The sequence below is a fragment of the Actinoplanes sp. NPDC049316 genome (genome assembly GCF_040677315.1).
Classification (GTDB): Bacteria; Actinomycetota; Actinomycetes; order Mycobacteriales; family Micromonosporaceae; genus Actinoplanes.
Map to the genome: position 1 here is coordinate 1 of NZ_JBFAQM010000044.1, position 51,559 is coordinate 51,559.

52 protein-coding genes, 2 tRNA genes and 1 pseudogene are annotated in these 51,559 nt (G+C 71.9%); 21 read left to right on the forward strand and 34 right to left on the reverse strand.

The window, feature by feature from the left end; genetic code table 11:
* Positions 1–213: 213 nt before the first annotated feature.
* From AB0K03_RS38335 to rsmD, 3 genes are all read right to left on the reverse strand, one after another.
* Positions 214–711 carry a hypothetical protein gene (locus tag AB0K03_RS38335; RefSeq protein WP_071805703.1) on the reverse strand — a complete coding sequence of 166 codons (498 nt, stop codon included), beginning with the start codon at positions 709–711 and terminating at the stop codon, positions 214–216.
* Positions 712–802: 91 nt separating this feature from the next.
* Positions 803–1,282: a pantetheine-phosphate adenylyltransferase gene (coaD, locus tag AB0K03_RS38340; protein ID WP_364696136.1), complete on the reverse strand. Its 480-nt coding sequence runs from the start codon at positions 1,280–1,282 to the stop codon at positions 803–805.
* On the reverse strand, positions 1,279–1,854 hold the full coding sequence (gene rsmD / locus AB0K03_RS38345) for a 16S rRNA (guanine(966)-N(2))-methyltransferase RsmD (RefSeq protein ID WP_364696138.1): 576 nt from the start codon (positions 1,852–1,854) through the stop codon (positions 1,279–1,281). Before rsmD ends, coaD begins: the two co-directional genes overlap by 4 nt.
* A 404-nt stretch (positions 1,855–2,258) precedes the next feature.
* Here rsmD and AB0K03_RS38350 point away from each other — a divergent pair, with 404 nt between their 5' ends.
* The 3 genes from AB0K03_RS38350 (at position 2,259) to AB0K03_RS38360 (ending at position 6,658) form a co-directional block, all read left to right on the forward strand.
* Positions 2,259–3,227 (forward strand): LPXTG cell wall anchor domain-containing protein, encoded by a 969-nt coding sequence (locus AB0K03_RS38350; protein WP_364696140.1) that lies wholly within the window; start codon positions 2,259–2,261, stop codon positions 3,225–3,227.
* Between the two features lie 323 nt (positions 3,228–3,550).
* Positions 3,551–5,038, forward strand: a complete 1,488-nt coding sequence (locus AB0K03_RS38355; RefSeq protein ID WP_364696142.1) for a cell wall anchor protein — start codon at positions 3,551–3,553, stop codon at positions 5,036–5,038.
* Positions 5,039–5,116: 78 nt separating this feature from the next.
* Complete coding sequence (locus AB0K03_RS38360; RefSeq protein WP_364696144.1) at positions 5,117–6,658, forward strand: cell wall anchor protein; 1,542 nt, start codon at positions 5,117–5,119, stop codon at positions 6,656–6,658.
* Between the two features lie 68 nt (positions 6,659–6,726).
* On the opposite strand, the gene AB0K03_RS38365 is transcribed toward AB0K03_RS38360, so the two are convergent.
* The 4 genes and pseudogenes from AB0K03_RS38365 to AB0K03_RS38380 form a co-directional block, all read right to left on the reverse strand.
* On the reverse strand, positions 6,727–7,077 hold the full coding sequence (locus AB0K03_RS38365) for a DUF952 domain-containing protein (protein ID WP_364696146.1): 351 nt from the start codon (positions 7,075–7,077) through the stop codon (positions 6,727–6,729).
* On the reverse strand, positions 7,074–9,278 hold the full coding sequence (gene recG / locus AB0K03_RS38370; protein WP_364696148.1) for an ATP-dependent DNA helicase RecG: 2,205 nt from the start codon (positions 9,276–9,278) through the stop codon (positions 7,074–7,076). The genes AB0K03_RS38365 and recG overlap by 4 nt, the downstream gene beginning before the upstream one ends.
* Positions 9,275–10,978, reverse strand: coding sequence for a DAK2 domain-containing protein (locus AB0K03_RS38375; RefSeq protein WP_364696256.1), 1,704 nt, complete (start codon positions 10,976–10,978; stop codon positions 9,275–9,277). Before AB0K03_RS38375 ends, recG begins: the two co-directional genes overlap by 4 nt.
* 132 nt (positions 10,979–11,110) lie before the next feature.
* Positions 11,111–11,278, reverse strand: a pseudogene (locus tag AB0K03_RS38380) (Dak phosphatase); the annotation flags it as partial.
* A 201-nt stretch (positions 11,279–11,479) separates the two neighbouring features.
* Between AB0K03_RS38380 and rpmB the strand changes: the two are divergent.
* Positions 11,480–11,671: a 50S ribosomal protein L28 gene (rpmB, locus tag AB0K03_RS38385; protein ID WP_023561910.1), complete on the forward strand. Its 192-nt coding sequence runs from the start codon at positions 11,480–11,482 to the stop codon at positions 11,669–11,671.
* Between the two features lie 210 nt (positions 11,672–11,881).
* Here the strand turns inward: rpmB and AB0K03_RS38390 are convergent, their stop codons facing one another.
* Both AB0K03_RS38390 and AB0K03_RS38395 read right to left on the reverse strand, forming a co-directional pair.
* On the reverse strand, positions 11,882–12,343 hold the full coding sequence (locus tag AB0K03_RS38390; protein ID WP_364696150.1) for a GNAT family N-acetyltransferase: 462 nt from the start codon (positions 12,341–12,343) through the stop codon (positions 11,882–11,884).
* Positions 12,344–12,491: 148 nt separating this feature from the next.
* Entirely contained in the window at positions 12,492–13,430 is a 939-nt protein-coding gene (locus AB0K03_RS38395; protein ID WP_364696259.1) for a thiamine-phosphate kinase, read from the reverse strand.
* A gap of 296 nt (positions 13,431–13,726) precedes the next feature.
* Between AB0K03_RS38395 and AB0K03_RS38400 the strand changes: the two genes are divergently transcribed.
* Positions 13,727–13,960, forward strand: coding sequence for an Lrp/AsnC ligand binding domain-containing protein (locus AB0K03_RS38400; protein WP_364696152.1), 234 nt, complete (start codon positions 13,727–13,729; stop codon positions 13,958–13,960).
* 1 nt (position 13,961) lies between these two features.
* Positions 13,962–14,597 (forward strand): DUF3515 family protein, encoded by a 636-nt coding sequence (locus AB0K03_RS38405; RefSeq protein WP_364696154.1) that lies wholly within the window; start codon positions 13,962–13,964, stop codon positions 14,595–14,597.
* 47 nt (positions 14,598–14,644) lie between these two features.
* On the opposite strand, the gene AB0K03_RS38410 is transcribed toward AB0K03_RS38405, so the two are convergent.
* On the reverse strand, positions 14,645–15,748 hold the full coding sequence (locus tag AB0K03_RS38410; RefSeq protein WP_364696156.1) for a D-alanine--D-alanine ligase family protein: 1,104 nt from the start codon (positions 15,746–15,748) through the stop codon (positions 14,645–14,647).
* 143 nt (positions 15,749–15,891) lie between these two features.
* Here AB0K03_RS38410 and AB0K03_RS38415 point away from each other — a divergent pair, with 143 nt between their 5' ends.
* Positions 15,892–16,404, forward strand: a complete 513-nt coding sequence (locus AB0K03_RS38415) for a hypothetical protein (protein WP_364696158.1) — start codon at positions 15,892–15,894, stop codon at positions 16,402–16,404.
* 58 nt (positions 16,405–16,462) lie between these two features.
* On the opposite strand, the gene AB0K03_RS38420 is transcribed toward AB0K03_RS38415, so the two are convergent.
* The 7 genes from AB0K03_RS38420 to AB0K03_RS38450 form a co-directional block, all read right to left on the reverse strand.
* On the reverse strand, positions 16,463–17,152 hold the full coding sequence (locus AB0K03_RS38420; protein WP_364696161.1) for a hypothetical protein: 690 nt from the start codon (positions 17,150–17,152) through the stop codon (positions 16,463–16,465).
* A complete protein-coding gene (locus AB0K03_RS38425) occupies positions 17,149–18,030 on the reverse strand; it encodes an ABC transporter ATP-binding protein (protein ID WP_364696164.1) in 882 nt (293 codons plus the stop codon). The genes AB0K03_RS38420 and AB0K03_RS38425 overlap by 4 nt, the downstream gene beginning before the upstream one ends.
* A complete protein-coding gene (locus tag AB0K03_RS38430; RefSeq protein ID WP_364696166.1) occupies positions 18,027–18,410 on the reverse strand; it encodes a GntR family transcriptional regulator in 384 nt (127 codons plus the stop codon). Before AB0K03_RS38430 ends, AB0K03_RS38425 begins: the two co-directional genes overlap by 4 nt.
* 55 nt (positions 18,411–18,465) lie before the next feature.
* Positions 18,466–18,828: a hypothetical protein gene (locus AB0K03_RS38435; protein ID WP_364696169.1), complete on the reverse strand. Its 363-nt coding sequence runs from the start codon at positions 18,826–18,828 to the stop codon at positions 18,466–18,468.
* A gap of 4 nt (positions 18,829–18,832) precedes the next feature.
* Positions 18,833–19,936 (reverse strand): cystathionine gamma-lyase, encoded by a 1,104-nt coding sequence (locus tag AB0K03_RS38440; protein ID WP_364696172.1) that lies wholly within the window; start codon positions 19,934–19,936, stop codon positions 18,833–18,835.
* Between the two features lie 82 nt (positions 19,937–20,018).
* Positions 20,019–21,014: an NAD(P)H-dependent glycerol-3-phosphate dehydrogenase gene (locus AB0K03_RS38445; RefSeq protein WP_364696175.1), complete on the reverse strand. Its 996-nt coding sequence runs from the start codon at positions 21,012–21,014 to the stop codon at positions 20,019–20,021.
* Positions 21,011–21,703 carry a lysophospholipid acyltransferase family protein gene (locus tag AB0K03_RS38450; RefSeq protein ID WP_364696262.1) on the reverse strand — a complete coding sequence of 231 codons (693 nt, stop codon included), beginning with the start codon at positions 21,701–21,703 and terminating at the stop codon, positions 21,011–21,013. Before AB0K03_RS38450 ends, AB0K03_RS38445 begins: the two co-directional genes overlap by 4 nt.
* A gap of 161 nt (positions 21,704–21,864) precedes the next feature.
* Here AB0K03_RS38450 and cofC point away from each other — a divergent pair, with 161 nt between their 5' ends.
* The 4 genes from cofC to AB0K03_RS38470 are packed head-to-tail and all read left to right on the forward strand — an operon-like array spanning position 21,865 to position 25,977.
* Complete coding sequence (gene cofC / locus AB0K03_RS38455) at positions 21,865–22,533, forward strand: 2-phospho-L-lactate guanylyltransferase (protein ID WP_364696178.1); 669 nt, start codon at positions 21,865–21,867, stop codon at positions 22,531–22,533.
* 10 nt (positions 22,534–22,543) lie between these two features.
* Positions 22,544–22,741: a cold-shock protein gene (locus AB0K03_RS38460; RefSeq protein ID WP_364696181.1), complete on the forward strand. Its 198-nt coding sequence runs from the start codon at positions 22,544–22,546 to the stop codon at positions 22,739–22,741.
* A gap of 45 nt (positions 22,742–22,786) precedes the next feature.
* Positions 22,787–25,090: an RNA degradosome polyphosphate kinase gene (locus AB0K03_RS38465; protein WP_364696184.1), complete on the forward strand. Its 2,304-nt coding sequence runs from the start codon at positions 22,787–22,789 to the stop codon at positions 25,088–25,090.
* Between the two features lie 5 nt (positions 25,091–25,095).
* The gene (locus tag AB0K03_RS38470; protein WP_364696187.1) at positions 25,096–25,977 is read left to right on the forward strand and encodes an NUDIX hydrolase; all 882 of its coding nucleotides are present in this window, start codon (positions 25,096–25,098) and stop codon (positions 25,975–25,977) included.
* Here AB0K03_RS38470 and AB0K03_RS38475 read toward each other — a convergent pair.
* The 4 genes from AB0K03_RS38475 to leuC all read right to left on the reverse strand — a co-directional run bounded on the left by AB0K03_RS38475 (position 25,934) and on the right by leuC (position 29,680).
* Positions 25,934–26,431 (reverse strand): hypothetical protein, encoded by a 498-nt coding sequence (locus AB0K03_RS38475; protein WP_364696190.1) that lies wholly within the window; start codon positions 26,429–26,431, stop codon positions 25,934–25,936. The two genes, AB0K03_RS38470 and AB0K03_RS38475, sit on opposite strands and share 44 nt — an antisense overlap.
* Positions 26,432–26,539: 108 nt before the next feature.
* Complete coding sequence (locus tag AB0K03_RS38480) at positions 26,540–27,379, reverse strand: HU family DNA-binding protein (RefSeq protein ID WP_364696193.1); 840 nt, start codon at positions 27,377–27,379, stop codon at positions 26,540–26,542.
* Between the two features lie 255 nt (positions 27,380–27,634).
* The gene (gene leuD / locus AB0K03_RS38485; RefSeq protein ID WP_364696196.1) at positions 27,635–28,222 is read right to left on the reverse strand and encodes a 3-isopropylmalate dehydratase small subunit; all 588 of its coding nucleotides are present in this window, start codon (positions 28,220–28,222) and stop codon (positions 27,635–27,637) included.
* Between the two features lie 15 nt (positions 28,223–28,237).
* Positions 28,238–29,680 carry a 3-isopropylmalate dehydratase large subunit gene (gene leuC / locus AB0K03_RS38490; RefSeq protein WP_364696199.1) on the reverse strand — a complete coding sequence of 481 codons (1,443 nt, stop codon included), beginning with the start codon at positions 29,678–29,680 and terminating at the stop codon, positions 28,238–28,240.
* Positions 29,681–29,729: 49 nt separating this feature from the next.
* Here leuC and AB0K03_RS38495 point away from each other — a divergent pair, with 49 nt between their 5' ends.
* Entirely contained in the window at positions 29,730–30,416 is a 687-nt protein-coding gene (locus AB0K03_RS38495; protein WP_127497394.1) for an IclR family transcriptional regulator, read from the forward strand.
* A 97-nt stretch (positions 30,417–30,513) separates the two neighbouring features.
* Here the strand turns inward: AB0K03_RS38495 and AB0K03_RS38500 are convergent, their stop codons facing one another.
* From AB0K03_RS38500 to AB0K03_RS38515, 4 genes are all read right to left on the reverse strand, one after another.
* Positions 30,514–31,206, reverse strand: coding sequence for an N-acyl homoserine lactonase family protein (locus AB0K03_RS38500; protein WP_364696203.1), 693 nt, complete (start codon positions 31,204–31,206; stop codon positions 30,514–30,516).
* 115 nt (positions 31,207–31,321) lie between these two features.
* Positions 31,322–31,397, reverse strand: a tRNA-Glu gene (locus tag AB0K03_RS38505).
* A 104-nt stretch (positions 31,398–31,501) separates the two neighbouring features.
* Positions 31,502–31,573, reverse strand: a tRNA-Gln gene (locus tag AB0K03_RS38510).
* A 139-nt stretch (positions 31,574–31,712) separates the two neighbouring features.
* Positions 31,713–32,519, reverse strand: coding sequence for an NAD(P)H-binding protein (locus AB0K03_RS38515; RefSeq protein WP_364696206.1), 807 nt, complete (start codon positions 32,517–32,519; stop codon positions 31,713–31,715).
* 70 nt (positions 32,520–32,589) lie between these two features.
* Here AB0K03_RS38515 and AB0K03_RS38520 point away from each other — a divergent pair, with 70 nt between their 5' ends.
* On the forward strand, positions 32,590–33,369 hold the full coding sequence (locus AB0K03_RS38520) for a TetR/AcrR family transcriptional regulator C-terminal domain-containing protein (RefSeq protein WP_364696209.1): 780 nt from the start codon (positions 32,590–32,592) through the stop codon (positions 33,367–33,369).
* On the opposite strand, the gene AB0K03_RS38525 is transcribed toward AB0K03_RS38520, so the two are convergent.
* From AB0K03_RS38525 to AB0K03_RS38540, 4 genes are read right to left on the reverse strand one after another with little or no spacing between them, the layout of a single operon-like run.
* Entirely contained in the window at positions 33,356–34,159 is an 804-nt protein-coding gene (locus AB0K03_RS38525; RefSeq protein WP_364696212.1) for a fumarylacetoacetate hydrolase family protein, read from the reverse strand. The genes AB0K03_RS38520 and AB0K03_RS38525 overlap by 14 nt on opposite strands.
* Positions 34,160–34,200: 41 nt before the next feature.
* Positions 34,201–34,449, reverse strand: a complete 249-nt coding sequence (locus AB0K03_RS38530) for a helix-turn-helix transcriptional regulator (RefSeq protein WP_249611406.1) — start codon at positions 34,447–34,449, stop codon at positions 34,201–34,203.
* 7 nt (positions 34,450–34,456) lie between these two features.
* Complete coding sequence (locus tag AB0K03_RS38535; protein WP_364696215.1) at positions 34,457–35,305, reverse strand: ABC transporter permease; 849 nt, start codon at positions 35,303–35,305, stop codon at positions 34,457–34,459.
* The gene (locus AB0K03_RS38540) at positions 35,302–36,264 is read right to left on the reverse strand and encodes an ABC transporter ATP-binding protein (protein WP_364696218.1); all 963 of its coding nucleotides are present in this window, start codon (positions 36,262–36,264) and stop codon (positions 35,302–35,304) included. Before AB0K03_RS38540 ends, AB0K03_RS38535 begins: the two co-directional genes overlap by 4 nt.
* 320 nt (positions 36,265–36,584) lie before the next feature.
* Here AB0K03_RS38540 and AB0K03_RS38545 point away from each other — a divergent pair, with 320 nt between their 5' ends.
* Positions 36,585–37,568 (forward strand): 3-methyladenine DNA glycosylase, encoded by a 984-nt coding sequence (locus tag AB0K03_RS38545; RefSeq protein ID WP_364696221.1) that lies wholly within the window; start codon positions 36,585–36,587, stop codon positions 37,566–37,568.
* A 124-nt stretch (positions 37,569–37,692) separates the two neighbouring features.
* On the opposite strand, the gene arfB is transcribed toward AB0K03_RS38545, so the two are convergent.
* Positions 37,693–38,118: an alternative ribosome rescue aminoacyl-tRNA hydrolase ArfB gene (gene arfB, locus AB0K03_RS38550; RefSeq protein ID WP_364696223.1), complete on the reverse strand. Its 426-nt coding sequence runs from the start codon at positions 38,116–38,118 to the stop codon at positions 37,693–37,695.
* Between the two features lie 132 nt (positions 38,119–38,250).
* On the opposite strand from arfB, the gene AB0K03_RS38555 reads away from it, so the two are divergent.
* The 4 genes from AB0K03_RS38555 (at position 38,251) to AB0K03_RS38570 (ending at position 43,561) form a co-directional block, all read left to right on the forward strand.
* Positions 38,251–39,567, forward strand: coding sequence for a pitrilysin family protein (locus tag AB0K03_RS38555; protein WP_364696226.1), 1,317 nt, complete (start codon positions 38,251–38,253; stop codon positions 39,565–39,567).
* Positions 39,564–40,910, forward strand: coding sequence for a pitrilysin family protein (locus AB0K03_RS38560; RefSeq protein WP_364696229.1), 1,347 nt, complete (start codon positions 39,564–39,566; stop codon positions 40,908–40,910). The genes AB0K03_RS38555 and AB0K03_RS38560 overlap by 4 nt, the downstream gene beginning before the upstream one ends.
* Before the next feature lie 124 nt (positions 40,911–41,034).
* A complete protein-coding gene (locus AB0K03_RS38565) occupies positions 41,035–42,474 on the forward strand; it encodes a hypothetical protein (RefSeq protein ID WP_364696232.1) in 1,440 nt (479 codons plus the stop codon).
* 88 nt (positions 42,475–42,562) lie between these two features.
* A complete protein-coding gene (locus AB0K03_RS38570; protein ID WP_364696235.1) occupies positions 42,563–43,561 on the forward strand; it encodes an endonuclease/exonuclease/phosphatase family protein in 999 nt (332 codons plus the stop codon).
* Here AB0K03_RS38570 and AB0K03_RS38575 read toward each other — a convergent pair.
* The gene (locus tag AB0K03_RS38575) at positions 43,530–44,132 is read right to left on the reverse strand and encodes a TetR/AcrR family transcriptional regulator (RefSeq protein WP_364696238.1); all 603 of its coding nucleotides are present in this window, start codon (positions 44,130–44,132) and stop codon (positions 43,530–43,532) included. The genes AB0K03_RS38570 and AB0K03_RS38575 overlap by 32 nt on opposite strands.
* 83 nt (positions 44,133–44,215) lie before the next feature.
* Between AB0K03_RS38575 and AB0K03_RS38580 the strand changes: the two genes are divergently transcribed.
* Together AB0K03_RS38580 and AB0K03_RS38585 are read left to right on the forward strand one after the other, a co-directional pair.
* The gene (locus tag AB0K03_RS38580; RefSeq protein ID WP_364696241.1) at positions 44,216–45,121 is read left to right on the forward strand and encodes an ABC transporter ATP-binding protein; all 906 of its coding nucleotides are present in this window, start codon (positions 44,216–44,218) and stop codon (positions 45,119–45,121) included.
* On the forward strand, positions 45,102–45,839 hold the full coding sequence (locus AB0K03_RS38585; protein WP_364696244.1) for an ABC transporter permease: 738 nt from the start codon (positions 45,102–45,104) through the stop codon (positions 45,837–45,839). The genes AB0K03_RS38580 and AB0K03_RS38585 overlap by 20 nt, the downstream gene beginning before the upstream one ends.
* A 5-nt stretch (positions 45,840–45,844) precedes the next feature.
* Here AB0K03_RS38585 and cimA read toward each other — a convergent pair whose 3' ends face one another.
* Complete coding sequence (gene cimA, locus AB0K03_RS38590; protein WP_364696247.1) at positions 45,845–47,431, reverse strand: citramalate synthase; 1,587 nt, start codon at positions 47,429–47,431, stop codon at positions 45,845–45,847.
* Positions 47,432–47,715: 284 nt separating this feature from the next.
* Here cimA and AB0K03_RS38595 point away from each other — a divergent pair, with 284 nt between their 5' ends.
* Complete coding sequence (locus AB0K03_RS38595) at positions 47,716–48,459, forward strand: tyrosine-protein phosphatase (RefSeq protein ID WP_364696250.1); 744 nt, start codon at positions 47,716–47,718, stop codon at positions 48,457–48,459.
* A gap of 39 nt (positions 48,460–48,498) precedes the next feature.
* On the opposite strand, the gene AB0K03_RS38600 is transcribed toward AB0K03_RS38595, so the two are convergent.
* Positions 48,499–49,596 carry a branched-chain amino acid aminotransferase gene (locus AB0K03_RS38600; RefSeq protein WP_364696253.1) on the reverse strand — a complete coding sequence of 366 codons (1,098 nt, stop codon included), beginning with the start codon at positions 49,594–49,596 and terminating at the stop codon, positions 48,499–48,501.
* Positions 49,597–50,219: 623 nt separating this feature from the next.
* Positions 50,220–51,251 carry a 3-isopropylmalate dehydrogenase gene (locus AB0K03_RS38605; RefSeq protein WP_364696265.1) on the reverse strand — a complete coding sequence of 344 codons (1,032 nt, stop codon included), beginning with the start codon at positions 51,249–51,251 and terminating at the stop codon, positions 50,220–50,222.
* Between the last annotated feature and the right edge of the window lie 308 nt (positions 51,252–51,559).

The following is a 51,559-nucleotide window of genomic DNA, read 5'->3' on the forward strand; positions in this document are numbered from 1 at the left end:
GCCGACCTGGCGTGTGCCGTCGGTCCAGACGCCGTGCCCGTCGGGGTGGATGCGCTGGCCGAACATGTTGGCGGTGGTGCGTTCGTGGTGGCGGGTCGGCGGGCCCGGTGGCGCGGGTCGGCGGGCCCGGTGGCGGGTCGGCCGGCCGGACCAGCGGGCCCGGCGGCGGGTCGGGTCGCGGCCGCCGGCGGCCTTTCCGGCCGGCGGGGAAGATCAGAACGGGAGGGGGCGTTCGCTGTCCTCGCCCTGGAAGGTGCCGATCTCACGCAGCGCGTGCATCTTGTCGCGGCCACGCTCTATCGACGCCAGGGCCCGGGTGAGGAACTGCTCGAAGTTCGCCAGCGCCGTGTCGACGTAGTCGTCGACCTCCTCGCGCAGGCGCTGCGCCTCCGCGCGGGCCTCCGCGATGATCCGGGCGCCCTCGTGCTCCGCGGAGACCGTGATCTCGTTCACCGAGACGAGCCGGGCGTGCTCGGTCTCACCCTCGCTGATGATCCGGTCCGCCTCACGCTTGCCGGCGTCGATGATCTTGTCGCGCTCCTCCAGGAGGGCCACGGCGCGGCGCAGGTCGCCCGGGAGCTCGGAGCGCAGCTCGTCGAGCAGCGCGACCATCTCCGCGCGGTCGAACATGAAGTTCGTCCGCGACATCGGGACGGATCGTGCCTGCTCCACCATGGAGATGATCTCGTCGATGCGGTCGAGCGGATCCACCGGCGCCTCACTCCTGTCAGCTCGCACTCACGCTGAGTGGTGCGATCACGTTACTGCCGAACCCGACGACGAGACCGCGAAGGCCACGCCGTCAGTTTTGCCGCAGCCTCGTCACGAGTCGCTCCCCGACGAAGTCCGGGACGTACGGCGAGGCGTCCCCGCCCCACTTGACCACGTCCTTGACGAGACTGGAAGAGAGGAAGGAATACAGCGGGTTCGTCGGCATGAACAATGTCTCCACGCCGGAGAGTCCGATGTTCATCTGCGCCATCTGCAACTCGTAGTCGAAGTCGCTGACCGCGCGCAGGCCCTTGATGACCACGGCGGCGCCCTGGGCCCGGCAGAAGTCGACGAGCAGCCCGTGGAAGGACTCGACCCGGATGTTGTCGTACGCCGCGGTCGCCTGGCGCAGCATGTCGATGCGCTCCTCCACCGTGAACAGCCCGGTCTTGGAGTGGTTGATCAGCACGCCGACGATGACCTCGTCGAAGAGCCGGCTGGCCCGCCCGACGATGTCGAGGTGGCCGTTGGTGACCGGGTCGAAGGAGCCGGGACAGACCGCTCGTCTCATGATCGGCGACCGTACCAAAGTGTGGTCTCCCCGTAGCGCCGGCTGCGGTCGGCGGTGATGCCGTCCACCCAGTTCAGCGGCGCGCCGCGCACCGCCGTACGGGTGGACCGCTCGAAGGTCACGACCGCGTCCCCGGCGAGCCAGCCGTTGTCCAGCAGCGCGCGCTGCACCTCGTCGATCTCATCGTCACTCACCGCGTACGGCGGGTCGGCGAAGATGACGTCGTACGGACCGCCCTCGGGCGGGGACGCGAGCACCTGCGCCACCTTGCCGGTGATCAGCCGGGCGGAGTCACCGGCGCGCAGCGTGACGATGTTGTCGCGGATGACCCGGGCGGCCTTGGCGTCGGCCTCGACCAGCAGCGCGTACGCCGCCCCGCGGGACAGCGCCTCCAGGCCGATCGCGCCGGAGCCCGCGTACAGGTCGGCGAAGCGGGCGCCTTCGAGGTCGGTCATGGCTTCCAGGGCGCTGAAGTAGGCCTCGCGTACCCGGTCCGACGTGGGCCTGGTCAGCGCGCCGGGCGGCGCGGAGAGGCGGCGGCCACCGTGCGCGCCCGCGATGATCCGGGTCATGCGACCGCCCGCGGCCGGCGCCCCGCGGCGGAGAAGGGGGCAGCCGGATCGACCCCGGCGACACGTTCTAGTAGCACGCTGTGACGCTACGCCACCACAAAGCACCGGCCACTGCGGAGTGAACTTTTCCCCTCCCGAAACGGACGGATCGACACCGATCGCATCCACTTCGGTGCGATCCGTAGAGGGAAGATCACGAATATGTATCAACCCGCTTAGCGAAGCCTGGGACGGTCTTCAGGCTCGTCTCAGTCGCTATGGTCGACCGGCCGCCGACGAAACGCTGTCGGCTCGACGATGCGGGGAGGCGTCGTCGCGGGCCCTCGCGGACGCCCATGACCGCGCGACGGGCCGCCTTCAGCCTGCCCTGCGCCGTACCCCCGGTCCTCTTCACAGGAGTAGGCGTGAACCTGCTTAAGTCCCCGTTCCGGCGCACCACCGCGGTCGTGGCCGGCGCCTTCCTCGGCCTGGCCGGCGCGGTCGCCCTGATCGGCCCGGCCAGCGCCCACGCGCCCGTCATCAAGGGCACGGTCACCTGCGCCGAGGCCAACGGCCAGTGGAAGGTCGACTGGTCCGTCGCGAACGACTTCGGCGTCTGGGCCACGGTGCGCGAGGTGGAGACCTCCAACGCCGCCGCCCCGGACGGCGCGATCAAGATCGGCGAGCGCGTCGCCCCCAACTTCAGCAACCCGCTGGTCGGCACGAGCACCCTCGAGGGCTCGGACGCCACGGCCGGGCTCAAGGTCTCGCTGAAGTGGGACGACGACTTCGTCAGGGACGCGACCGCCACGGTGTCCAAGCCGGAGACCTGCACGGCCCCCGCCCCGCAGCCCAGCGCCTCGACCCCGAGCACCGAGCCGGAGCCGAGCGCGTCGACCCCGAGCGAGCCCGCGCCCAGCGCGTCGACCCCCGAGGAGTCGACCCCGGTCCCCAGCGAGTCCGCCCCGGCCCCCGAGCCCACCCCGAGCTACGGCGAGGCCGAGCCGATCTTCGAGGTCACCTGCGACTCGATGACCGTGGGTCTGGACAACCCCGAGGACGGCGTGGAGATCCCGCTGGTGCTCGAGCCCAACAAGGGTGAGAAGCGGACCCTCGTCATCAAGCCGGGCGAGAAGAAGACCACCACGTTCCAGACCTCCGAGGGCTTCAAGCTGAAGATCTACCTCCAGGGCTACGAGGACCAGTCCGAGACCATCGCCTGGGAGGCCCCCGAGGGCTGCGCGGCCGGTGGTGGCGGCGGTGACGACGAGCCGTCCCTGCCGCTGACCGGTGCCGCCGCGGGCAGCATCGCCGCCGGTGCGGGCGTCCTGCTCGCCGCGGGTGTGGCGCTGTTCTTCTTCGCCCGCCGTCGCAAGGTGAAGTTCACCGCCTGATAGCACCACGCCCGAGGGGCGCGCGGACCGTCACGGTCGGCGCGCCCCTCGCTCGTCCGGGTGACGGTTATTTCGATCGACGACAACACAGCGCATCGACCCTGGTGCCGTCGGTACAGCGATGGTCTCGGATGCGCAACAAGACCCTTAAGCCGTTCTGTGCCTCTTCCCAGATTCCGAGCAATCGCTAAGGTCAGGCGCGCCGACGAAACGCTATCGGCTCGACGACCTGGGGAGGCGTCGTCCCCGGCCCGTCCCTCACCCGACGCCGGTCCTGCCTTCCTGGTCGTGCCCCCTCGGTTACACCGCCCCCAGGAGTACGCGTGAAGTTGAACTCCCCGCTCCGCCGCGCCGCGACTGTCCTCGCCGGCGCGCTCATCGGCCTGGGTGGAGCCGCGGCCGTCACCGCGCCCGCCAGCGCCCACGCCTCGAACGTCAGCGGCACGGCCGTCTGCGACACCGCCACCGGTACGCGGATCGTGACCTGGACGCTCACCAACGACTACCCCACCGACGCCACCGTGGCGGACCTCAAGACCACGCCCACCGAGGTCGAGAAGGCCGCCGAGGGCAACCTCGTCATCCCCAAGTCGGAGCGCCGCAGCAACGGTGAGCTCACCCTCACCCAGAAGGTGACCGGCGACGCGAAGGAAGCCACGATCTCCTTCAAGTCCATCTGGTCCTCCGACGGATTCGTCGACCAGGACAATTCGGCCAAGGTGGACCTGAGCGAGCCGTGCGCCCCCGTCGAGACGCCCTGCGTCGAGGCCGGGCAGGCGAGCTTCCACCACACGTTCGGCGTGAGCGAGAAGGGTTCCACGGCCACCGTGACCCTCGACGACGGCGTCAAGCTGTGCGAGGGCGAGCCGGTCACGCTCGTGTCGTACTTCGCGCCGAAGCCGCAGTTCGCCGTGCCGCAGTACAAGTACGACAGCGACACCGGCTCGATCGACAACGAGCACCGCTCGGTGACGCTGACCGTCGACGTGCCGGACTGCAACACGCAGGTCGACCTGTTCTTCGGCGGCGAGAAGGACATCATCGACGAGATCACCGAGGGCGGCCCCCGCTACGGCGACAAGAAGCTCGGCAGCAACGACGGCCCCGGCGCACGCTCGAAGGGCCCGCAGGGCTGGTACAACGGCGGCGGCAAGGGCTGCCAGACCCCGGCCGTCGAACCACTGTCGCAGTGCGACGGCACCGTCCAGCTCAACCTCAGCAACAACGGCGAGATCAGCCGCTACGCCGTCGACTTCACCATCACCGCCGGCGACTTCTCCAAGACCGTCACCGTCAAGCCCGGCAAGGGCGAGACCGTCACCGTCCCCGCCGGCGCCGGCACCATCACCGTCAGCGCCGACGGCATGGACGACATCACGTACGACTGGAAGGCGCCCGAGGACTGCGCGCTGCCCACCGTGATCGTCGAGAACGACTGTGACACCGTCGCGATCACCGTCGAGAACCCCGAGGGCGTCACCCCGGCGACGGCGAAGATCACGTACGGCGGGAAGTCGGAGACCGTGACCGTGGCGGCCGGCAAGTCGGAGAAGGTCACGTTCGACGCCGGCAAGGCGACGTACGCGACGGTCGAGTTCCCCGGCCTCGACGTCGAGCCGATCAAGGCGACGCTCGAGAAGCTGGACTGCGACAACGGCGGTGGCGCCGGCGGTGGCGACAGCGACGAGCCCGGCCTCCCCGTCACCGGCCCGGTGGCCGGCGGCATCGCGGGCGGCGCGGCCCTCCTGCTGATCGCCGGTGCGGTGCTGTTCGTCACCGCTCGCCGACGCAAGATCCGCTTCACCGCGTAGCAACGGCCGTACCCGATCGACAGGGCGCGCCGACCACCCGGTCGGCGCGCCCTCCCCACCTGCGACCAAGGCGGACCAGTGTCGAAGTCCCTGCTCCACCGCATCGCGGCGGTCGCCGCGGGCACCCTGCTCACCCTGACCGGCACGGCCCTCGCGGCGGGTCCGGCCCTCGCGGCGGGTCCGGCCGTCGCGGCGGGTCCGCAGACGACGGTCACCGGTGAGGCGACCTGCAACCCCGACAAGGGCGAGTGGCTCGTCTCCTGGACCCTGACCAACAGCGGTGACACGTTCGCCCGGGTCGACAAGCTGCGCACCGATCCGTCCCCCGTGCCGGACTTGACCGACGGCTACCTGATCCCGCGCCGCGCCCCGAGCGGCACGATCGGCAAGGTCGTGCTGCACCAGACGCTCCCCGGCGGTACGCCGTCCGCCACGGTCTCCTTCGTCGGCATCTGGGACCACGCCAAGGACACCGACAACCGGGCCACCGTGACCCTGGGCGACTGCAAGCCCGCGGAGACCCCCTGCGTCGAAGCCGCCGACGCGACGTTCCACCACGACTTCACGGTCGGCGACGGCCGGGCGACGGCCACCGTGACGCTGGACGACGGCGTGAAGCTCTGCCACGACGAGCCGGTCACGCTGGTCACGTACTTCGCGCCGAAGCCCGAGTTCTCGGTCCCGCAGTACGCCCACGACCACCAGACCGCGACCCTGGGCAACGACAACCGCTCGGTTGCCCTCTCCGCGGCCCTGCCGGACTGCAACGCCCAGGTCGACCTGTTCTTCGGCGGCGAGAAGGACATCATCGACGAGATCACCGAGGGCGGCCCCCGCTACGGCGACAAGAAGCTCGGCAGCAACGACGGCCCCGGCGCACGCTCGAAGGGCCCGCAGGGCTGGTACAACGGCGGCGGCAAGGGCTGCCAGACCCCGGCCGTCGAACCACTGTCGCAGTGCGACGGCACCGTCCAGCTCAACCTCAGCAACAACGGCGAGATCAGCCGCTACGCCGTCGACTTCACCATCACCGCCGGCGAGTTCACCAAGACCGTCACCGTCAAGCCCGGCAAGGGCGAAACCGTCACCGTCCCCGCCGGCACCGGCACCATCACCGTCAGCGCCGACGGCATGGACGACATCACGTACGACTGGAAGCGGCCGGACGACTGCGAGCCGCCCGCGGTGACCGTGACGAACGACTGCGAGACGGTCACCGTCACGATCACCAACCCGCAGGGCGGCGCCCCGGCGGCTGCCACGGTCACCTACGGCAAGGAGTCTAAACAGGTGACGGTCGCGCCGGGCGCCTCGGAGAAGGTGACGTTCCCGGCCGGCGACGCCCGCGTCGCGACGATCGCGTTCCCCGGCCTCGGCATCGAGCCGATCACCGCCGCGCTCGCCGAAGTGGACTGCGACGGCAGCGGCGACGGGGGCGACACGCCGGGCGACGGCACACCGGGCGGCGACAACGGCGGCACGCCCGGCGGCGACGGCGGCGGTCTTCCCGTCACCGGCGCCGCCGCCGGGGCGATCGCGAGTGGCGCGCTGGCGCTGCTGATCGCCGGTGGGGTGCTGTTCTACCTGGCCCGGCGCCGCCGGGTGACCTTCACTCCCTGAGAAACGCCTTCACTTCTGAGAAACGCCTTCACTTGCTGAGGAACGCCCTCACTTGCTGAGGAACGCCTTCACTTGCTGAGGAACGTCGGCGGGGTGAAGGAGCCGTCGGTCTCCGGGGTCCAGGGATGGACCCCGGAGACGGCCGCGACCGGGATCGGCGCGTACAGGTGCGGGAACTGCATCCCGCCCGGATCCGGTGGGTCGCCGTCCTCCCAGACCACGGGTACGGGCAGCAGCGACTCCTCCAGCACCAGCAGCACCAGATCCGTGCGGCCGCGGGCCAGCAGAGTGGCCGGGATGTGCACCTGCTCCGGGGTGGAGCAGTGGATGAAGCCCTGGGTGGCCAGCGAATCCGCGCGGTAGACGCCGGTCGCCTGGGCAGCGTCCCAGTCGGCGCGCGGGCAGAAGTGCAGGATCATCCCTTCTCCAGGTATTCCGCTCGTTCCTCGTCCACCAGCGCCGCCACGGAGGCCGCCAGCGCCGGGTGCCGCTCCAGCGCCGGGTCGTCCCGGACCAGGTCGGCGGCCTCGGCCCGGGCCTCGGTGATGAGCTTGCTGTCCCGCAGCAACGAGAGCAGCCGCAGGTGGCTGTGCTTGCCGGACTGCGACGCGCCCAGCACGTCGCCCTCGCGGCGCTGCTCCAGGTCGAGCTCGGCCAGCTTGAAGCCGTCCGTCGTGGACGCCACCGCGTCGAGACGGTCGCGGGCGGGTGTGCCCTCCATCGCCTCGGTGACCAGCAGGCAGATGCCCGGCGCCGAGCCCCGGCCCACCCGGCCGCGCAGCTGGTGCAGCTGGGAGACGCCGAACCGATCCGCATCCATGATGATCATGACGGTGGAGTTGGGCACGTCCACGCCGACCTCGATGACCGTGGTCGCCACCAGCACGTCCAGATCACCGGCGGCGAAGCTGCGCATCACCGCGTCCTTCTCGTCGGCCGGCAGCCGCCCGTGCAGGATCCCGATCCGCAGCCCGCGCAAGGGGCCTTCCTCCAGAATCGGGGCCACGTCCAGAACGGCCAGCGGCGGGCGCCGGCTGGATTCATTGTCGCCGGGTGGCTCGCCGTCGTCCTCCGCGCCCGCCGCGTCGCCGATGCGCGGGCACACCACGTACGCCTGGTGTCCGGCCTTGACCTCTTCCTTCACCCGTTGCCACGCGCGCTCGAGGAACGCCGGGCGCTCCGGGGGCACCACGTGCGACGCGATCGGCGACCGGCCGCGCGGCAGCTGGGAGAGGGTGGAGGTCTCGAGGTCGCCGTACACCGTCATCGCGACCGTCCGCGGGATCGGCGTCGCGGTCATGACGAGCACGTGCGGCGGCCGGGCGGCCTTGGCGCGCAACGCGTCCCGCTGCTCCACCCCGAACCGGTGCTGCTCGTCCACGACCACCAGGCCGAGATCGTGGAAGTCGACACCCTCGTACAGCAGGGCGTGCGTGCCGACAACGATCCCGGCACTGCCGTCCGCGACCTTGGCGAGCGCCGCCCGCCGCGCCGCCGCGCCGAGCGAGCCGGTGACGAGCGTCAGCTGCGTACCGTCCGGATCCCCGTCGATCTCCCCGGCCCGGCCCAGCGCACCCAGCTGGGCACTGATGCTGCGATGGTGCTGGGTGGCCAGCACCTCGGTCGGGGCGAGCAGCGCCGCCTGGCCACCCGCATCGACCACCTGCAGCATCGCCCGCACGGCGACGAGGGTCTTGCCGGAACCGACCTCGCCCTGCAGCAGCCGGTGCATCGGATGCGGCCGCGCCAGGTCCGCGGCGATCTCCTCGCCGACCCGCGCCTGGCCCTCGGTCAGCTCGTACGGCAGGGCCGCGTCGAACGCGGCCAGGATCCCGTCCTCCCGGCGGGGTCGCGACCGTCCGGGCGCGGCGGCCGCGCGGGCCTTGCGCTGCACGAGCGTCAGCTGTACGGCGAAAGCCTCGTCCCACTTCAACCGGTGCTTCGCGCGGAACAGGTCCTCCTTGGAGCTCGGCCGGTGGATCTCACGCAGGGCCGTGCCGATGCCCACGAGGTTGCGGTTGGCGCGCACGGTCCCGGGCAACGGATCGTCCGGCGGCTGGAAGGTGTCGAGCACGGTCCGTACGCACTTCGCGATCGTCCACGTCGGCACGGCGGCGGCCGCGGGATAGACGGGGATCAGCGCGCCCGCGAACTCCTCGATCTCCTCGGCCGCCTCGTCCTGCGTCGCGTCAGCGCGCAGCAACTGGTACGCGGGCCCGTTGAGCTGGCGCTTGCCCCGGAAGTCGGTGACCTTGCCCGCGAACAGCCCCCACCGGCCCGTACGCAGCTCCCGCTCCCGCCACGCCTGGTTGAAGAACGTGCAGGTCAGCGTCGCGCCGGAGCCGTCGCCGATGGTGATCTCCAGCATGGTGCCGCGGCGCTGGCGCATCGGGCGTACGGTCGTGCTCTTCACCTGGGCGAGCAGGGTGACCTGCTCCCCGACCTCGAGCGCGCGCAGATCGGTGTGCTCGCCGCGCTCGTCGTAACGGCGCGGGAAGTGGTAGATCAGATCCCCGGCGGTGTGCAGATCGAGGTGCGTGGCGAGCGCCTTCGCGGTCCGCTCCCCCAGCACCTTCCGCAGCGGCGTGGTGGTCGTCGTCGCGATGGTCGTGTCGGTCATTCCACTCCTACCAGGAGGTGGTATCGGGGCTGGCCACCGGCGAAACACTGCACCTCGACGAACGGCCACGCGCGGGCGATGTGGGCCCGCAGCACATCCTCCAGGCCGGGCGGGGCGTCGGCGCCCAGGACCAGCGAGACCAGCTCACCGCCGCCGCCCAGCATGCGGTCGAGCAGCCGGCGGGAGACCTCGGCCAGGTCGTCGCCGGCCATGCCGGCCTCCCCGACCGCGCCCACGTCCCCGGCCGTCCCGGCCTCGACCGTGACCGCGTCCCGGGCCGGGGACACGGCCGCCGGGGACGACGCTTCGCCGGCCGGGGTGACGATGACGTGGACCTCGCCGTCGACCAGGCCGAGCAGGTCACCGGGGCGGCAGCGGCCGGCGACGGTGAGCGCCTCCCGGGCGGCCGTGGTCACCTCGCCGTAGCGACACGCGCCGGCGGCCTCGGCCATGGCGATCACGTCGTCGTCGAACCGGCGGCCCGGATCCCGCACGGCCAGCGCGGCGAGCGCCTGCACCGGCGACCGGGTGGGCACCACGCTGACCCGTACGCCCTGGCCGGCCGCCTCGCGCGCGGCGGACACGGCGACGGCGTGGGTGTTCGCGTCGTTGGGCAGCAGCACGACCCGCCGGGCCCGGGTCGCGGCGATGGCGGCGAGCATCTCGGCGGTGGACGGGTTCCGGTCCACGACGACGGCGCCCTCGTCGGCGAAGAGCGAGGTCAGCCCGTCACCGGCCGCCACGACGACGGCGCCGTGCAGGGGCTCCTCCGCGGCCGGATCCGCGGCCGGCTGCGGGACCGCCGGGACCACGACGTCGGATTCCGGAGGGGTGACGTGATCGTGGCGGTGGTCCTCCAGCCGCGTCACGGAGATCCGGTACGGCCGCCCCGCCGCCAGCCCGGCCTCGATCGCCGCGCCGATGTCGTGGACGTCGACGTGCACGTGGACGTTCCAGGTCGGCGGCTCGCCGTCGCCCGTGCCCACCACCACGAGCGAGTCGCCCAGCCCTTCGAGGGCGCCACGGAGCCGGTCCACCGCCGCAGCGCCGGCATCCAGCAGGTACTGCACCTCGTACCCGTGGTCGGCGGGTTGCGACGCGGCCGCGGGGGCCGCACCGGCCGCGGAAGGGGACTCCCATTCGGGGTTGCTGAGCGCCTCCACCAGGGCGTCGAGCAGGACGACCAGCCCCCGGCCACCGGCGTCGACGACCCCGGCGCGGGCCAGGACCGGCAGCTGCTGAGGGGTACGGGCCAGCGCCTCGGCCGCCGAGCGCGCGGCAGCCCGGGCCACCGTGATCAGGTCGTCGGACTTGATCCGGCCCGCTCCCTCGGCCGCGGCGGCCACCACGGAGAGAACCGTGCCCTCGACGGGACGGGCAACGGCGGCGTACGCGGCCTCGCTCGCCGTGCGGAGCGCGCGGGCCAGATCGGCACCGCGGGCGGAGGCCGTCGTGGCGAAGGTGTCGGCCATGCCGCGCAGGATCTGCGAGACGATGACGCCGGAGTTGCCGCGGGCGCCGAGGAGGGCCCCTCGGGCCATTCGACGCATCACCCGTCCCAGCAGCGTCCGCGCGTCCTTCACGCCGCTGCCGGTGCCGGCCTCGGCGTTGCTGCCCGCGCTGGTCTCGGCGCGACTGCCGGCGCCGGCCTCGGCGCTGCTCACCGCGCCGGCCTCGGTGGGGTTGTCCGGGGTTTCCACGGCCGTCGGCGGCGGGTCCGCGGGTGTCGCCCGCCCGTTGCCGCAGCTGTCCGCTCCGGCCGCGGAGGCCGGCGTGGGGTCCGTCAGGCTCGGCGCGCCGCCGGTCAGGTCGGCGCGCGACAGGTAGGCCTCGACTGCCTCGTGCGCCGATGTGAGCGTGAGGACGAGGTTCGTGCCCGTGTCGCCGTCGGGCACCGGGTAGACGTTCAGCTCGTCGATCTCGTGCTGGTGCGCGCGCAGGGCCGCGAGCCCAGCGCCGCACCAGCGGCGCACCGCGGCGGCGTCGAGGGTCTCCAGCACGCGAAAAGCGTACTAACCGCCTCCGACATTCGCCGGGTCCCTCGGCGGCCTCCGGGGCGATTGGCTGTCCGGCGGCGGCATCGGGTAACCTGGCCAGGTTGCCCGGGCGCAGTCTGCCCGTGGCATGAATCTCCGAGGCACCCTCAGTTCGCAGCCGGGCTTCGTCAAGTCCGCCCGGCGTATCAATCCCAGGAGTACCCCGTGGCTAGCGTGTGCGACGTCTGTGGCAAGGGACCGGGCTTCGGCCACAACGTGTCCCACTCGCACCGGCGGACCAACCGCCGCTGGAACCCGAACATCCAGTCGGTGCGCACCCCGGCCGGTGGCGGCAACACCAAGAAGCTGAAGGTCTGCACCTCGTGCATCAAGGCCGGCAAGGTCGTCCGCGCCTGACGCGCGGGCGCCGGGCTGATCGCCGCGCCGGAGAACAGCACTTCCCGTAGCCGCCGGGTCCCCGTGACCCGGCGGCTACGCGTGTCTGCCGGGTCCCCGTGACCCGGCGGCTACGCGTGTCTGCCGGCCCCCCGTGACCCGGCAGGCACGCGTGTCTGCCGGCCCCCCGTGACCCGGCAGGCACGCGTGTCTGCCGGAAGAAGCGGCCGCTTACAGCGTCCGGGCGTACGACAGCACTCCCGGCTCACCCTTGTAGTAGCCGAAGTCCTCGATCCGCTCATAGCCGTACTTCTCGTACAGGGCGATCGCTTCGGGCTGCTTGTCGCCGGTCTCCAGAATCACCCGTTTGCGTCCCCGCTGCCGGGCCGACTCCTCGATCGCGGCCAGCACCTGGCGGGCCACGCCGCGGCCCCGGGAGTCCGCGATCGTGAACATGCGCTTGAGCTCGGCGTCGTCTCCGTGGGTACGCCAGCCCGCGCAGCCGAGCAGCCGGCCCGTCTCGTCCTCCGCCACGAGGAACGCGCCGTCCGGCGGGGCGAAGTCGGACGGGGTGACCGGGGTGTCGTCGCCGCTGCCGCCGTACCGTGCGCTGAGCTCGGCCATCGCGGCCGCGATGAGGCGCTGCACCGCGGGGTCGCCGAAGCCGGCCTCGCGGATCTTGATCTTCTCCACCCCGCCACGCTAACGACCACCGCCGCGCCCGGCGGAAGCGGTCCCAAGCGGCCCACCCAGCTGCCGCCCGCCGGCCACGAGAAACCGGATCACAGCCGGCGGCCGTTGAGATGCAAGAGAGCACCCCTGGAACGCGACCGGAAGACCGTCAGCGGAAGTGGTCCCAGCCGGTGCCGCCCTGCCACGGCTTGCGGTCCACCGTCACCCCGGTGCCCTCGTGCACGCTGCCGATGACGCGCCAGGCCGGCGGCAGGCTCGCCGCGGACGGGAAGGTCGCGGCCAGGGCGTGGTCGTCGCCGCCGGCGAGGAGCCACACGTACGGGTCGACGCCGAGCGCCGACGCCGCGTCACGCATCTGGGCGGGGACCTCGAACGCGTCGCGGCGGATGTCGATGCCCACCACGCTCGCCGCGGCCACGTGGCCCAGATCCTGCAGCAGGCCGTCGGACACGTCGATCATCGAGGTCGCTCCGGCCGCCGCGGCCGCCGGGCCCTCCGCGTACGGGACGGCCGGCTTGCGGTACGCCTCGACGAGCACCTTCGGCGTGCGGAATCCGCGCGACAGCACGGTGTAGCCCGCCGCGGCGAAGCCCGTACGGCCGGCGAGCGCGACCACGTCTCCCGGCTGGGCCCCGCTGCGCACCACCGGGGCACGCCCGCCCAGATCGCCCAGCGCCGTGACCGCGATGGTCAAGGTGGGGCTCGACGACATGTCTCCGCCCACCACCGTGGCGCCCGTGCGTGCCGCCTCCTCCGAGAGCCCTTCGGCCAGTTCCTCGGCCCAGGTGACGTCCAGATCCGACGGTACGCACAGCGCCACCAGCAACGCGGTCGGCGTCGCGCCCATCGCCGCGATGTCCGCGAGGTTGGCGGCTGCCGCACGGCGGCCCACGTCACCGGCGCTGGACCAGTCGCGGCGGAAATGCCGGCCCTCCACGAGGACGTCCGTCGACGCCACGATCCGCTTGTCGGGCGCGGCCACCACCGCGGCGTCGTCGCCCGGGCCGAGCAGGCTCGCCGGGCCGCTCCCGAGCCGCGCGACGATCCGGGCGATCAGCCCGAACTCCCCCGTCTCCGCGATGCTCACGTCCACCGTCCCCCTCGTTCCCCTCGGATCCCGCCGAGCCACCCTGTGGTCGTCCCGCAGCCAGCCGGGCTGCGCGCCAGGCCCGCAGCCGCCGGGGCCGCGCAGCCGGCCCGCAGCCACCCGGGCCGCGCGACCGGCACGGCCGGCCCGCAGCCACCCGGCCGCGCGCCGGGCACACGGCCGGCGGAACGCGCACCCGATTTGTGGGTGCGCGCGCTCAGCATGCCGCGAGGAGCGCGCTCCGTACTGTAGTTTCACGTTCGGGTCACCGGCGCGCGGCGGACAGGAGACGGATTGTGGTTCAGGCGTACATCCTCATCCAGACCGAGGTAGGCAAGGCCCGGGACGTGGCCGCGGCCATCGGCAAGATCCCCGGCGTGGTCCGGTGCGACGCGGTGACCGGGCCGTACGACGTGGTCGTGCTCGCCGAGGGGCACAGCGTCGACGAGCTCGGGCGGATGATTGTGAGCAAAATCCAGTACGTGCCGGGCATCACCCGGACCGTCACGTGCTCCGTGGTAAATCTCTGACATGGTCGATGTGGAGACCCGCCCGGGCAAGCAGCCCCCCGCCAAGGATCCGGTGACGCGCAGCGCGGCCCTGTGGGCGACTGTCGTGGCCGTACCGGTGGCTCTGCTTGTCGGGTGGGGAATCTTCACGCAGATCGCGCCGGATGAACCGAAGGCGCAGCCCGCGGTGACGCAGCCCGCGGTCGTGCCGAGCGCGCCCGTGCAGATGGCGGCGCCGAAGCTGGGTGAGCGACCGGCGTCGGTCTGCCTCGCGGTGACGTCTCAGCTGCCCGTGAAGGTGCGGGATCTGGCCGCGCGCAAGGTGAGCGCCGGCCCGGAGCAGAACGCCGCCTACGGCGAGCCACCCATCACGGTCGCGTGCGGGGTCGCCCGGCCGGTGATGTGCAAGTCGCTCGACGAGACCGGCTCGGGCTGCGTGCCGCTGGACACGGAGCTGCTCAACATGAACCGGGTCTGCTGGTACGCCGACCCGAAGGCCGACGCCACCACGTTCACCACGATGGACCGTGAGGTGCCGGTGCAGGTCACGATCCCCAAGCAGTACGAGCAGCCGGCCCAGTGGGCGAACGAGTTCTCCGACGTCGTGGTGGAGACCGACAAGTCCGTGACCGAAGGCGTCCCGTCCGGCTGCGTGTGACGGGCCGGCCCTTCGAAGCAGCGGGCCGGCCCTGCAAAGGCCAGCGATCAGTGCAGGCCGGTGCCGCGGCGCAGCGCCGTACGGATCAGGCGGTCCACGACCTTCGGGTAGTCCAGGCCCGTGGCGGCCCACATCAGCGGGAACATCGACGTCGGCGTGAAGCCCGGCATCGTGTTGATCTCGTTGAGCAGGATCTCGTCGTCGGCGGTCACGAAGAAGTCCACACGGGCCAGTCCGGCGCAGTCGAGCGCCGTGAAGGTGCGGGCCGCGTACTCCTGGATCCGGCGGGTGACGTCCGGCTTGAGGTCGGCGGGGATCTGGTACGGCGTCCCGTCGCCCAGGTACTTCGCGTCGAAGTCGTAGAACTCGTCGTCGGCCGTGGTGACGAGGATCTCGGCGAGCAGGGAGGCCTCGGGCGCGCCGCCGGCCTCGCCCTCCAGCACGCCGCACTCCACCTCGCGGCCCACGATCGCCGCCTCGACGAGCACCTTGGGGTCGATCTGCCGGGCCTTGGCCACCGCCTCGTCCAGGTCCGCCCAGTCGGTGACCTTGCTGATGCCGTACGACGAGCCGGCCCGCGACGGCTTCACGAAGACGGGGAGGCCGAGCCGCTCCTTGTCCGCCTCGGACAGCGAGTGGCCGGCGCGCAGGACCGCGTACGGCCCCACGGGGATGCCTTCGGCGGCGGCGAGCTTCTTGGTGAACTCCTTGTCCATGCCGGCCGCCGAGGCGAAGACGTTCGCGCCCACGTACGGGATGCCGGCCATCTCGAGCATGCCCTGGATCGTGCCGTCCTCGCCGTACGCCCCGTGCAGGGCGGGGAAGACCACGTCGACACCGGCGAGGACCGCGACGCCGCCGGCGGGCTCCACCACCATCAGCCCGGACGACGTGGGGTCGGCGGGCAGCACGACCGCCTTGCCGGACTCGGCGGTGATCTCCGGCAGCCGGTCCCCCTCGATGGCGAGCCGGCCCGGGTCGTCGCCGGCGAGCACCCAGGAGCCCTCGCGGGTGATGCCGACCGGCACGACCTCGTACTCGTCGGGGTCGAGGGCGGCCAGGATGCTGCCCGCGCTCACGCACGAGATGGCGTGCTCGGTGCTGCGGCCACCGAACACGATCGCCACACGGGTTTTGCGAGGGGTCGTCATGACATGGCCTCTCGTTGCCGGGGATCGCTGGGCCGCCCGCCGCGCGGAGCCGGGCTGCGGGCATGCCGGAGGTGACCCTACTCTGCGTGAACCACAATCTGGAGTCGGCGGGCAGCGGACCGGCGTATGGAGACGGGGAGTCGATGAGACCAGCACTGCACGTGATCGCCTGGCACGGTCCCGGGCGGCTGGCGACCATGGCGCACGGCCGCGGCGGGGCTCGGCTGGCGCAGGAGATGGCCGGTCTGGCCGCCGCCGGCGTGGACGTGATCGTGTCGGCGCTCACCCCGGCCGAGGAGGAACGCCTCGGCCGCACGGGCGTCGCGGAGGCCGCTGCAGCCGCGGGCATCCAGCATGTGTCGTTCCCGATCCCGGACCGCGGGGTGCCGGACGACGTCGTGGAGCTGGGCGTACGGCTGGCAGCCCACGTCCGGGCGGGCCGTTTCGTGGTGACCCAGTGCTTCGCGGGCATCGGCCGGTCGACGCTGCTGGCCTGCGTGACGCTGGTGATGCTCGGCGTGGGCCCGGAACGCGCCCTGCGCCTGGTGACCGAGGCCCGCGGCCTGCCGGTGCCGGACACCGAGGCCCAGCGCGCCTGGCTCCACGACTTCGCCATCGCCCACGGCGGCTTTGCGAGCAGCACCCAGCCGCGTTGAAGGCGATGCACGACGGCCGGCTCCCCCCGTGGCAGCCGACCGTCGTGGTCCTCCCGTCTCAGCCCATCGGCGCCGAGCGGATCGCCACGTGCCGCAGCTCGCGGTGGTACAGCACCACGCCGAGAACCGTCACCAGCAAGCACACCGCCAGCGCGGCGCTGTACGGCAGGAAGCGCGTCAGCACCTCCCCGTTGTCACCGAGCCCGAGCAGCCCTTCGGAGGCGGCCACCGGCACCAGCGCGGGGACGAGCAGGGGCAGGCCGCCCCACGCGCCGAAGCGGTAGAAGCCCGCACTCGCGGCGGCGCCCGCGACGAGGTAGGCGAGGCAGCTCGGCAGGATGTGCCCGAACTCGCTGACGGCCACGCCGGGCGACCACTGCGGATAGTCCGTGGGCACCCCGTCCGCACCGCCGCGCAGCGCGTACTCGAAGCCGTGCCCGACCGGCACGAACAGCGCGAAGGCGACGGCCAGGAGTACGCCGAAGAGCAGCCCGCCGGCGATGAAGTCGCGCCGGGTGATGCCGGCCGCCACGAACTGCCGCAGGTTGACGGCGACGAGGGTGACGCCGACGACGCCCAGCCAGTACTTGACGGCGGATCCGGCGACGAACATCCACAGGCTGAACGGCTGCTCGGCGAACCGCCCGACCACCGCGTCGATGACGGTCACGCCGACGACGAGGAAGCCGGCGAACCACAGCAGCGTCGGCCGGTACATGCGGAGAAGTGTGGTGAGCACAGTGGTCATCGGACCGCCTCCGGGGTGCGCTCTGCCGAGGTGAGGTGGATGAAGAGGTCCTGGATGCCGACCGGCTCCAGGGTCAGCCCGGCGCTGCCGGCCCGCCGCTGCTCGTCGTCGTCGAGCCCGCCGTAGAGGGTCGCCTGGCGGACGCCGCCGAGGCTCTGCCGGGCGAGCACCGTACGGCCGGACACGAACGTCTCCACCGCCTCGGCCGGACCGGTCACGGCGACGCCGCGGGACCGGAAGGTGTCGGTGTCCTCCTGCACGATCAGGCGGCCGCGGTCGAGGATCAGCACCTGCTCGAAGAGGTCCGCGACCTCCTGGATGAGGTGGGTGGAGAGGATGACCGTGCGCGGGTGGGCGAGGTAGTCGGCGAGCAGCTCACGCTGGAAGACGCTGCGTGCGACGGCGTCCATGCCCAGATAGGCCTCGTCGAGGATGGTCAGCGGGGCCCGGGTGGCGAGGCCGATGACGACGCCGAGCGACGACCGCTGCCCCCGCGACAGTGCCGAGACCCGCTTGCGGCGGTCGAGGCCGAACGCGTCGGCCAGGTGGTCGGCGTACCCGGCGTCCCAGCGGGGCCGCAGCCGCGCGTGGAAGGCGAGGACCTTGCCGACGCGGTCGGCCTGCGCGAAGTCCGGGACGTCGCGGACGAACACGGTGTCCCGCATGGCCCGCGCGTTCTCGAACGGCTCCACGCCGTCCACGGTCACCGACCCGCCGCTGGCCGCCCGGTACGCCGCGAGCACGCTGAGCAGGCTGGTCTTGCCGGACCCGTTGCGTCCCAGCAGCCCGTAGATCTTGCCGGGCGCCAGATCCGTGGTGATGCCGTCGACGGCGACCGTGTCGCCGTAGCGGACGGTCAGCTCGCGCAGCGAGATCATCGGGCACCACCGTCGATGTGCCGCTTGATCTCGTCGACGGAGACGCCGATCATCCGGGCCTCGGCGAGCATGGGGTCGACGACGTCGGCGAAGAAGCGCTCGCGCCGCCGGGTGCGCAGCTTGTCCCGCGCGTCCGGGGTGACGAACATGCCGATGCCGCGCTTCTTGTAGAGCACTCCCTCGTCGACCAGCTGGGCGAAGCCCTTGGCCGCCGTGGCCGGGTTGATCTGGTAGAACGCCGCGTACTGGTTGGTGGACATGACCTGGTCGTCCTCCTTCAGCGTCCCGCTGAGGACCTCGTCCTTGATCCGGTTGGCGATCTGCAGATAGATGGGGCTGCGGTCGTCGAACACCACGGCCTCCTTAGTTCTGCGGTTCATTACTGATGTAATGAACCATAGAACCACGACGGCCATGAACGCAAGGCGCGTTTTCCTAGGCGGCGGCGAACGACTGCGGCAGCACGCCGTCGTCCCACAACCGGTCGAGGTGGGCGAGGAAGCCGACGAGGCTGCGTTCCAGCTCTCGCCGCTGCGCGGCATCGAGCACCGCCAGCGGGTCCGAGAACACCAGGCCCTCGGGATGCTTCGCCCGGGTACCCACGAACTTCCGGCAGGACGTGCACCAGACGTAGGACACCAGGGTCGGCCTGCGTGCGTTCTCCGGAGCATTCACGTACGCGCGCACGCTGCGACAACCGCAGGCCGGGCAGTCCCGTTCCCCCGGAGCGGCGAAGAAGCTCTCACCCTGCGCCAGCGCGGTCACCTCGGCGCCGCTGAAACTGCTCCACTCCGTCACAGCGTCAACTCTTGTCGAGAGCGGCGGTCAGGTCGTCGATCAGATCCGGCGTGTCCTCGATGCCGCAGGAGAGCCGTACGAAGCCGGGGGCGGTGTCGTCACCCCACTGCGCGCGCCGGTCGGCCGTGGTGTGCAGCCCGCCGAAGGACGTGGCAGCGAAGACGAGCTCCGAGGCCTGCAGGAACCGGGCGACCCGTTCGGCGCTGCCGAGGTCGAACGAGACGATGCCGGGGATGCGGCGCATCTGGCGCGAGGCGATCTCGTACGACGGGTCGGTCCCGAGACCCGGCCAGCGCACGCCGGTCACGTCGGAACGCCCGCTGAGCAGGTCGGCCACCGCGGCGGCGTTGGCGGTCTGCCGGGCCAGCCGCAGATCCAGCGTGGCCAGCGAGCGGTGCGCGAGCCAGCAGTCGAACGCGCCCGGGGTGCCGCCGGTCTGCGCGCGCCACGTCGTGACCCGGGCCAGCAGGTCCTCGTCGCCGGTCGCCACGTACCCGAGCAGCACGTCGGAGTGCCCGGTCAGCGCCTTGGTCCCGGAGGCGACCACCAGGTCGGCGCCGAGCTCCAGCGGCCGCTGCCCGAGCGGCGTCGACGTGGTGTTGTCCACCGCCACCAGCGCCCCGGCGGCGTGCGCCGCGGCCGAGACGACCCGCAGGTCGCAGACGTCCAGGCCGGGGTTGGCCGGGGTCTCCAGCAGCACCAGGCGTACGCCCTCGAACGACGGGTACGGCCCCGCGGTGGGCACGAGCACCGTGCTCACCCCGAGGTCGCGCAGCGTCCCCTCGGCGAAGGCGCGGACGGTGAAGTACCCGTCGGAGGGCAGCGCCACGGTGTCACCCGAGCGCAGCACCGACAGCAGCAAGGCGGTGACGGCGGCCTGCCCGGTGGCGAACGCCCGGACCCGGCCGCCCTCCAGCTCGCCGATCGCGGCCTCGAGCGCGCGCCGGGTCGGGTTGTCGGGGCGGCCGTACCCGTTCTCGCCCGGACCGGTGACCGGATCGAGGTGGTACGGCGCGGCGAACACCGGGCCCGGCAGGAACGGCTCCCCCGGCACCGGCTCCGGCAGCCCGGCATGGACGACCAGCGTGCCGTCCCCCTTGTCGCTCACGCTGTGCCCCATGGTCGCGCCTCCTGGCCCTCACCGTCGCGGCCCCGCACCGCCGCACGGAGGCGGCGTTCGGTGCAGTCCGTCACTCCGGCTTCATCTCCCTGCCCATCAGCAGCTTCACGGCGACGCGGGGATCCACGCCTTCGTGGCAGACCCGCTCGACCTGCTCGGTGATCGGCATCTCGACGCCGTGCGCGCGGGCGAGGTCGCGGATCGCCAGGCAGCTCTTCACGCCCTCGGCGGTCTGCTTCGCCGCGGCCTGCGCCGCCTCGAGCGACTCGCCGCGGCCGAGGTGCTCGCCGAAGGTCCGGTTGCGTGACAGCGGCGACGAGCACGTCGCCACGAGGTCGCCCAGGCCCGCGAGGCCCGCGAACGTCATCGGGTCCGCGCCGAGCGCCACCCCGAGCCGGGCGGTCTCGGCCAGCCCCCGGGTGATCAGCGACGCCTTGGTGTTGTCGCCCATCCCCATCGCGTGGGCCATCCCGTACGCGAGCGCGATGACGTTCTTGACCGCCCCGCCCAGCTCGCAGCCGATGACGTCGTCGCTCGTGTACGGCCGGATGTACGGCAGCGCGATGGCCTGCTGCACGAGCTGTGCCCGGGCCGGGTCGGTGCCGGCCACCACCGTCGCCGCGGGCTGCTCGGCGGCGATCTCCGGGGCCAGGTTGGGCCCGGAGACCACCACGACGCGGTCCGGGTCGACCTGCGCGGTCTCGACGATGACCTGGCTCATCCGCTTGGTGGTGCCCAGCTCGATGCCCTTCATCAGGGAGACGAGCGTGCAGTCGGCGGGCAGGTGCCCCGCCCAGTCGGCGAGGTTGCCACGAAGGGTCTGCGAGGGCACGGCGAGGAACACGAGCTCGGCGCCGGAAAGTGCCTGGCCGAGGTCGCTGGTGGCGGTGACCAGGGACGGCAGCTTGACGCCGGGCAGCGAGGACTCGTTCGTGTGCTGCTCGCGGATGGCGGCGGCGACGGAATCGCGTCGCGCCCACATGGTCACGTCCGAACCGGCCTCGGCGAGAATCTTGGCGAACGCCGTGCCCCAGGCGCCGGCGCCCAGCACCGCGGCGCGCCTCATGCCGACGCCCCGGCCGGGCCGGAGGGGCGCCGCGCGGGGGCCTGGTAGAGCTCCGGCGGCGGCGCCTCGCCGCGCAACTCGGCGAGCAGGTCACGGCCGGCGAGCTGGATCGCCTCGGTCATCTGGTCGAGCACCGCCCGGGTCGGCGCCTCGCCCCGCCAGCGGCTCAGGTCGACCGGCTTGCCGGCCACCACGCTCACCGGCCGGCGGGGCTTCAGCGAGATCTTGTTGGTCCGTACGTCGTGCACCTGCTGCGCGCCCCAGGTCGCCATCGGGATCACCGGCGCGCCGGTGACCAGGGCGAGCCGGGCGGCGCCGGTCTTGCCCCGCATCGGCCACAGGTCGGGGTCCCGGGTCGTCGTGCCCTCCGGGTAGATGATCACGACACCGCCCTGCCGGATCGCCTCGATGAGCGAGTCGAGGGACTTCACCGCCTCCACACTGCCGCGTTCGACCGGGATCTGCTGGGTCTTGCGCAGCATGAGCCCGATGAACGGCACCTTCCAGACGCTGGCCTTGCCGAGGAAGCGCGGCCACCGGCCGGACGCGTACACGTAGTGCGCCACGACGAGCGGGTCGAACTGCGAGATGTGGTTCGGCGTGATGATGAAGCCGCCGCCGGGCGGCAGATTCTCCATGCCGGACCAGCTGCGCCGGGTCCACACCCACATCGGCGGCAGCACCAGCATGACCGCCAGCCGCCGCCAGAACCCGAGCCGCCTGCGCTGCGCCACGGTATCCCCTCCGTCCCCCACACCCTGGGACGAAATCATGCCTGCTCGCGGTCGCCGTAGCCAGGCCGGGTCGCCGTGACGCGGGCGGCGGTCCCGGCGGTGGCAGGATTGTCGGCGTGTCAGGAGCGGACTGGACGGCGGTCATTCCCGTCAAGCGCCTCGTCGCGGCCAAGAGCCGGCTGCGCGGCGCCGTGCCCGACGCCCGGCACGAGGAGCTCGCCCTGGCCATGGTCCGGGACACGGTGACCGCGGTCGGCGCCTGCGACCGGGTGGCCGAGGTGCTGGTGGTCACGGACGACGCCGAGGTGGCCGCGGCGGTCGCCACGCTCGGCGCCCGGGTCACACCCGACCGTCCCCGGGCCGGGCTCAACGAGGCCATGCGGCACGGCGCCGACTCCGTCGCGGGTCTCGGCCGGGCACGTGCGGTGCTGACGGGAGACCTGCCGGCGCTGCGGCCGTACGAGCTGGGCGCCGCGCTGCTGAGCGCAGGCACCGGCCGCAGCATCGTGGTGGACGCCGCCGGGACGGGCACGGTGCTGCTGACGGCCGGCCCGGGCACCGCCCTGGACCCCCGTTTCGGCGTGGGGTCGGCGGCCGCGCACGCCGCCTCCGGCGCCCGGGTGCTGGCCGGGGACTGGCCCGGACTGCGCCAGGACGTGGACACCGCCGCGGATCTGCACGCGGTGCTGGGGCTCGGCGCCGGCGAGCACACCTGCGCCCTGCTGCGCGACCTCGGGCTCACCGCCGGGCATGATTGCCGCGTGCCGGCCGGCCCGCCACGGTAGCGTGCACGGCATGCAGGGCACGGTCGCGACCTTCGATCCCCGTACGCACACCGGCACGCTGCTGCTGGACGACGGCAGCGAGGTGGCGTTCCCGGCCGCCGCGTTCCGGGCCTCCGGACTGCGGCTGCTGCGCCTGGGTCAGCGGGTCACGATCGAGGCCGACGCCGCCGGCGATGTGATCAAGGTCCAAGTTCCCGGAATCTCCTGAGTCTTGTTCATTTCCCGTTAACCCCGGACGGGCAATGATGGAGCGATGACCACCCCGCCCCGGACACCAGAGACCGCCGCGCCTGCGAACGCCCTCCGGCGCCGCGGTCCCAACGGGCGGTTCCTCCGGCGCGAGGACCCATCCGGCACCGCCGGGGTGGCGCACGCCGACCCGACCGCCATCGAGCCGACGGAGCCCGCCTTGCCCAGCCGTACCCCTGCCGTGTCCCGGACCGAGACGATGCCGCCGGAGACCGGCGCGGACGACCCGGACGCCCGGCCCGAGCTGCCCGAGGACCGCTTCCTCAACCGGGAGCTGTCCTGGCTCGACTTCAACGCCCGCGTGCTGGCCCTCGCCGAGGACCCCGGGACGCCGCTGCTGGAACGGGCCAAGTTCCTGGCCATCTTCGCCAGCAACCTCGACGAGTTCTACATGGTGCGCGTCGCCGGGCTGAAGCGGCGTCTCAAGGCCGGCCTGCCGATGCGCGGCGGCGACCGCAGCTCGCTGCGCAACCAGCTGGCGATGATCACCGAGCGGGCCGCCGATCTGGTCACCCGGCACGCCGCCTGCTTCGCCGAGGAGGTACGCCCCAAGCTGCAGGCCGAGGGCATCGAGCTGGTCAGCTGGGCCGAGCTGGACGCGCCCGAGCGGGAGCGGCTGCGGACGTACTTCCGCGAGCAGGTCTTCCCCGTTCTGACGCCGCTGGCCGTGGACCCCGCGCACCCGTTCCCGTACATCTCCAGCCGTTCGCTGAATCTCGCGGTGGTGCTGCGCGACCCCGCCGACAAGAGCGGTGAGCTGTTCGCCCGGATCAAGGTGCCCAACAACGTGCCGCGGTTCGTGACGGTGCAGAACGACAGCCGCGGCGTGCGTTTCCTGCCCGTCGAGGAGCTCATCGCCGTACACCTGGATCAGCTCTTCTCCGGCATGCAGATGCTGGAGTGGCACCTGTTCCGGGTGACCCGCAACGCCGAGGTGGAGGTCGACGAGGATCGCGACGAGGATCTGTTGCAGGCCCTCGAACGCGAGCTGGCGCAGCGCCGGTTCGGCCCGCCGGTCCGCCTCGAGGTGGCCGCGTCGATCAGCGACCACGTGCTCGACCTGCTCACCCGCGAGCTCGACATGAGCGACGAGGACGTGCTGCGGGTGCCGGGGCTGCTGGACCTGTCCGCGCTGTGGCAGGTCTTCGGCGACGTGGACCGCGACGACCTCAAGGACCGGCCGTTCGTCCCGGCCACCCACCCGCAGCTGGCCGACGGTGAAGTGCCGCGCAGCGTCTTCAACCGGCTGCGCGAGTGCGACATCCTCGTGCACCACCCGTACCACTCGTTCTCGACGAGCGTGCAGCGCTTCATCGAGCAGGCCGCGGCGGACCCGAACGTGCTCGCGATCAAGCAGACGCTGTACCGCACCAGCGGCGACTCCCCCATCGTCGACGCGCTCGTCGACGCGGCCGCCGCCGGCAAGCAGGTGGTGGTGCTGGTCGAGGTCAAGGCGCGCTTCGACGAGGTGGCCAACATCGGCTGGGCGCGCACGCTGGAACGTGCCGGCTGCCACGTGGTCTACGGGCTCGTCGGGCTCAAGACGCACTGCAAGACCGCCCTGGTCGTACGCCAGGAGGGCCACCAGATCCGCCGCTACTGCCACATCGGCACGGGCAACTACCACCCCAAGACCGCGCGACTGTACGAGGACTTCGGCATGCTGACCGCCGACCCGGAGATCGGCGCGGACGTCACGGACCTGTTCAACGTGCTCACCGGGTACAGCCGGCAGACCGCGTTCCGCCGCCTGCTCGTGGCGCCGCACGGGGTCCGCAGGGGGCTGATCGAGCGGATCGACGAGCAGGCCCGGATCGCCCGGGCCGGCGGCGACGCCCTGGTGCAGTTCAAGGTGAACTCGCTCGTCGACGAGGAGACCATCGACGCGCTTTACCGGGCCTCGCAGGACGGCGTGAAGGTCGACCTCATCATCCGCGGCATGTGCGCGCTGCGGCCCGGCGTGCCCGGGCTGTCGGACAACATCCGGATCCGCTCGATCGTCGGCCGCTTCCTGGAGCACTCCCGCGTCTTCCGGTTCGGTCCCGGCGACGACGCGGAGTACTGGATCGGCTCGGCCGACCTGATGCACCGCAACCTGGACCGCCGGATCGAGGCGCTGGTCCGCGTCACGCTGCCCTCGGCGCAGGACGATCTGCGCAACGTGCTGGAATTGGCCATGAGCGACGAGAGCGAGGGCTGGGACCTCGCCGGTGACGGCACCTGGCACCGGCGCGCCTCCACCCCCTCCGACCCGCACGTCCATCTGCAGGAGGCGCTGCTGCGCCGGATCATCGGCAAGGCGGTCTGACCGACGTGACGGCAACTGTGCGGGCCGCGGGCGCGGTGCTCTGGCGGCCTGCCGGCGACGGGATCGAGGTCTGCGTCGTGCACCGGCCGTACCGGTCGGACTGGAGCCTGCCCAAGGGGAAGCTGGACGGCTCCGAGCACACGCTCGCCGCCGCCGTCCGCGAGGTCTTCGAGGAGACCGGCGTACGCGCGGACCCGCAGATGCGGCTGCCCGAGGTCGCCTACACGTTGCCGGGCGGCGTACCGAAGACGGTGGACTTCTGGTTGATGCGGGCGGGCGACGGCCCGGCCGGGGAGCCGCAGGATCCCACGGAGGTCGACGCGGTGGTCTGGCTGTCGCCGGCCGAGGCGGCGGCCCGGCTGACCTACCCGGAGGACCGGCGCCTGGTCGAGCACGCCGCGGGACTGCCGCCGGTCACCGGCGTGACGGTGCTGGTCCGGCACGCCCACGCCGGCAAGCGCAAGGACTTCGACGGCCCGGACGCGCTGCGCCCGATCGACGACCGCGGGCGCGCGCAGGCCGAGACCGTCGGTGTCGCGGCCGCGCAGTTCTCGCCCCGGCGGCTCGTGTCGGCCACACCGCTGCGCTGCCGGCAGACGCTGGAGCCGCTGGCCCGGCGGCTGGGTCTGCCGATCGTCATGGACTCGGCCTTCGCCGAGCCGGGCGAGGCCGACGAGATCCCGGCGCGGGTGAAGGTGGCCGCGGCCCGGCTGGCCGAGTTGCGTGACGGCGACCGGGTCGCGATCTGCAGTCAGGGCAAGGTGATCCCGGGGCTGCTCGCGAGCCTGGACGGCGACGGCGACCCGGCGGACTACCGGACGCCCAAGGGCAGCGGCTGGGTGCTCACCTGGTCGGGCGACCGGCTCGCGGCGCTGAGCCGGATCTGACCCGCGCGCCCGTGCCGGACCGGCGCGGCGAGGGCGGCGGCAGGGCATCCGCACGCCAGTAACCGATCAGGTCGCCGGTGAGCCAGCGGGCCCGCCACAGCTCGTCCTCCCGGGGCTCCCAGTCCCGCAACGGCAGCAGCGCGATCCGCCACGAGAGCACGCTGATCAGATACCAGCCGTAGAACGGGATCGCGCCCAGCACGGCGTCGCGGCGGCGGTAGGAGCCGTACGGCGCCAGCCCGTACACGGCGGCGCCGGACAGCAGGCACGTGACGGTCCAGTCGAGCAGGGACAGGCCGGTCCAGCGCTCGGCGGCGTCCCCCAGCGCCCACGCCGGCAGCACGGCGCCCGCGAAGACGCCGGCGGCGATCAGCGATCGGCTGACGAGACCCCGGGGCCGGACGGCGGCCCGGGACGGGGCCCCGCTCCCGGCCGGGGCTGATCTGCGGTCCATGCAGCGGACCGTAGGCTCAGCGGCCGTCGTGGCGCCGCGACACGCAAAAGGCGTCCACCGTACGGGTGGACGCCTTTCGTCTCGTCAGCGTGCCGCTGAGCGGGTGCGTCAGCGGGTCTTGCGGGCCGCCGCGGTCCGCGCGGTGGTGGCCTTGGTGGCCGGCGTGGACTTGGTGGCCGCGGTGGTCTTGCGGGCGGTGGCCTTCGCCGGGGCCGACTTGGTGGCCGCGGCAGCCGTCTTCTTCGCCGCGGCCGACTTGGTCGCGGTGGCCTTCGTGGCGGTCGCCTTCGTCGCCGTCGCCTTGGTAGCCGTGGTCTTCTTCGCCGCCGCCGTCTTGGTCGCCGCCGACTTCGCCGGGGCCGCCTTGGTGGCCGTGGTCTTCTTGGCCGCCGCCGTCTTGGTCGCCGCCGACTTGGCCGGAGTGGCCTTGGTGGCGGTGGCCTTGGTGGCGGTGGCCTTGGTGGCCGTGGCCTTGGTGGCCGTGGTCTTCTTGGCCGCCGCCGTCTTGGTCGCCGTCGACTTGGCCGGAGTGGCCTTGGCGGCGGTGGCCTTGGTGGCGGTCGTCTTCTTGGCCGCCGCCGTCTTGGTGGCGGTGGCCTTCGCCGGGGCCGCCTTGGTAGCAGTGGACTTCGCCGCCGCGGTGGTCTTCTTGGCGGCGGCGGCCTTGGCCACCTTGCCGCTCGCGACCATCTCCCGGAAACCCGTGCCGGGCTTGAAAGCGGGGACGGACGTCTTCTTCACCTTGACTGGTTCGCCGGTGCGCGGATTCCGCGCGGTGCGCGCATTTCGCGCCCGCTTCTCGAAGACGCCGAAACCGGTGATGGCAACGCGGTCGCCCTTGGTCACGGCTGTCTGCACCTCGCTGATGACTGCATCCAGCGCCGCTGTGGCCGTCTTCCGGTCCCCCAGTCGGGCGGCGAGCGCCTCGATGAGCTCGGCCTTGTTCACGGTTTTCCTCCCGAACGTGAGAACTGAGGCTCGCTGACGACCTGTTCTGATGTGCGTGCCGCGTATGCCGTGCGGTCCCGCTGTCGCCGAACAAGCCTCACTGGCCCAATGCGAGCCATTCTGCGCGCACCGTATGCCCTCTGACCAGCAGACACAAACATTCGCCCGAAAAAAATCCGTTGTGTCGCAACGAATTCGCCCCCACCGGGGACCCGGTGGGGGCGAAAAAGCCTGTGCCGACTGGGATTCGCGGCCTCAGGCGACGACCGGCTTGAAAGCCGGGCGGTCCTTCTCGTACGCCGTCACGGCGTCCTCGTGGCGCAGGGTCAGTCCGATGTCGTCGAGGCCCTCCATGAGGCGCCAGCGGCTGAAATCGTCGATCGGGAAGCTCCACGCGGCGTCGTCCACGCGCACCTGACGGGCGCCCAGGTCCACGGTGATCTGCTTCTCCGGCTCGCTCTCGGCCAGGTCCCAGAGCGCCTCGACGGCCTTCTGGTCCAGCTGCACCGGCAGCAGGCCCTCCTTGAGGGCGTTGCCGCGGAAGATGTCGCCGAACCGGGCGGCGATGACGACCTTGAAACCCCAGTCCCGCAGGGCCCACACGGCGTGCTGCCGCGAGGAGCCGGTGCCGAAGTTCGGGCCGGCGACCAGGATGGTCGCCCCGGCGTGGGCCGGGTTGTTGAGCACGAACGACGGGTCGTCGCGCCAGGCGCTGAACAGCCCGTCCTCGAAGCCGGTCCGGGTGACCCGCTTCAGGTAGACCGCCGGGATGATCTGGTCGGTGTCCACATCGGAGCGCCGCAGCGGCATGACCTTGCCGGCGTGGGTGGTGAACTTGTCCATGGCTGGTCTCCGTCTCTACAGATCGGCCGGGGCGGCCAGCTTGCCGGCCACGGCGGTGGCGGCGGCGACCTCGGGCGATACCAGGTGGGTACGCCCGCCCTTGCCCTGCCGGCCCTCGAAGTTGCGGTTGGACGTGGAGGCGGCGCGCTGGCCGGGGCTCAGCGTGTCGGGGTTCATGCCCAGGCACATGGAGCAGCCGGCGAAGCGCCACTCGGCGCCCGCATCCAGGAAGATCTTGTCGAGGCCCTCCTGCTCCGCCTGCTCGCGCACCTGGTACGACCCCGGCACGATCATCATCCGGACGCCGTCGTGCACCTTGCGGCCGCGGATCACCTCGGCCGCGGCGCGCAGGTCCTCGAGGCGCCCGTTGGTACAGGAGCCGACGAAGACCACGTCCACGGGTACGTCCTTGAGCGGCGTACCGGCCTGCAGGCCCATGTACTCCAGCGCGCGGCGGGCGGCGTTGCGCTCCGTCTCCTCGACGAACTCCTCCGGGTCCGGCACGACGTCGTCGAGCGCGGCGCCCTGGCCCGGGTTGGTGCCCCACGTGACGAACGGGCTGATCGCCGCCGCGTCGAGGATCACCTCGGTGTCGTACTCGGCGCCCTCGTCGGTGGCCAGCGACCGCCAGTACTCCACCGCGGCGTCCCAGTCGGCGCCCTCGGGCGCGTGCTCGCGGCCCTTCAGGTACGCGAACGTGGTGTCGTCCGGCGCGATCATCCCGGCCTTGGCGCCCCACTCGATCGACATGTTGCAGATGGTCATCCGGCCCTCCATGGAGAGCTTGCGGATGGCCTCGCCCCGGTACTCGACGATGTGGCCGTTGCCGCCGCCGGTGCCGACCTGGGCGATCAGCGCGAGGATCAGGTCCTTCGCGGAGACGCCCGGCCGCAGGTCGCCGACGACCGTCACGGCCATCGTCTTCGGCTTCGGCTGCGGCAGCGTCTGGGTGGCGAGGACGTGCTCCACCTCGCTGGTGCCGATGCCGAAGGCCAGCGCGCCGAACGCGCCGTGGGTCGCGGTGTGCGAGTCGCCGCAGACGATCGTCATGCCCGGCTGGGTGAGCCCCAGCTGCGGGCCGATGACGTGCACGATGCCCTGCTGGGCGTCGCCGAGCGAGCGGATCTGCACGCCGAACTCGGCGCAGTTCTTGCGCAGCGTCTCGATCTGGGTGCGCGAGGTCGTGTCGGCGATCGTCAGCAGGTCGCCGCGGCGGGTGTTGAACGAGGGGTCCGCGTACCCGGTCGGGGTGTTGTGGTCCTCGGTAGCGAGCGTGAGATCGGTACGCCGCACCCGGCGGCCCGCCAGGCGCAGCCCGTCGAAGGCCTGCGGGCTGGTGACCTCGTGAAGCAGGTGCAGGTCGATGTAGAGCAGATCGGGCTCGCCCTCGGCGCTGCGCACGACATGGTCGTCCCAGACCTTCTCGGCCAGGGTCCTCGGCGTAGTGACTCCCACCATCTGGACATCCTAAATTCTGGGAGGTATGTTTCGGCTTGTGGGACACAGTATGAGCGGTGTCGGCGTTCTCGACAAGGCGGTCGTCATCTTGGCGGCCTGCGTCGACGGCGCCAGCCTGGCCGAACTCGTCGACCGCACGAAGCTGCCCCGGGCCACCGCGCACCGGCTCGCCCAGGCGCTGGAGATCCACCGGATGCTGGTCCGGGACACCCAGGGCCGCTGGCGCCCGGGCCCCCGCCTCGGCGAGCTCGCCAACGCGGCGCCCGACGTGCTGCTGACCGCGGCGGAACCGCTGCTGTCCGCGCTGCGCGACGCCACCGGCGAGAGCGCCCAGCTCTACCTGCGCCGCGCCGACGAGCGCATCTGCGTGGCGGCCGCGGAGCGCGCCAGCGGCCTGCGCGACACGGTCCCGGTCGGCTCGGTCCTGCCGATGGTGGCCGGGTCCGCGGCCCAGATCCTGCTCGCCTGGGAACCACCGGAAGCGGTCATGCCACTGCTGCCCCGCTGCAAGTTCACGGGCCGCACGCTGGCCGAGGTCCGCCGCCGCGGATGGGCGCAGAGCGTTGCCGAACGCGAGCCCGGTGTGGCCAGCGTCTCGGCCCCGATCCGGGACCGTACGGGCCGGGTCATCGCGGCCATCTCGATAAGCGGTCCGATCGAGCGGCTGGGCCGGCGCCCCGGCGAACGGCACGCGATGGCCGTGGTCCGGGCCGGGCAGCGGCTGAGCGGGCTGTAGGGCGCGCTTTCCCGCTTCGTCGCAGTCCGCCTGCCGTCGAGGCTCGGCAAAGCCGTGCCGTCGGCGCTCTGTCGCGGGGGTCCGTCACGGTTTGCTGTCACGGCTCCCAGACGGCGTTGTCGTGGGCGAAGACGACGCGGGCCGGGTCGAACTCGAGCAGCCGGTCGATCCACGCCGGCGCGACCGGAAGCGGATCCTCCACGCTCTCCTCGCCGGCACGCCGGGCCAGGACGTCATGGGTGAAGGCGGTGGCGTGGTCGTGGCTCTGCCCGGCGACGATCACTGTGCCGTCGGAGCGGCGTACGACCACCGACTGGTGGCCCGCGGTGTGTCCGGGGGTGGGCACGATCACGACGCCGGGCAGCACCTCGGCCTCGCCGTCGAGCTCGACGTAGCTGACGCCCGGGGGGTCGACCAGCCAGGGCAGGGTGTGGCCCTCGACCGTACGCGCGACCTGAAGCTCGGCCCGCTGGGTGAAGACCGGGCGGCCGGCGAGGTCCGGATTCCCACCGCTGTGGTCGAAGTGCAGGTGACAGTTCACGACGTACCGGATGTCGGTGAGCCCGGCGCCGACGGCCCGTAGCGCCTCGCTCAGCGCCACCCGGTGCGGCCGGTAGTGGGCGTCCACATCGGGATGCGAACCCATCCCGGTGTCGACGAGCAGCAGGCCGTCGGGGTGCTCCACGAGGTATCCGAGACACGGCTCGACGCGCGGAACGCCGGTGCCGGTCTCGGCGGCGGGGCGGACGAAAAAGCCGAAGTCGATGCGGCGCACAGAGGGATCGCTCACACTGACAGTGTTGCCGCCGGGACGGCCGTGCGGTTATGCCGAGCGCAGAAGCGGCGCACCGGAAGGGCCGGAAAAGCAGATCGGCCCGTGTCCGCAGACACGAGCCGATCGATGCTGGTAGTCCCGAAGGGATTCGAACCCTCGCTACCGCCTTGAGAGGGCGGCGTCCTAGGCCGCTAGACGACGGGACCAGGCCTTGCCTTTGTTGCTCTTGCCCGGATCTTTCCCGCTCCAGCAACGGTGCTGAACACTATCAGATGTCCAGCGCCGCCGATCTCGCGGGGAGACCGTAGCGCTGGGGTACCAGGACTCGAACCTAGACTAACTGAACCAGAATCAGTCGGGCTGCCAATTACCCCATACCCCATTGGTACGGCTTGCCGTACCGAGAAGGAACTCTACCTGAGCCCATGGTGCCCTCCAAATCGGGTTACCACCCCGCGTTTCCGTGACCTTGCCACTACGCACAGGTGGCCGGGTCCGGGCAGGCAGACGCCGACCGGCCCTCACGCCGTGAAGAGGTGCTTCCGGCCCCGCACCCACTCCGCGAACGTCGTCGCCGGGCGCCCGGTCACCTGCGCGACTGTCGGCACCGCCGGCTGAGGGTGCTTCGCCAGCGCCCGCATGCCGTCGGCGTACCAGGCCGCGTATTCGCCCATGTGCTTCTCCAGCTGCCTCACGTACTCGTCGTGAGGCAGGTCTACGTACGTGAGGTTCCTGCCCAGCACCTCGCCGATGATCTGCACCCGTTGCCGGCGGGTGAGGGACTCCGGGCCGGTCAGCTCGTACGACCGGCCTTCGTGGCCGTCCTCGAGCAGGCAGCGGGCCGCCACCGCCGCGATGTCCTCGAGGGCGATGGGGGCGCTGGCGGCCGATCCGTAGCTGTCGCGCACCACGTCCCCGGCTTTGATCTGGCCGGCCCAGAGGTCGGCGTTGTGCATGAACTCCCCCGGCTCGAGGTGCACGTACGGCACCCCGCACGCCTCCACCCCGTCCTCGACCGCCTGCCAGTGGTCACCCTTGGCGCCGGCCATGTCCACGATGCGCCGGACCCCCGCACGGGCCGCCATCCGGCACACCTCGACGCTCGTCTCGATCAGCGGTGCCAGATACATCCGGTCCACCCCCTCGAGGGCCGGGGCGAGCGTGCCCGGACGGCCGATGAAGCCGCGCACCGCCTCCACACCGGCAGGCAGGGCCGCCTTTCCCGGGTCGACCGTGAGCGCCCGGACGTCGGTGGCGCCCAGCGCCAGGAGTTCGTCCACGACGAGCCGGCCCACGCTGCCGGTCGCCCCCGTGACCAGGATCTTCATCGCGCTCCCTATTCTCGTATGGGCTACGGAAACCATTCCCGTAGGCTATACGAAAACTGACGGGAGCGCGATGACGGACCTCGGCGGCGGGACTGACCTCGACCGGATCCTGACCCTGCTGTGGCGGCACCGGAACCCGCCTCCGGGCGCCCGGACCGGGCGGCGGCCACGGCTGAGCGTCGACGAGGTCGTCACGGCGGGCATCGGCATCGCCGACACCGACGGGCTGGAGGCGGCGTCCATGGCGAAGGTCGCCGCGCGGCTCGGGGTGGGCACGATGACGCTGTACACGTACGTGCCGTCACGGACCGACCTGCTCGAGCTGATGGTCGATCAGGTGCTCGGCAGCCGCGAGCTGCCCGGCCCCGGCGACCCCCGGCCGCCGCACTGGCGGGACCAGATCCACCTGTACGCCGACCGCACCCTGGCCATGTTCCGCGACCATCCCTGGCTGAGCCGGATCTCGACGGTACGGCCCCCGCTGGGCCCCGGCCTCTTCCGCGAACAGGAGTACGTCCTGTCGGCGGTGGAGAACTCGGGCCTGCCGCTGCTGAAGGTCAACGAGGCCGCGGGGGCCGTCACGATGGTCGTCACGTCGGCCGCACGGCAGGAGGGCGAGAGCGTGCTGCTGCGCCGCGCCAGCGGTCAGTCCACCGACGCCTGGTGGCTGGAGCGCAGCCGCTTCTGGGAGGACTGGTTCGACGCCGGGCAGCACCCCACGATGACCCGGATCTGGGACGCCGGCGGTTTCGGCGGTGGAACGCAGGAGCAGGCCGCGGCGAGATTCGCCTGCGGCCTGCGATACGTCCTGGACGGGATCGAGCGGGAAGCGGCGGCTAGTCGAGCGTGACGACCGGGTTGCGCAGCTCGCCGATGCCCTGCACGCTCACCGACACCGTCTCCCCCGCCACGATCGGGCTGACCCCGGCCGGCGTGCCGGTGAGGATGACGTCGCCGGGCAGCAGCGTCATCACGTGGGACACGTACGAGACCAGCGTCGGCACGTCGAAGACCATGTCCTTGGTACGGCCGAGCTGGCGTACCTCCATCTCGTCGGGGTTGCGGCCCACCTCGCAGCGCACCTCGAGGTCGCTCACGTCGAGCTCGGTCTCGATCCACGGGCCGAGCGGGCAGAACGAGTCGAAGCCCTTCGCCCGGGTCCACTGCGGGTCGCTGCGCTGCAGGTCGCGGGCCGTCACGTCGTTGCCGACGGTGTAGCCGAAGATCGCCTTCTCGGCGCCGGCGCGGTCCACGCGGCGGGCGCCGGACGCGCCGATCACGACGGCGAGCTCGGCCTCGTGCTCCACCTGCTGGGTCACCGGCGGGATCCGGATCGCGTCGTTCGGGCCGATCACCGAGGTGGACGGCTTGATGAAGATCAGCGGCTCTTTGGGCACCTCGTTGCCCAGCTCCGCCGCGTGGTCGGCGTAGTTGCGCCCCACCCCGATCACCTTGCTGGAGAAGATCGGCGCGAGCAGCCGGACGTCGGCGAGCGCCCAGCGCTGGCCGGTGAAGCGGACGTTCTGGAACGGGATGCTGTCGATCTCGGCGATCGTCAGGCCCTCGCCGCCCGCCCGGGCCTCGCCCTCCACGACCCCGAAGGACACGCCACCGGCATGAACAAAACGAGCGAAACGCACGGTCAACCCCAGTCGTCGAAAGCTTGCAGGCAGGGTCGAGGCTACGCGCTGCGCGGCACCGTATCCGTGCCGAGGCGGGGGAAAGGCCGCAGCGAGAACACCACCTCGACCGGCACCTCGAAGTAGTCGCAGATCCGCAGCGCCAGGTGCAGCGACGGGCTGAACTCGCCGCGCTCGAGGTAGCCGACCGTCTGGTAGTGCACCCCCAGGGCGTCGGCGAGCTGACGCCGGGAGATGCCCCGTTCGGCGCGCAGCATCGCGATGCGGTTGTACGTGATCTCGGATGCCATGGATGTCCTACGCCGTCCGCTGCAGGGCCTTCTCGCGGCGGGCGGCCACCGCGGAGCCGGACTCCCGGCGGGCCATCCGCCGCAGGATGACCGGGGCGAGCGCCAGGCCCAGCACCGCCCACAGCGCCAGCACGCCGAACGTCTCCAGGTGCCGCCAGGAGTGGCCGAGCTCAGCCACGGTGAGGGCGTCGGGCAGGAACACGGAGCGCATGCCCAACCCTAGCCAGTAGATCGGGAACACCTGCGCGACGGCCTGCAGCCAGCCGGGCATCGCGCCGATCGGGTAGAAGATCCCGGAGACCGCGACCAGGCCGATGATCGGCATCATGATCAGGCCCATGTTGCGCGGGTTGTCGATGACCGAGCCGAAGACGGCACCGATCGGCATGGTGGCGACGAAGCCGAGCGGCACCAGCCACAGCAGGGTGAGCCAGCCGCCCACGTCGACGTGCAGGCCCTCGACGATGACCAGTCCCGGCACCAGCTGCAGCACGAAGCCGACCAGCGTCATCCCGCCGACCAGCACGATCTTGCTCACGAGATAGCCGGACATGCCGTTCGGGATCGCCTTGGCGCGCAGCAGCGTGCCGTCCTCGCGGTCGGTCACGAGCATCGTGGCCACCGTCATCAGGCCGGAGAAGGCCAGCCCCATCCCGAACGTGCTGGGAAGCGTCCGGGCGCCGAGCGAGATGTCCGTACCGGGCACGGTCGCGTGACGCATGAAGAAGACGGTGCCGGTGAGCAGCACCGCCGGGAACAGGTACGTCCACAGGTCCGTACCCGTGGTCAGGGTCTGCCGCAGCTCGATGCCGCCGCGGGCCAAGCCGGCGCGCGCGGCCGTCGCGATGCCGCTCACAGTGCCTCCTCGAAGACGGCGGCGGCCGTGGTGGCACGGCCGGCCTCGGAGTCGCGGACCAGGGTCATGTACGTGTCCTCCAGGCTGCTGCGGCGCACCTCGAGCTCGGTGACGCCGTCGCCGTGCTGCCGGAGAAGCTCGCGGACGAAGCGGGTGGCGTCCGCGGACGAGTGCACGTGCCGCGTGCCGCCCTGCGTCCAGCGGATCTCGGACTCGCCGGCGACGCGCCGGGAGAGCTGCTCGGCCGAGCCGTCGGCGATGATCCGGCCGCCGGCGAGGATGAGGATGCGGTCGGCCAGTTTCTCGGCCTCGTCCAGGTCGTGGGTGGTGAGCAGGATCGTGGTGTCGTCCACATCGGTCAGCCGGTGCACCAGGTCGTGGAACTCGCGGCGCGCGGCCGGGTCGAAGCCGACCGTCGGCTCGTCGAGGAAGAGCAGCTCGGGACGGCCCACGATGCCGATGGCGACGTCGAGCCGGCGCCGCTGACCGCCGGAGAGCTGCCCGACGCGCTTGTCCGCCTGCCCGGTGAGCCCGACCACCTGCACGAGGTCGTCGACCGGCCACGGCCTGGTGATGCCCGGCGCCGAGTACGCGGCGTAGTACGTGCCCAGGTGGCGCAGCAGCTCGCGCACCTTCCACTTGCCGTGGTCCCGCCACGACTGCAGGACCACGCCGAGCCGGGCCCGCCAGCGCTCGTCGCCGGCGGCCGGGTCGACGCCGAGGACCCGGACGTCGCCGGCGGAGCGCATCCGGAACCCCTCGAGGATCTCGATGGTGGTGGTCTTGCCCGCGCCGTTGGGCCCGAGCAGGGTCAGCACCTCGCCACGGCGGGCCGTGAACGTGACACCGTCGAGGACGTCGGTGGTGCCGTACCGCATCCGCAGGTCGCGGACGTCGAGCACGGGATCGCCGGCAGGCATGCCCGCCTCGGCTCTGAGGACCCCCGTCACTGTCGTCATGTCCGTGACACTATCAAGGATGTAGCAGGAGTACTACATTAACTCACATGCCAACTATCAGAAGCGCGGACGTGCGCATGGTCCACGTCCTCGACCGCCGGGGACGAAGTCCTCGGGCGCAGCCCCGAGTGGTTGTGCCGGGTGCGGCCGGAACTCGCGCGGGTGATTCCCGGGGCGGCGTACACCTGTTCCCCCGGGCTGGGCCACAAACGCACCCGACCAGAACGCTCCGACGAGCGTGGCGGAGCCCGTACGGACGTTCCTCACAACCGGTGAAGCCGGGGCTCGATAGGACTGGACTTGCTGGATACGCTGGTGCGATGGGGATCAGCGGACGCGTCGGCGGCAATGCCGCCAGTGCGGAACTCGCCGGGGGCGGGCATGCGCTGACCACTGTGCTGCCCAGCGTCAGCTGGATCCCGCTGGCTAGCGCCCACGCCGAACGCGCCGACGAGATGACCGCGGGGCACCGCGCACGCAAGGCCGCCGGCGAGAAGCACGCGATAGAGGACTTCCTCTACGACTACTACGGCACCCGCCCGGCTCAGCTGCGCCGCTGGCATCCCGGCGTCGGCACGGGCCTCGCCCCGGCGCCGGACGGGCTCGCCGAGCATGCGGCGTGGAAGTTCTACACCACCCGGCCCGACGGTGTGGTGACGCTGGACGTCGAGGCGTACATGCAGGCCCGCGGGGAAAGCGTCCGCTACATCCACGGTCTGCTCACCGCGACCGCTTCGCGGCCGGCCTTCTCCGGGTGCTTCGGCCTGCACGAGTGGGCCATGGTCTACCGCCAGCCGGACCACCGCCGCCACCCGCTGCCGCTGCGCCTCGGCCAGGAGGAGACCGACAAGGTCGTGGAGCAGCACCCGATCCGCTGCACCCACTTCGACGCGTTCCGCTTCTTCACTCCCGAGGCGGTCGGCCTCAACCGCCTCCAGCCGACCCGGGCCACCCAGGTCGACCTGGACCAGCCGGGTTGCCTGCACGCGGCGATGGACTGCCACAAGTGGGCGAGCAAGCTCGGCCCCGCGGTCCCGGGCGCCCTCGCCCTGGACTGCTTCGCCCTGGCCGGCGACATCCGCCTGCTCGACATGCAGGCCAGCCCCTACGACCTCAGCTCCTACGGCCACCCCCCGGTGAAAATCGAGACCCCGGAGGGCAAGGCCGAGTACGTCACCCGCCAGCGCGAGTTCGCCCGCCGAGCGGCGGCGCTTCGCGCACGCCTGATCCGGGTCTGCGAGGAGCTGCTCGGCCCGGCCCTGGCCGCGGAGAACCGCGAGGCCGTAGCACCCCACAACCTCTGACAGGTACGCCCAACGAGGCCCGACACCCGCACCACCGGGGACCACGAATCAGGGCGTCGGTCCACCTCTCCCGCGCCGGCCGAGCGGTCGGGACGCGCTGTGGACGGTCTCGGGTTCGGCCGCGTCAGTCCGTGTCGCCGCGACGGTTGCGTTTGATCTGGGCTCGGCGCTTCTTCTCGCCGATGCGGCGCTCGACCGAGCCGCGGGTGGGCTTCGTGGCGCGGCGCTGGCGGGGCGGGGCGGCGATGGCCTCGGCGACCCGCATGGCGAGGCGGGCCTCGGCGGCCTCGCGGTTGCGGAGCTGGGAGCGGTGCTCGGACGCCGTGATGGTCAGCACGCCGTCGACCAGCCGGTTGCCGAGGCGCTCGACCGCCCGGGCTTTCAAGGACGGTGACAGCACCGCGGAGCCGAGGAGGTTCCACGACAGCTCGACCCGCGAGTCGGTCGTGTTGACGCCCTGACCGCCGGGTCCGCTGGACCGCGAGAACCGCCACGACAGCTCGGCGGCCGGGATGATCAGCCGCTCGTTCACCTGGACGTCGTCGGGCACGCGGCCCAGCATCGCACCGCCGTCCGCGGACCGCCATGCGGTTTGTGATCAAGCCGGGAAGATCAAGCCGGGCGGAGAGCGGACCGATGGGGCCGGTACCGCCGATACTGGAGGCCGATACAGGGAGGTTGCGTGTCTGCTCAGCCCGCACCGGTCGCCGAGACCGGCTTTCCGTGGCCCATCGAAACCGCGCGCCTGGACAACGGTCTGCGTGTGATCGTCAGCGAGGATCACAGCGCGCCCGTGGTGTGCGTGAACCTCTGGTACGACGTCGGTTCCCGGCACGAGCCGGAAGGCCAGACCGGGTTCGCGCACCTCTTCGAGCACCTGATGTTCGAGGGCTCGCTGCACGTCGGCAAGACCGAGCACATGCGGTACGTGCAGGGGGCGGGCGGCTCGCTCAACGCCACCACTAACCCCGACCGCACCAACTACTTCGAGACCCTCCCGGTCGAGCATCTCGAGCTCGCGCTCTGGCTCGAGGCCGACCGGATGGGCGGGCTGGTGCCCGCGCTGACCCAGGAGACGCTGGACAACCAGCGCGAGGTGGTCAAGAACGAGCGGCGCCAGCGGTACGACAACGTGCCGTACGGGGACGCGTGGCTGCGCCTGCTGCCGCTGCTGTACCCACCGGGGCATCCGTACCACCACGCGACGATCGGCTCGATGGAGGACCTGAACGCGGCGGCCCTGGAGACGTTCCAGGCCTTCCACGCGCGGTACTACGCGCCGAACAACGCCGTGCTGACGGTCGCGGGCGACGTCACGCCGGCCGAGGTGTTCGCCCTGGCGGACAAGTACTTCGGGATGATCGAGCCGGTTCCGGACATCGGCCCGGGACCGCACGGGCACCTGCCGGGGCCGGCCACCGCCGCGGTCCGGCAGACCGTCACCGGCAACGTCCCCGCGCCCCGGGTCTACCTCTCGCACCGTACGCATCCGTTCGGCACGGCCGGGTACGACGCGGTCACCGTGCTCGCCGCCGTGCTGGGCAGCGGCCGCGGCAGCCGCCTGTACCAGCGGCTGGCCGACGGCGCCCGGATCGCGCAGCCGGACTACATCGGCGCGTACGGCGTCGACCTGGCCCACGCCCCCGCCCCGCTGATCGTCACCGCCACCGCGAAGGACGGGGTGGACGTGGCCACACTGGAGGAGGGTGTCGCGGAGGTGGTCGACAGCATGGCGTCCGAGCCGGTCACCGAGGCCGAGCTGGAGCGGGCCAAGGCCCTGCTGACCACGTCGTGGTGGCGGCAGATGTCCACGGTGGGCGGCCGGGCGGACACGTTGAGCCGGTACGCGACCCAGTTCGGCGACCCGGCGGCGGCCGCGTACCGGTTGCCGCAGTGGCAGGCGGTCACGGCGGACGACATCGCCGACGCCGCCCGCACCCTCAACCCGGAGTCCCGCGTCACCCTGGTCTACCTGCCCACCGAAGGGACCGAAGCATGAGCCTCGTCGCGACCCGACCCGGCCCGGGTGACGCCCGCCCGTACGCGTTCCCCGCGATCCACCGCGTCTCGGTCGCCGGCGGCGAGGTGGTGGCCGCGCACCTGCCCGGCCAGCTGCTGGCGACCGCGTCGCTGCTGCTCGACGCCGGCGCCGCCCGCGAGGCTCCGGGTCGTGAGGGCACCGCCGGTGTGCTCGCCAAGTGCCTGGAGGAGGGCACGACGACCCGGGACTCGGCGCAGTACGCGCTCGCCCTGGAGGGTCTCGGTGCGGAGCTGAACACGTCGGTGGACTGGGATTCCTTCCGCGTCGGGGTCTCCGTACCCGTGGGGTTGTTGTCCCGGGCCGTGACCCTGATGGCGGAGGCGGCCCGCACGCCGCGTCTGGACCCGGCCGATGTGGCGCGGGTCCGCGACGACGAGGCGACCGCCCTGCGGATGGACTGGGCGCAGCCCGGGCCACGGGCCGACGCGGCGCTACGCCTGGATCTGTTCGGCGTGGCCGAGCGGGTCGGCCGGCCGCTGCACGGCGATCCCGCCTCGGTGGCGGCCGTGACCGTCGAGGACGTGACCGACTTCCACGCGTCGTGGCTCAAGCGGCCGGGCGTGCTGCTGGTCGCGGGTGACCTCGAGAAGCTGGATCTGCGGGAGCTCGGCGAGGCCGCGTTCGCGGGCACCTCCGGTTCGGCGCTGACGCCCGAGGGACCGCTGCCCGTGCCGGTCGCGCCGGCGCGCCGGGTGCTGCTGGTCGACCGTCCCCGATCGGTGCAGTCGACGCTGCGGCTGGGGCACCGGGCCCCGGAACGCGCCCACCCCGACTACGTGCCGATCACGCTGGTGGCCACCGTGCTGGGCGGGGCGTTCACATCCCGGCTCAACCACCTCATCCGCGAGGTCAAGGGCTACACGTACGGCATCCGCGCGGACTTCGCGATGACCCGCCGGTTCGGCCGGTTCGGGGTCAGCTCGTCGGTGCAGACCGCCGTGACCGCCCCGGCGCTCGTCGACACGGTCGGGGAGATCACCCGCACCCGGCGGTACGGGGTCACCGAGGCGGAGCTGGAGGTCGCGCGTACGTGGCGGGCCGGCTCGCTGACCGTCGACATGCAGACGCCGGGCTCGATCGCGGGCGCGCTGGCCACCCTGGTGGTGCACGGCCTGCCGGACGACTACTACGTCACGCTGCGCCGGCGCCTGCTGGAGGCCACGGTCGACGAGGTGTCGGCGGCCGCGGCGCAGTATCTGCACCCGGAGGGGCTGACCCTGGTGATCGAAGGTGACAGCGCGCTGATCCGTGACGAGCTCACGGTGAGCGCGATCGGGGAGATCGTCGACGCTCAGGTGTGACGTAGCATGTCGGGCCGCCGTCGGCAGCGACGGCGGCCCTGCTATTGCCACGACGTGTCAGCCGGGTTTCAATGACCCACAGCGCCTCCGCGAGAGCGCTCTCACCAGCGTTGGGACCCCTGTCATGCCCACCAACCTCACCGCGTCGTCCGCCCCGTTCACCCACCACAGCCGGCCGGACCTGCCCGCCACCAGGTCCCCCGGCCCGCACCCGTCGCCCGAGGGCTCGGCCGCGGGCACCTGCGCGCCCCGGCACCTCGTCGACCGCTCGCTCGCCGAGCCCGTGGCCCGCGCCTACCACTACCTCGACGTCGTGCAGGACGCGTACGTCAAGGGCGGCGAACCGCGGCTACTGCAGAGCTACAACAACGAGAGCGAGCTGATGACGACCGCGTTCGTCTACGACAACGCGCTCGCGGCGCTCGCATACCTGGCCAATCCGACGGTCGCGAACGTGCGCCGGGCCCGGCTCATCGGCGACGCCCTGCTGTGGGTGCAGGCCAACGACGAGACGTACGCCGACGGCCGGGTGCGGCAGGCGTACGCGGCGGGCCCGATGCAGTTCTACGGCGGCGGCCCGTGCTTCCCCGGCCTCAAACGGGAGGACGGCAAGGCCGCGTTCCTGTGGCCGTTCGGCTTCGGCGGCTCCTCGACGGGCGACATGGCGTGGGTGGCGCTGGCGCTCGCCCAGCTCTTCATCGACACCCGGATCCCGAAGTACCTCGACGGCGCCGTCGCACTCGGGCTCTGGATCGCCGACCGGCGGTCGCCGTACCGCCACGGCGGCTACCACGGTGGGGTGCAGGCCGACGGGGAGACCGACCAGCAGTGGGCCTCCACCGAGCACAACATCGACGCGTACGCGCTCTTCACGCTCCTCGCCAAGCTGACCCGCGACCGGGCCTGGACGGCCCGGGCGGCCGTCGCCGGCACCTTCGTCCGCGCCATGTGGAACCGCGCCGGCGGGCATTTCTGGACCGGCACGCTCGGCGGCGACCACGAGGATCCCGAGGTGATCAACGTCGGCAACGTCCCCGAGGACGCGCAGACGTGGGCCCTGCTCGGCCTCGGCGACCACCGCTACGACGGCGCCGTCGACTGGGTCACCGCGCACCTGGCGAACACCGACGGGACTGTCTCCGGCGTGACGTACAGCAGCCAGGCGAAGGAACTCACCGGGCTGGTCTCCGGCAGCGCCCTGCCCACCCACCGGGACGCGGTGTGGCTGGAGGGCAACGGGCACGCCGCGCTCGCGCTGCTCAAGCGCGACAACCGCGGCGACACCGCCCGCGCCAAAGCGCTGCTGCACGAGATCGTGACGGCGCAGGGGACGCACGGCGGCGGGCAGACCGTCGGACGCACCAGCGACCCGCGGGACGGCCGGCTCTCCAACCCCGACGAGGGCGGCACCTGGACCGGCACCCCCCTGCCGGCCGCCTCCGGCATCGTCGCGGCGACCAGCTCCTTCGAGACCGGCTTCGGGTTCGGCTACTTCGACCGCCAGCACGTCGGCACCACGTCCTGGTTCCTGATGGCGGCGCAGAACTTCAACCCGTACGCATAGACCCTGATCAGAGCCTTACGGGCGGCCTGGATGTGACGTACGCCGGATCGCTCGGCCACGCTGGCGACGGCCGGATACCGTCGCCGCCATGACGATCACCACGTCCGCGCCCGTCGCGAAGCCCGCCCGGGTACGCCGAGCCGCCTGGCTCGTGCTGCTCTGGCTGCTCGTGCTGCCGGTCGCGGCGTGGGCGGTGCTGCGCCTCGGCGGCTGGGAACGCGGCCCACTGGTGCAGCTGTTCGCGTTCACGCCGTACGTCGCGGCCTGGTCGATCGTGCCGGTCCTGGCCGCGCTCGCCACCCGGCGCTGGCTCACCGCCGCCGTGGCCGCCGTGGCGGCCGCACTGCTGGTGACGGCGGTGCTCCCCCGCGCGCTGGCCGACTCCGACCGCGGCCCGCAGACCGGCGTCAAGCTGCACGTGATGACCTCGAACATGCTCTTCGGCAACGCCGACGCGGCGCAGATCGTCCAGCTCGTCCGGGACAACGACGTGGCCGTGCTGGCCGTGCAGGAGTTCACCCCGGCCGCGCAGAGACGCCTCGCCGACGCCGGGCTCGGGCAGCTGCTGCCCTACTCGTCGCTCGGCCCCGAATACGGCGCGAGCGGCTCGGGCCTCTACTCCCGCTTCCCGCTCACCAACCCCGGCGTCCGCGGCAACGGCGGCGGCTTCCACCAGGCGTACGGCACGATCCAGCCGCCCGGCGCGAGCCGCCTCACGGTCGAATCGGCCCACCCGCTCGCGCCGTTCGCGGTCTCGGTCCTGGACCGCTGGCGCGCCGACCTCCGCGCCGAACCCCGCGCCGACGCCAAGGACCTGCCCCGCGTCCTGCTCGGCGACTTCAACGCGACCCTCGACCACCAACCGCTACGAGATCTCATCAACAGCGGCTACCGCGACGCGGCCGACGCCACGGGCAAGGGCCTGGTCGGCACCTGGGGCCCGTACGACGGCGACCGCATCCCGCCGGTCACGATCGACCACGTCCTGGTCGACGAACGCCTGGGCGTGTCGGCGGTCGACGTGCACCGGGTCCGCGACAGCGACCACCGGGCGGTCATCGCGGAACTGATCCTCCCGCCCGCCTGACCCCGAGCAACGCCTCGACCCCCCGTGTGTACGTGTGGGCCGGGACAGCCTCCGGGTCCGTCATGAACTGCAAGCCGATGCCGATGTCCAGGGCCATGAGCAGGGCAGCTGTCTCGGCCGCCGGCAGGGGCAGGTCGTCCCCGAGCGCGCGGACCTCCCGGGCGTGGTGCTCGCGCACGGCTCGCAGCCAGTCCCGCAGGGCGCCGCGATGCCCTTCGTCGCGCATCCCGAAGAGCCACAACTCGACGAAGGCCATGGCGAATCGCCGCGTCTCCGGCCTCGGCACGTTGGACTCGTAGCTGTCGGCGAGTGTGTCGATCCACGACCGCAATGACGGGCGCTCGGGCACCGGTTCGTCATCGTCGAGTTTTCGCTGCAGGAGCGCCGCGATCAGGTCCTTCTTGCCGCCGAAGTTGGCGTAGACGGCGCCCTTGGTCAGGCCGGCCGCCGCGGCGATCTGGTCGAGCGACGTCTGATGGATGCCCCGCTCGGCGAACAACTCCTCAGCGCTGTCCAGCAACCGCTGGACCGTGCGCTCGCGCTGCTGGGCGCGGGTCAGCCGCTCTGTCATGCCGCCACCTTAGCCGTTGACATACGCTCCGGTATTCAGATACTCATTGGTATCCAAATACTCTTGGGTATGCGAGGCCCCGGATGCTTCACATCGAATCCCTGACCAAGGTCTACCGCCGAGGCGCGCGGGCCAACGACGACATCAGCCTCGACGTCCGCGCCGGGGAGGTGGTCGGGCTCCTCGGTCACAACGGCGCCGGGAAATCCACGCTGCTCGGTCAGGTCGTCGGCCTGGTGCGCCCGACCGCCGGCCGGATCGTCCTGCTCGGCCGCGATCCGGTCGCCGATCCCGCGTACGCCCGGCAGGCCTGCTCGTTCCAGCCGCAGGCGCAGGCGCCGCTCACCGGCGTCACCCCTCGTCAGGCGATCGAGATCGTCGGGCGGATCCGGGGAGGCAGCCGTGCGGACGTGCGCCGCCGTACGGCGAAGCTGCTGGCCGCTCTGGACATCGGCGAATGGGCCGACTCACCCGCGGAAAGGCTCTCCGGCGGCGCGCGGCGGCTGACCGCGTTCGGCATGGCGGTGGTCGCACCGGGGCGCCTGGTCATGCTGGACGAGCCGACCAACGACGTCGACCCGGTCCGCCGCCGCCTTCTCTGGGCTCAGATCCGGGCACTCGCCGCCGACGGCCACGCTGTCGTGCTGGTGACCCACAACATCGCCGAGGCGGAACGCACGATCGACACGGTCGCCGTCCTCGACCACGGCCGGCTGGTGGCCACGGGCTCACCAGCGGCCCTGTCCGCCGGTCGCGAGATGAAGCTGGAGATCGTGGTGCCGGCGGGGGACCTCGCCCCTCCGGAATGGTCCCGGACGGCGCGACGCGAGAGTGACCGGCTCACGCTGACCCTCGCCGAGGCGGACGCCGGTGCCGCCGTCGCATGGGCGCAGCGCTGTTCCCTCCGCTTCTCCCTCGTGCCCGCGAGCCTCGAAGACGTCTACGTCGGCCTCACCGAAGGGCAGCCCGATGCGCACCTGGTTCCGTAGCTACGTGCTGGTCGTACGGTGGACGGCCCTGCGCCTGCGTTTCGTGCTGCCGCTCGTCCTCATCGTCCAGACGTTCCTCGCGGTCGGGGTCGTCATCGGCTTCGCATACCTGATGCCCTCGGTGGACCCCGGCACAGCGCTGTACCTGTCGACCGGTGCGCCCACGCTCGGCCTCATCACCATCGGCATGGTGATGGCTCCCCAACTGGTCGCGCAGTCCAAGACCGAAGGCACCTTCACCTACAACCGCACCCTGCCCGTGCCCCGCACGGCAGTGCTCGCGGCGGATCTCACGACGTGGCTCGCCACCGGCACACCAGGGCTGGTCCTGGGCCTGCTCACCGCAGCCCTGCGCTTCGATCTGCAGCTTCGGGTCAGCCCGCTGGTGGTCCCGGCGATGCTGCTGGTCGCGCTCACCACGACCACGGTCGGCTTCGCCATCGCGTACGCGGCCCCGCCGGCGGTGACCAGCCTGGTGAGCCAGGCCCTCGTGTTCGTGGCGCTGATGTTCTCGCCCGTCACGTTCCCCGCGGAGCGGCTCCCGTTCTGGCTGGAGAACGCGCACCGGGCGCTGCCGTTCCAGTCCATGGCACAGGTCGTCCGGGAGTCGCTGACCTCACCACCCGGCGGGATCTCGGCGCTGCCGTACGCCGTGCTCGGCGCGTGGTCCGCCGCCGGCCTGGTCATCACCCTGCGAGTGATGACCAGGCGGGAATGACCGGGTCAGGCCGGGGTGCTCGTGCGGGCGAGGCCGTACGTGAGAGCGTCCGTGAGGGCCTTCCAGCTGGCCTCGACGACGTTCTCGTGCACGCCCACCGTGGTCCAGTCGCGGCCGCCGTCGCTGGTCTCGACCAGGACGCGGGTGATCGCGTTGGTGCCGTGCGAGCCTTCGAGGATGCGGACCTTGTAGTCGGCCAGCTCGAAGTTCTGCAGCTCCGGGTAGTGCTTCGACAGCGCCGTACGCAGGGCCTCGTCGAGGGCGTTGACCGGGCCGTTGCCCTCGGCGGTGGCGATCACGCGCTCGCCGCGTACCCGGACCTTGACCGTGGCCTCCGACACCACCGCGCCGTCCTCGCGGTGCTCGACCAGCACCCGGTACGACTCCAGGCTGAACGGCCGCACCAGGCCCGCACCCGGCAGCGCGTCGCGGACGAGCAGTTCGAAGGACGCGTCAGCGGCCTCGAACGACCAGCCGCCGGCCTCCAGATCCTTGACCTTGCGGGTCACCTCGGTCAGGGTGTCCGGATGGCCGGCCAGGTCCAGCCCGAGCTCACGGCTCTTGAGCTCGATGCTGGCCCGGCCGGCCATCTCGGTCACCAGGATCCGCATGTCGTTGCCCACAACCGCCGGGTCGACGTGGTTGTAGAGCAGCGGATCCACCTTGATCGCGCTCGCGTGCAGCCCCGCCTTGTGGGCGAATGCCGCGGCCCCGACGTAGGCCTGGTGGGTGTCGGGGGCGATGTTGGCGATCTCGGCGAGCGCGGTGGACACCCGCGTCGCCTTCTCGAGGCATCCGTCCGGTAGGACCTTCAGCCCGAGCTTGAGTTGCAGGTTGCTGACGACGGCGAACAGGTCGGCGTTGCCGGGCCGCTCGCCGTAGCCGTTGGCCGTGCACTGGAAGTGCTTGACGCCCGCCTCGACGGCGGCGATCGTGTTGGCCACCGCGCAGGACGTGTCGTTCTGGCAGTGGATGCCGAGCCGGTCGGCGCTCACCCCGGTGCGGGCGACGACGTCCTGGATCGCCGCGGTGACCATCGACGGCAGCATGCCGCCGTTGGTGTCGCACATGACGACCCGCTCGGCGCCGGCCTCGAACGCCGCCCGGACCACCGAGGCGGTGTAGTCCGGGTCGTAGCGGAAGCCGTCGAAGAAGTGCTCGCAGTCGACGAACGCGCGGCGGCCGTTCGCGACCAGGTGGGCGACGGTGTCCCGGACCATCGCCAGGTTCTCCTCGCCGGTGGTGCGCAGCGCGCGCTCCACGTGCCGGATGTCCGACTTGGCGACCACGCAGACGACCGGGGTCTCGGCGTCCAGCAGCGCCTGCACCTGGGGGTCCGCGGCCACGTCGACGCCGGCCTTGCGGGTCGCGCCGAACGCCACCAGCACCGCGTGCTTGAGGTTCAGCTCCGTCTTCGCGCGGCGGAAGAACTCGGTGTCCTTGGGCATCGCGCCCGGCCAGCCGCCCTCGATGAAGCCGACCCCGAACTCGTCCAGCAGCCGCGCCACGGCGAGCTTGTCGACGACCGAGTAGCTGATGCCCTCACGCTGCCCGCCGTCGCGCAGCGTCGTGTCGAACACCTGGTAGGTCATGGGGAGCGTCCTTTCGGCAGACGTGCGGACCCAACAAAAAGACCCCCCGCGGATGCGGGAGGTCTGCGCGTCGGCGAAGCGTCAGCCGGCGCGCTAGGTGCGAATAATCAGCACGGAGTGGGTCACGTACGTGAGCATGCCACCGACCGCCGGTGCGTGGGAAAGAAGTCCATCATCCGGGACGCCGAGGCTCCTCCGATGTCGCCCGCAAGAGGTAGCGCGGCCGGTCCGGGGTGAGCAGATCGACAGAGTCCGGTAGCCCTCGGGCCGGTTAGGTTGGACGGGTGGCTGCCGACCCGTACCCCCGGACCTTGTCCTTCTCCTCCAGCTACAACTTCCGAGACGTCGGCGGGTACGCCGGCCTCGACGGCCGCCCGGTCCGCTGGCGCCGGCTGTTCCGCTCCGACGCCCTGCACCGCCTCAAGGGCGCCGACCTCGAGACGTTCCAGCAGCTCGGTGTCCGTACGGTCATCGATCTGCGCCGGGTCTTCGAGATCGAGCAGCACGGCCGCGTGCCGGAAGCGGACTGGCTGGCCTACCACAACCCGGTCGTGCACCACGTCGACTGGGAGACCATCCCGTTCGCCGCGGACCTCCCGCACGACCGCTGGCTCGCCGACCGCTACCTCAACTTCATCGAGGACGGCCACGACGGGCTCGCGACCGCCCTCAGCCTGATCGCCGACCCGGAAGCCGCGCCGGTCGTCGTCCATTGCATGGCCGGCAAGGACCGTACGGGGGTGGTCTGCGCGCTGACCCTCGCGCTGCTCGGCGTCTCTGACGAGGACATCGCCGACGACTACGCGCTGACCGAGCAGGCGATGACATCGCTGACCGACTACCTGCTGCGCACCAACCCGGACGCGGTGCAGGACAAGTACCACATGTTCGAATGCCCGCAGAACGCGATGCTGTACTTCCTCGCCGACCTGCGGGAGCGGTACGGCTCGGTGGAGAAGTACGTCCGCGAGATCGGCATCAGCGGCGAGCAGGTGGCCGCGATGCGCGACCACCTGCTCGAGTCATAGTTCTTGCCTTACAGGACGCGGTGCACCCAGGCTCCTGCCCTACAGGACGCGGTGCACCCAGCCGAAGGGGTCTTCGGCGCGGCCGCGCTGGATGTCGGCCAGCTCCTGGCGCAGCGCCATCGTGACCTCGCCCGGGCCCCCGTCGGCGACCGTGAACTCGCCCTCCGGCGACTTGATCGTGCCGATCGGGGTGATGACCGCGGCGGTGCCGCACGCGAACGCCTCCCGGATGCGGCCCGACTTCGCGCCGTCGCGCCACTCGTCGATGCTCACCGGACGCTCCTCGACCCGCCGGCCGGCCCGCTGCGCCAGCTTGATGATCGAGTCGCGGGTGATGCCGGGCAGGATCGTGCCGCCCAGCGGCGGCGTCACCAGGGCGCCGTCGTCCATCACGAAGACGACGTTCATGCCGCCCAACTCGTCGACGTACTTGCGCTCCACGGCGTCCAGGTACACGACCTGGTCGCAACCGTGCTCGATCGCCTCGGCCTGCGCGGACAACCCGGCCGCGTAGTTGCCGCCGCACTTCGCCGCTCCCGTACCGCCCGGGGCCGCCCGGGTGTAGTCCGGTGTCACCCACACCGTCACCGGCTTCACGCCGCCGCTGAAGTACGCGCCGACCGGGGACGCGATGACCAGGTACAGGTATTCCATCGAGGGCCGCACCCCGAGGAAGACCTCACTCGCGTACGCGAACGGGCGCAGGTAGAGGCTGCCCTCCTCGGTCTCGGGGATCCACTTCCGGTCGATCGCGATGATCTGCCGCAGCGACTCCAGGAACGTGGCCTGCGGCAGCGCCGGCATCGCCATCCGCTGCGCGGACTGGGCGAACCGCGCCGCGTTGGCGTCCGGCCGGAACATCGCCACGCCGCCATCGGGCATCGTGTACGCCTTCAGCCCCTCGAAGATCTCCTGCGCGTAGTGCAGCACGGCGGAGGCGGGGTCCATCGGGATCGGGGCGCGGGCCTCCACGCGGGGCTCATACCAGCCTTTGCCCTCGGCGTAGCGCACGGTGACCATGTGGTCGGTGAAGATGCGGCCGAACCCGGGGTTGGCCAGCAACGTCGCGCGGTCCGCGTCGCTGACGGGCGCCGGGTTCGGACGGATCTCGAAGTCGAGGTTGTCACCACCACTCATGGCAGCTGACCTGCTTTCTCTCGCGAAGAAACGATGTGAGCATGAGGGAGCACCCGCAGTGCTCCATGAACTTACCCCGAACGGTCGTTCAAAGCCGACCGCGCGAGGGTGCGGCGCAGGCGGTTCGCAGGGGTTCGAGCGATAGATCCCGGCGGCGCGCCGGTCCGGGTGATCGGCGTCCGGCTCGGCCGGACGCGGTCCCCCTTGAGCGGGTGGCGCGTGATTCAGCGGGCTCTGCGCCGCTCCGTGGCTGACCGGTGCCGTGCGGTTATGGGCGACCGGCGCGACGCCGTCCGGCATCTCGTTTTTCGTCAGCCGGTGGGCGCCACGCCGTTCGGTGCGGTCGACCCTCACACCGTCCGGTGCTGCGCCGTCGTCGTGGCCGGTCGGGCCACGCCGTCCGATCGCGCGGCGTCGTTCGACGCCCATCGGCGCAGCGCCGTTCGACGCCCATCGGCGCAGCGCCGCTTCATGCTGCGCCGATCGGTGGCAGTCAACCCTGCGCCGCCCTTGTGGCCGGTCGGGCCACGACGTCCTGCCGCGCGGCGCCGTCCTGCCGCGCTGCGCCGTTCGGTCGGCACCAGGCGGTTCGGTGGTCGTCGCCGCCCCGCGGCGGGATGGGATCAGGCGGCCGCGGTGGCGGCGACCCGGTCCCCGACCTCGGCGGTACGCAGCGGCGCCCCCGGCGTGCGGGAGGCGACCTCGGCCGCGACCGCCTCGGATACTCGCCGGGCCTCCTCGGGGTGGCCGAGGTGCTCGAGCAGCAGGGCGGCGGAGAGAATGGCGGCAGCCGGGTCGGCGATGCCCTGGCCGGCGATGTCGGGCGCGGATCCGTGCACCGGCTCGAACGTCGACGGGTACTTGCGCTCCGGGTTGACGGAGCCGCTGGCGGCCATGCCGATGCCGCCGGTGACGGCAGCGGCGATGTCGGTGAGGATGTCGCCGAACAGGTTGTCGGTGACGATGACGTCGTAGCGCTGCGGGTTGCTCACCATGAACATGCTCGCGGCGTCGACGTGCTGATACTCGGTGGTGACCTCGGGGAACTCCGCGGCGACGGCCTGGAACGTCCGCGCCCACAGCCCACCGGCATGGGTGAGCACGTTGGTCTTGTGCACCAGCGTGAGATGCCGGCGCTCACGGCGCTGTGCCCGGGCGAACGCGTCCCGGACGACACGCTCGACGCCGTGCCGGGTGTTCAGGCTCTCCTCGGTGGCGATCTCGGCGGGGGTGTCCCTGTGCAGGACGCCGCCGGCGCCGACGTACAGCCCTTCGGTGCCCTCGCGGACCACGACCATGTCGATCTCGCCGGGCTTGAGTCCGGCGAGCGGGCTCACCGTGCCGGGCCACAGCCGGGAGGGGCGCAGGTTCACATACTGGTCGAAGTCGAACCGCAGCTTCAGCAGCAGGCCCCGCTCGAGCACACCCGGCGGAACGCTGGGGTCACCGATCGCACCGAGCAGGATCGCGTCGTGGCCGGCCAGCTCCTCCTGCACGGACTGCGGAAGGACCTCGCCCGTCCGGTTGTAGAGCCGGGCGCCCAAGTCGTACTCGTTGTAGTCGGCACCGGGAAGCACGGCCTCGATCACCTTGCGCGCCTGCGCGGTCACCTCGGTCCCGATGCCGTCACCGGCCACCACCGCGATCCGCGCCACCGTCACGTCCACTCCCTCTATCGGTCCGACCCGGTCGAGCGTAGCGGGCCGTCCCGATCTCCGGTACGGCGGTCTCAAAGTGTGGTGAGTCATCGTTCAGGCGCCGGGTCCGCTGCGGACACTACGCCTCCGGCGGCGTGGGCGGTGGCTGGTGCTCGCTGTGGCCGATGCGGGCTTGGACCGCTGCGTCGGCCGCTGTCACGGCAACTGGCGCGGCTCTATCAGCGGGTGGCGGCCAGCGGCGGGCGGGCGGGGGAGAACGCCCAGCCCTGCTTGAGCCCGGAGATGAACGACGGCAGCGAGGCCGG

What these genes read in the sequence shown, in the direction of transcription:
- coaD (WP_364696136.1), bottom strand. Translation starts at nt 1,282, where the DNA reads ATGAGACGAGCGGTCTGTCCCGGCTCCTTCGACCCGGTCACCAACGGC.
- rsmD (WP_364696138.1), bottom strand. Translation starts at nt 1,854, where the DNA reads ATGACCCGGATCATCGCGGGCGCGCACGGTGGCCGCCGCCTCTCCGCG.
- AB0K03_RS38365 (WP_364696146.1), bottom strand. Translation starts at nt 7,077, where the DNA reads ATGATCCTGCACTTCTGCCCGCGCGCCGACTGGGACGCTGCCCAGGCG.
- recG (WP_364696148.1), bottom strand. Translation starts at nt 9,278, where the DNA reads ATGACCGACACGACCATCGCGACGACGACCACCACGCCGCTGCGGAAG.
- AB0K03_RS38405 (WP_364696154.1), top strand. Translation starts at nt 13,962, where the DNA reads ATGGTCGATGTGGAGACCCGCCCGGGCAAGCAGCCCCCCGCCAAGGAT.
- AB0K03_RS38410 (WP_364696156.1), bottom strand. Translation starts at nt 15,748, where the DNA reads ATGACGACCCCTCGCAAAACCCGTGTGGCGATCGTGTTCGGTGGCCGC.
- AB0K03_RS38415 (WP_364696158.1), top strand. Translation starts at nt 15,892, where the DNA reads ATGAGACCAGCACTGCACGTGATCGCCTGGCACGGTCCCGGGCGGCTG.
- AB0K03_RS38420 (WP_364696161.1), bottom strand. Translation starts at nt 17,152, where the DNA reads ATGACCACTGTGCTCACCACACTTCTCCGCATGTACCGGCCGACGCTG.
- AB0K03_RS38425 (WP_364696164.1), bottom strand. Translation starts at nt 18,030, where the DNA reads ATGATCTCGCTGCGCGAGCTGACCGTCCGCTACGGCGACACGGTCGCC.
- AB0K03_RS38430 (WP_364696166.1), bottom strand. Translation starts at nt 18,410, where the DNA reads ATGAACCGCAGAACTAAGGAGGCCGTGGTGTTCGACGACCGCAGCCCC.
- AB0K03_RS38445 (WP_364696175.1), bottom strand. Translation starts at nt 21,014, where the DNA reads ATGAGGCGCGCCGCGGTGCTGGGCGCCGGCGCCTGGGGCACGGCGTTC.
- AB0K03_RS38450 (WP_364696262.1), bottom strand. Translation starts at nt 21,703, where the DNA reads ATGCTGGTGCTGCCGCCGATGTGGGTGTGGACCCGGCGCAGCTGGTCC.
- AB0K03_RS38460 (WP_364696181.1), top strand. Translation starts at nt 22,544, where the DNA reads ATGCAGGGCACGGTCGCGACCTTCGATCCCCGTACGCACACCGGCACG.
- AB0K03_RS38465 (WP_364696184.1), top strand. Translation starts at nt 22,787, where the DNA reads ATGACCACCCCGCCCCGGACACCAGAGACCGCCGCGCCTGCGAACGCC.
- AB0K03_RS38475 (WP_364696190.1), bottom strand. Translation starts at nt 26,431, where the DNA reads ATGGACCGCAGATCAGCCCCGGCCGGGAGCGGGGCCCCGTCCCGGGCC.
- leuD (WP_364696196.1), bottom strand. Translation starts at nt 28,222, where the DNA reads ATGGACAAGTTCACCACCCACGCCGGCAAGGTCATGCCGCTGCGGCGC.
- leuC (WP_364696199.1), bottom strand. Translation starts at nt 29,680, where the DNA reads ATGGTGGGAGTCACTACGCCGAGGACCCTGGCCGAGAAGGTCTGGGAC.
- AB0K03_RS38495 (WP_127497394.1), top strand. Translation starts at nt 29,730, where the DNA reads ATGAGCGGTGTCGGCGTTCTCGACAAGGCGGTCGTCATCTTGGCGGCC.
- AB0K03_RS38515 (WP_364696206.1), bottom strand. Translation starts at nt 32,519, where the DNA reads ATGAAGATCCTGGTCACGGGGGCGACCGGCAGCGTGGGCCGGCTCGTC.
- AB0K03_RS38520 (WP_364696209.1), top strand. Translation starts at nt 32,590, where the DNA reads ATGACGGACCTCGGCGGCGGGACTGACCTCGACCGGATCCTGACCCTG.
- AB0K03_RS38530 (WP_249611406.1), bottom strand. Translation starts at nt 34,449, where the DNA reads ATGGCATCCGAGATCACGTACAACCGCATCGCGATGCTGCGCGCCGAA.
- AB0K03_RS38540 (WP_364696218.1), bottom strand. Translation starts at nt 36,264, where the DNA reads ATGACGACAGTGACGGGGGTCCTCAGAGCCGAGGCGGGCATGCCTGCC.
- AB0K03_RS38545 (WP_364696221.1), top strand. Translation starts at nt 36,585, where the DNA reads ATGGGGATCAGCGGACGCGTCGGCGGCAATGCCGCCAGTGCGGAACTC.
- AB0K03_RS38560 (WP_364696229.1), top strand. Translation starts at nt 39,564, where the DNA reads ATGAGCCTCGTCGCGACCCGACCCGGCCCGGGTGACGCCCGCCCGTAC.
- AB0K03_RS38565 (WP_364696232.1), top strand. Translation starts at nt 41,035, where the DNA reads ATGCCCACCAACCTCACCGCGTCGTCCGCCCCGTTCACCCACCACAGC.
- AB0K03_RS38570 (WP_364696235.1), top strand. Translation starts at nt 42,563, where the DNA reads ATGACGATCACCACGTCCGCGCCCGTCGCGAAGCCCGCCCGGGTACGC.
- AB0K03_RS38575 (WP_364696238.1), bottom strand. Translation starts at nt 44,132, where the DNA reads ATGACAGAGCGGCTGACCCGCGCCCAGCAGCGCGAGCGCACGGTCCAG.
- AB0K03_RS38580 (WP_364696241.1), top strand. Translation starts at nt 44,216, where the DNA reads ATGCTTCACATCGAATCCCTGACCAAGGTCTACCGCCGAGGCGCGCGG.
- AB0K03_RS38585 (WP_364696244.1), top strand. Translation starts at nt 45,102, where the DNA reads ATGCGCACCTGGTTCCGTAGCTACGTGCTGGTCGTACGGTGGACGGCC.
- cimA (WP_364696247.1), bottom strand. Translation starts at nt 47,431, where the DNA reads ATGACCTACCAGGTGTTCGACACGACGCTGCGCGACGGCGGGCAGCGT.
- AB0K03_RS38600 (WP_364696253.1), bottom strand. Translation starts at nt 49,596, where the DNA reads ATGAGTGGTGGTGACAACCTCGACTTCGAGATCCGTCCGAACCCGGCG.